Raw genomic sequence first — 57,671 nt, forward strand, 5'->3', positions numbered from 1 at the left:
GATGATCAGGGTTCGCGATGCGACGGACCTTTCGCGCCGTGGAGCCCGCTTCCATGCTCCAGCCGTTCATGCAGGAGCAGAGAAGTCGATGGGAGGCTCCCTCCGACAATTCGAAGAACTCCATGGCATCCCCGAGCGTGTCGCCCTTCAGGCCGGCGGCGCGCAGGACTGGATCCTCGAACGCAACCGTAATGGGGGATTCGTCCGAGCGCAATTCCGGCCGCTTGTCCTTCGGAACGAACTCGATCTCACCCAGTGACCTCAAGCGCCGTTTCGGCTGGCGCTCCAACATTTCGGCCCAACGCTCGAGGCGTTCGCGCCGTGACAGGAAACCTTGGCTCAACTCATGCACTTCAGCGACGCTACGCAGCTTCTCTACAGGCTTGTGTTCCATAGGTATTCTCCTGCAAGGGAGCCGACCCCGAAACCAGGGCCGAGCCCAGGGAACCCTATGGTCGCGTGAGTCCCAGGCTTTTTTGCGTCAAACCGTCCTTTTAGAAGAGTGTTTCGTGCGGGTGAGCCACGTGTTCCTGGAAGATCGCCCCCGTGGCCGGCTCCACCTCTTTCAGCACCACCGCATAGCCCCAGAGATTGGCTACCATCTGAAGCACCCGCTGGGCGTCGTCCTTGTGCAGCAAGGTTCGGTTGAGAACGTGATGATGCAGGATCAGACGCCTGTCTCCGGCAAGGTCCACGTCGATCACCTGGATGTCGGGATCGCTCCACCCGACATCGTAATGGCGCGAGAGCGAGCGCCGCAGACGCCGATAGCCACGCTCGTCGTGGATCGCCTCGATCATGAGCTCAGGCTGGTCCGGATCATCGACGAGATGGAACATACGCCATTGCCGGATCAGGTGGGGGCTCAGGAACTGCGAGATGAAGCTCTCGTCGCGGTAGTTCGCCCAAACATCGCGCAGAACCGCCATGGCATCGCCACTGCCCGCGATGTCGGGGAACCAGTTCCGGTCCTCCGCGGTCGGCTCAGTGCAGATGCGCTCGATGTCCTGCATCATGCCGAAGCCCAGGGCGTAAGGATTGATGCCGCCATAATGCGGGTCGTCGAATTCGGGCTGCCGGGTCACGTTGGTATGGGATTGCAGAAATTCGAGAAAGGAGCCATCGCTGATTTGCCCCGTCTCGTGCAGGCGGGTCATGATGCGGTAGTGGCAATAGGTGGCGCAGCCCTCGTTCATCACCTTGGTCTGGCGCTGCGGATAGAAATACTGGGCGATCTGACGCACGATGCGCAGGATCTCGCGCTGCCAGGGCTGCAGGCGCGGCGCGGACTTTTCGAGGAAATACAGGATGTTTTCCTGCGGCAGTTCGAGAAGGGCGCGGCGGCGCTCCTCGCTCAGCTGCGGCTTCGCGGCCGCTCCCTTGGTCGGCACCGTACGCCACAGGTCGTTGAAGGTCTGCTCCTGGTGGAGATGGCGCTCCCGCTCCCGGCGCTCCTCCGAGCGCAGGTCGGGCCGCTTCTTGCGCGGATAGCGGTGCACCCCGTGCGACATCAGGGCATGGGCTGCATCGAGAACGCGCTCTACGGCCGCATGTCCGTAACGCTCCTCGCAGCGCGTGATGTAGCCCTTGGCGAATTCGAGATAGTCGAGAATCCCATCCGCATCGGTCCATTCCGTGAAGAGGTAGTTGTTCTTGAAGAAATGGTTGTGTCCGAAAGCCGCGTGGGCGATGACGAGTGTCTGCATCGTCGCCGAGTTCTCCTCCATGATATAGGAGATGCACGGGTTCGAGTTGATGACGATCTCGTAGGCCAGGCCCGTGAGCCCCTGGCGATAGCTCGATTCATGCAGGGCGAAGCGCTTGCCGAAGGACCAGTGCTTATAAAATAGGGGCATGCCGATCGACGCATAGGCGTCGAGCATCTGCTCGGCGGTGATCACCTCGATCTGGTTTGGATAGACGTCGAGCCCCAGCTCGCCGACCCCGATAGCCTCGACGGCGTCATGGATGCGCTGGATCGTTCCGAAATCCCAATCGGCCCCATGGAACAGCAGGTTGTCGTCCAGGGTCACGCTCATGGCACCCTCGCTCCTGCTTCCGCATCGCGCCGGCGGAAGAGTTCGCGGAAGACCGGATAGATCTCGCGACGGTGGTTCACCTTGCGCATGGCGAGGTTGGCCCCCTCCTCCAGCAGCGCCTCATAGGTCTGCCATAGGGATGTCCTGTGGTTGATGAAACCGGTCTGCATCCGGTCGCTGTCGCTGCCGACCTCAAGATAGGCATAATACTGGCAGACCGGCAGGATCACGTCACGCAGCAGGGCGGCGCTGGTGGCGCCGTCGTTGGGCGAGTTGTCCCCATCGGAGGCCTGGGCGGCGTAGATGTTCCACGCATCCGGCGAATAGCGCTCGTCCACGATCCGCTGCATCTCGCGCAGGGCGGAGGACACCACCGTTCCGCCGGTCTCGGGACTGTTGAAGAAGGTTTCCTCATCCACCTCCTTGGCCTCGTGGGTGTGGCGGATAAAGACGATCTCCACATGCTTGTAGCGCCGCGTCAGGAAGATATAGAGCAGCATGTAGAAGCGCTTGGCCAAATCCTTCATGTGCTCGGTCATGGAGCCCGAAACGTCCATAAGGCAGAACATGACGGCCTGGGCCACAGGCTTCGAGACCGGCTCGAAGCGACGATAGCGTAAGTCGATGGGATCGATATAGGGGAAGCGCTTGGTGCGCAGCTGCAGCTGCTCCAGCTCCTCGCGCAGGGCAATCAGGCGCTCGGACGAGCCATCCTGCTCCTCGAGGCGGACGATCTCCGCCTGAAGACGGAGCAGATCCTCGGTTTTCGGCCGCCGCATGGCGATGCGGCGGGAGAGGGCGTTGCGCATGGAGCGCAGCAGGGCGAGGTTCACGGGTGAACCGGTGACCGTATAGCCGGCCCGCCGCAAGCCTTGTGTCTCCACTGTCGCAACGCGCCGCTTTGCGAGATCCGGCAGCTCCAGGTCGTCGAGGAAAAGATCGAGAAACTCGTCACGGGTCAGGACGAAGCGGAAATCGTCCTCGCCCTCGCCGCTGTCGCCACCCGTTGCGCCACTCCCGCCACCTGGGGGCCGCTCGATGGTATCGCCTTCGACAAAGCGCTTGTTGCCGGGCAGGATGTGATCGTGCACACCGCCCTCGCCGGACCGCCGGAAGCTGGGCTCGCGAACGCCATCGGCCGGGATAGAGACCTCCCCTCCCCGTTCGAGATCGGTGATGTCCCGATCGCCTGCGGTCTGGCGTACGGCCCGCTGGATCTGCGCCTTGGCGCGGCGCAGGAAACGTTGGCGGTTGGCCAGACTCTTGCCCCCTGGGTTGAGGCGCCGGTCGATGATGTACATAGGAACGCCTGATCTGCCTCCGTTTTCCGTCAGCCCGCCTGTTTCACGCGCATGTACCATTCCACCAGACGCCGCACCTGGCGCTCGGTGTATCCACGCGCCATCATCCGCTCCACGAATTCTCCGTGCTTCTTCTCGGTCTCGCTGTCCTTCTTGGAGCCGAAGCTGATGACGGGCAGCAATTCCTCGACCTGTGAGAACATGCGGCGTTCGATCACGTCGCGAATCTTCTCATAGCTCGTCCAGGACGGATTGCGGCCCTGGTTGCCGGCCCGCGCGCGGAGCGAGAACTTGACCACCTCGTTGCGGAAGTCCTTCGGGTTGGCGATACCGGCCGGCTTCTCGATCTTGGTCAGCTCCTGGTTCAGGAGCTCCCGGTTCAGAAGCTGGCCGGTGTCGGGATCCTTGAAGTCCTGATCCTCGATCCAGGCATCCGCATAAGCCACATAGCGGTCGAAAAGATTCTGGCCGTAATCGTGATAGGACTCGAGATAGGCCTTCTGGATTTCGTGGCCGATGAAATCCGCGTAGCGCGGCGCCAGTTCGGCCTTGATGAATTCCAGATACCGCCGCTCCACGTCCTGGGGCAGCTGCTCGCGCCGCAGGGATTGTTCGAGCACGTACATGAGATGGACCGGGTCGGCCGCTACCTCGATCGTATCGTGGTTGAAGGTGGCGGACAGGACCTTGAAGGCGAAGCGGGTCGAGATCCCGTCCATGCCTTCGTCCACGCCGGCGGAATCCTTGTACTCCTGCAGGCTGCGTGCGCGCGGATCGACCTCGCGCAGGCTCTCGCCGTCATAGACGCGCATCTTCGAGAAGAAATTCGAGTTCTCGTGCGCCCGCAAGCGCGACAGGACCGAAAACCGTGCCAGCATTTCGAGCGTGGCCGGAGCGCAGGGAGCGCCAGCCAGTTCCGAACTGCGGATCAGTTTCTCGTAGATCTTCTGCTCCTCCGTGACCCGCAGGCAATATGGCACCTTGATCACGTAGATGCGGTCGATGAAGGCCTCGTTGTTCTTGTTGGTGCGGAAGGTCTGCCACTCCGCCTCGTTCGAATGCGCCAGGATGATGCCGCTGAACGGGATAGAGCCGATGTTCTCGGTACCGACGTAATTCCCCTCCTGCGTGGCGGTAAGCAGGGGATGCAGCATCTTGATAGGCGCCTTGAACATCTCGACGAATTCGAGAATGCCCTGGTTGGCGCGATTGAGGCCGCCGGAATAGCTGTAGGCATCGGGATCGGCTTGGGATAGGGTCTCGAGCTTGCGGATGTCGACCTTGCCCACGAGAGACGAAATATCCTGATTGTTCTCGTCGCCGGGCTCCGTCTTGGCGATGGCGATCTGTCTCAGGCGGGACGGGTTGATCTTGACCACCCGGAACTTGGAAATGTCGCCCTTGAACTCGTCGAGCCGCTTGATAGCCCAGGGGCTGAGCAGGTTGGTCAGGCGCCGACGCGGAATGCCGTACCGCTCCTCCAGGATCGGCCCCATCTGCTCCGGATCGAAAAGGCCGAGCGGACTCTCGAAGACCGGACTGACCTCGTCGCCCGCCTTCAGGACATAGATGGGATTGATTTCCATAAGCGCCTTCAGGCGCTCGGCAAGAGAAGATTTGCCGCCGCCGACCGGGCCGAGCAGGTAAAGGATCTGCTTGCGCTCTTCGAGGCCTTGGGCGGCGTGTCGGAAGAAGCTGACGATCATCTCGATCGTCTCTTCCATGCCGTAGAATTCGGAGAAGGCCGGGTAAACCCGGATCGTGCGGTTCATGAAGATGCGGCCGAGGCGTGCATCCTTCGACGTATCGACAAGCCGGGGCTCGCCGATAGCCGCCAGGATGCGCTCGGGAGCGCTCGCATACATCATGGGATCGTTGCGGCACCCTTCCAGGTAGTCCGCCAGGGACATCTCCGCCTCGCGGCGGGTTTCGTATGTCTTCAGGAAACTCGAGAACAGGTCGTCGGAATGATGCATGGCGCCACCGAAATCCAATCCCTCTCAGAGACAACTATTGTGCACCGCTAAGGTTGCTCAGACCAGCGATACTGACGATGCGGTTAAATGATGCGGCGTACTCCTTTTGTCATGGCGGAGTAAAAAGCGTGTCGCGACAGGCTCGGCTCTGTCCGGGGCAACCCGTTCGACTTGAAGATAGACCCGCCCTCGACATCTAGCCTCGCGGATTGCGGGCGGGACAGCAAGCTAAGGTTTCTGGCAGGCATCCGAAAATCCACTGTGCCGCACTGCCGCCTGCATATGATGTGGTGGTCTACTGGGCGTTCCTGCAAGGCTGTCCCCGGCAGGCAACCCATCAATTGAGCGTTACCGTCATTGAACAGCGGCTGTCCTTAACCGGGGCTGAATCGACTCCCCATTCATGGGGGCACAGGATCCATGTCCTTGGCCGGATGAACGTCTCGAACAAACATCCCGTTCATCGGTTGACGCGGGCCTGATCGAACCTATCGTTTGTTGCGCTTGGGTATTTTGCAGGGTCCTTGCGCCGTGGAAGGACCTGCCCTTTTCGACGACCGATAATCCGGAGAAATTTCCCGTGATCAAAGCTTTCGGCTATGCCGCCCAGGATGCGACCACCCCGCTTGCCCCCTTCAGCTTCGAGCGCCGGGAGCCCCGCGAGAACGACGTCCAGATCGAGATTCTGTATTGCGGCGTCTGCCACTCCGACTTGCACACTGCACGAGAGGAATGGGGTGGCACTCTCTACCCCTGTGTGCCAGGCCACGAGATCGTCGGCCGAGTCACGCGTGTCGGCCAGGGTGTGCGGAAATTCAAGGAGGGCGACCTTGTCGGCGTGGGCTGCATGGTCGATTCCTGCCGCACATGCCGCTCTTGCCGCGAAGGCCTGGAGCAATACTGCGAAGTCGGCTTCACCGGCACGTATAACGGTCCCGAGCAGGGCACGGGCGCCAATACCTATGGCGGCTATTCCGACAACATCGTCGTCGACGAGAGCTTCGTCCTGAAAGTACCCGAGGGCATGGACCTCGCCGCTGCCGCGCCTCTTCTCTGCGCAGGGATTACCACGTATTCCCCCCTGCGCCGCTGGCGCGTGCAGCCTGGGCAGAAAGTGGGCGTGGTCGGCCTCGGCGGCCTAGGCCATATGGCCGTCAAGCTCGCGCGGGCCATGGGTGCACATGTGGTGCTGTTCACCACCTCGCCCAACAAGCGCGAGGACGCACTCGCCCTCGGGGCCCACGAAGTGGTCGTGTCGCGGGATCCCGAGGCCATGAAGGAGCACGTGAACAGCTTCGATTTCATCCTCGACACCGTCGCCGCCCCGCATGACCTCGACAGCTACCTCGTCTTGCTTGCCCGCGATGGCGCCATGGTGCTCGTCGGCGCCCCGGCCGAGCCACATCCGGCCACGACGGTGTTCAACCTGATCATGAAACGTCGGCAGATTGCCGGCTCGCTGATCGGCGGCATCGCCGAAACCCAGGAGATGCTCGATTTCTGCGCCCAGCACGGCATCACCTCCGAGATCGAGATCATTCCGATCCAGAAGATCAACGAGGCTTATGAGCGGATGCTGAGAAGCGACGTGAAATACCGCTTCGTCATCGATATGGCTTCGCTGAAGCAGGAGGCGGCAGCGTAAGCGCGACGGCAAGACTCTCCATGCTGGTCTACGGCGATGCGGAACATACCGTTACGGTAGGTACCAAGCAGGCTGCTATCGAGAGCACCCTGCCCGAGATCCATTCCATGCCGCCCGGAATCGCGCGGCATGGGACATTGGTAACGGCTTTCGTCGGCACCGCAGAACTCGTTCAGGGGCTCATCGACGCCGAGTTTCATGAGCTCGGCGTCGATACTGGGTCAATTGTCCATCGGACCGGCATGGAATGCCTTTCCCTTCTTGCCTGTGCTGTCGATCACTCATGGCGAAGCGGATTCCAGGAAGTCGCCTTGCCGAAGGAGTTTCTCGGAAAACTCCTCAGCTTCGACCCATCGTGGACGATCCACACGAAGCAGGCGGAAGGATATGCATTCTACGCCCTATATCCGGAAAACTATCTCGAAGCAGCCCGCGCCTCGGGTTTAGGCGCCGACACGCAGGTGATCGGCATCCGCAGCATCGGCACCGGGCTCAGCGCCCTGGTGGCAGCCGCCATCGGGGCTCCACCGCCCTTCACCCTTCGCCCTGCCGGCCATCCCTTCCGGCGAGAGGTGAAGGCGGATCCCGGACTTGCGCGGAAGCTGGCAAACCAGGCAACCTCTTTCGCCATCGTCGACGAGGGCCCCGGCTTGTCCGGCAGCTCGTTCGGGGCCGTTGCCGACTGGCTGGAAGAGGCCGGCGTGCAACGGCAGAGGATTCACTTCTTTCCAAGTCATGAGGGCACACTCGGGCCACAGGCCAGCACCCGCCACCGGGAGCGCTGGAGGCAGGCTCCACGCCATGTCCGCACCATGGACGACCTCCTGCTTGGCGGATCGCCCCCTCATTGTTTGGCGGCCTGGGTGGAAGACCTCGTCGGACCGCTGGATGGCCCTCTTGAAGATGTGTCGGGTGGGGGATGGCGGCGGCGGCGCTACGCGGACAAAACGAACTGGCCGCCGTCCAATGTCCAGCAGGAGCGCCGGAAATTCCTGGCCCGGGCCAACGGCGCGTCTTGGTTTGTGAAATTCGCGGGCCTGGGAGAGACCGGAGCGAGGAAGCTCCGGATGGCCCACCACCTGCACGAAGCGGGGTTCGCGCCGGACGTTGCGGGCTGGCGCCACGGCTTTCTCGTGCAAAGCTGGCTTGAGGATGCACGAGGCCTCGACCAGACGACCTTCGATCGGGACGGATTGATCGGGCAGGTCGGAGCCTATCTGGGCTTTCGAGCCCGCTACTATCCTGCCGTAGGGCAGCCGGGTGCCTCCATGGGCGAATTACGCCACATGGCAGTCTACAACGCCCAGCAGGCCCTGGGAGACGATGCAGGGGGATCCCTGGACCGATCCCTCCCGCCTTCGGACAGTCTGGAGGGTAAGGTCCGCCGGGTCTGGTCCGACAACCGGATGCATGCCTGGGAATGGCTGGTCTCCGGCAAACGCCTCGCGAAGGCTGATGCGCTGGATCACAGCGCCTCCCACGATTTGGTCGGCCATCAGGACATCGCCTGGGATATTGCCGGGGCCAGTATCGAGCTGGAACTATCCGGGTCGGAGACCGCCCGGCTCTTTGCCATCGTCGAGCGGGAGAGCGGGCACCCGGTTTCTCCCGAGCTGCTGGTCTTCCTGCGTCCCTGCTACTGCGCCTTTCACATGGGCGCCTACCTCATGGCCGCGAACGCAATTGAAGGCGAGGAAGAGGTTCGCCTGCGCAGGGCAGCAGACCGTTACGGGCGGCTCCTGCGGCATGAAAGCTTAGGGCCGGTGCTTCGACCTTAACAGGAACAAGGGAAAGTTCCTGCCCGTTAACGGCCAAGGCAACACATTCACCATGCCGGGCCGTTTCGCCCGGCAGGATCGGTCCCTTACATGTTTTCCGAGACTTGGCGGCTTTTGAAGGTGGCATTCGCGGGCTGGTGGAACGATCGCGCCATGAGCCTTGGCGCCTCCATCGCGTTCTTCACCGTCTTCTCCCTCGCCCCGATGCTGCTCGCGGCCATCGCGGTTGCCGGGCTGGCCTTCGGGCGGGAGGCCGCGCAGGGCGCCATCGTCGGGGAGCTCGGAGGATTGATCGGGACCAAGGAGGCTTCCGCCCTGGAGGCCATGATCGCCAGCGCCAGCAATGTGGGCTCGGGCCTCATCGGCACGACGGTCGGCATCGTGACGTTTCTTCTCCTGGTGACCGGCGCCGTCGTGGAGCTCCAGGATGACCTGAACATCATCTGGAAGACGAAACCGCCCGCAAGCTACGGGATCCTCGACTTCGTCCGCACGCGGCTCGTCAGCCTCGCGTTGATCTTAGGAATCGGCTTCCTGCTGCTCGTCTCGCTCGTGATCGATACCGGGCTGACCGCGATCGGGCATTATCTCGAGGCCAATTTCTCAGGCGCGACGATCATTCTGCGCTTCCTGAACAGCCTCGTGGCCTTCGCCATCGCGACGCTGCTTTTCGCGATGATGTTCAAGATGCTGCCGGCCGTGGACCTGAGGTGGAGTGACGTGTGGACCGGCTCCCTGGTGACGGCCCTCCTGTTCACCATCGGCAAGTTCCTGATCGGGTATTATCTCGGCAAGAGCAACGTCGCGTCGAGCTACGGTGCCGCCGCCTCCGTCATCACGATCCTGCTGTGGATCTATTACTCATCCCTGATCCTGCTCTTCGGCGCCGAATTCACGAAAGCCTATGCCGAGAGCCGCGGGAGCCGAGGCCCTGGGCGTCTCCCGGAGTCCCAACGGGAAACGGGCCGGGAAGCCCCGGCCCGTTCCAATTCGACGATGACCTAAGACCTATTCGGCGGCCTGACGCGTCGCCGGCTTCGTCGGTACGTTGCGCATGCCGCCCAGCACCTCCTCGGCAGAAGCCTTGTAGTTCTTCACGGAACTCGTCCACTGGCCCCACACGGCCGGATCGATCTTGTCGCCGTTCCTGCCGAGATTCTGCAGGCGTCGCTTGTCCTCGTCGGTCAGGACCTGCTTCGGCAGCGGCGGAAGAGCCTTCACGTCGTCGGCCTTGATGCCGAGCATCTCTCCGACGCGGGTTCCGTAATCGTCGTGTACCAGAAGGAGGTGCCACACCATGCGCTCCTGCACGTCCCGCTCGCACTGGGCCAGGAGCGTGCCCATGTTGAGGACGAGATCGTCGCGCTCCCAATCCATCATGGTGCAGTAGCGGCCCCGGGCATGGATGTAGTCATTGCGCCGTTCTATCACGCTGCGGGTCAGCCGCCCGTGGATCTCCGGCGGGTTGTTGGGCTCCTCGCGGGGCGATTCATGCAGGCCGTTATGGATCGAAGGCTCGAAGTTGATGTGCGGGTTCTGTCCCGGGGCCAGATCGCGGCGGTAGGACATCTGCCCGCCGTTCAGGTTGGTCGACACCTTGGCATTCTTGGCCTGGTTCACCGGCAGCTGCAGGTAGTTCGTCCCGACCCGGTACCGCTGGGTGTCGGAATACGAGAAGGTCCGGCCTACCAGCATCTTGTCGTCGGAGAAGTCCAGTCCATCCACGAGGACGCCGGTGCCCATGGCGATCTGCTCGTTCTCGTTGAAGTGATCCTCCACATTGCGGTTCAGGGTCATGACGCCCACGTGCCGCAGGGGGAAATCCTTCTCGGGCCAGATCTTGGTATCGTCCAGCGGATCCCAGTCGAGCTCCGGATGATCATAGTCTTCCATGATCTGCACGTACATGTCCCATTGGGGATGCTCGCCGCGCTCGATGGCCTCGTAGAGGTCCTTGGAGGCCGATCCGAGATCCTGCCCCTGCACCTTGGCCGCTTCCTCGGCCGTCAGGCTCGCCAGCCCGCAGCGCGGATGGAAATGGTACTTCACCAGCACGGTATCGCCCTGGGCATTGACCATCTTGTACGTGTTGACGCCGAAGCCCTCCATGTGCCGGTAGCTCGCCGGAATGCCGCGCGGGCTGAACAGATGGGTCAGCATGTGCATGGATTCGGGCGTCTGGCTCATGAAGTCGAAGATACGGTTCGGCTCCTGGCGGAAAGTGACGGGATCCGGCTTCAGGGAGTGGATGACATCTGGAAACTTGATGGCATCTCGTATGAAAAACACTGCCAGGTTGTTACCAACGAGATCCCAATTGCCGTCCTCGGTATAGAACTTCACGGCAAAGCCACGCGGATCGCGTGCCACTTCCGAGGAATCGCGACCGCCGATCACGGTCGAGAAGCGGATGGCAAGCGGCGTTTTCTTGCCGGCGGTCTGAAACAGCTTGGCGCGGGTGTATTTCGATGCCGGCTCGTCGCCGATCTTGCCGGTCACCTCGAGTTCGCCATAGCACACGAAGCCGCGGGCATGGACGACGCGTTCCGGTATGCGCTCACGGTCGAAATGGGTGATCTTCTCGAGGAATTGATAGTTCTCCAGCGTGGCCGGCCCACGGCTGCCCACGGTGCGCTGGGATTGGTTGTTGGTGATAGGATGGCCCTGCCTGTTCGTCAGGACCTGATCGGACGTTCCCGACGGCGCTTTAGGATTCTTAGCCATGGCGATCTCCCTTGACTGACCGGTTGATAGCGACACGCCCCCAATTAGGATCGTATGGGCGAACGGCAATCAGCGCCAATCGATATTCCTGACCGCCATGATCAGATTACCTGATTGCGTGCTGCTCGCAGGGGAGCACGTTTCCGGAGGCACCATCCGAGAATCGCAATGGTTGCGCGAGGCCGACTCCACACAGCGGATTCAGGGCGCTCAATGGAAAACCCTGTCGCCCTGCTCGTCGATGATCTGCTTGCCCTTGGCGATGGCGAATGTGGCTGCGTCGTCCTTGCTGGGATGCGTCTCGGCCCGCACGAAGCGGTGTTCCTTCATGCCGGTGTCGAAATCCTTCTCGATCACGCCAGCGGTCTGATACCCGCCCTTGGCGGAATAAGGCGCGGGCCGGATGCGGAATCCCTTGTATTCTACCGCCTCGGCGGCAGGCTCCTCGCGCTCGCCTGTGCTGCCTCCGCCCGACAGGCGGCTCCAGAGGTCCTTCAAGATCGATGCCATCGTTGTCCCTGAACAAGGGTTGATTCGAGGGACGGAGCATAACCGGGACGCGGCGGAGGAGCGAATCCTGCGGGTCCTGCAGCGGCGGCATTCGTCCATGCCGTCGTTTCCCTCGTTCCCAGGATCATTGTGCCCTTGGCAGGACGAATGATCGCCTATCTGTAGCTTGGCACGTCGCTTTCATTCGTTTGCTCCATAGTTTTCCGATCGGGGTTGTTCATGCGCTTCCGGCTGGCGCTTTGCGGAATCGTCCTCTGCTGCGGCACCGCCATGGCCAATCCTGGAACGTCGTCGGAGAGCGTCGAGCAGGCTCTGTGCCGGCTGATCGAGGGGGCGGCGCGCAACCAGCGGATCCCTCACGATCTGCTCACCAAGCTGATTTGGCAGGAAAGCTCGTTTCGCCCCCATGTCGTCAGCCCCGCGGGCGCACAGGGCATCGCCCAGTTCATGCCGGGCACGGCCCGGGAACGAGGATTGACCGATCCGTTCGATCCCGAACAGGCCATCCCCAAGGCCGCCGAGTTCATCGCCCATCTGTCGGAGCAGTTCGGCAATTTGGGACTGGCGGCGGCGGCCTATAACGGAGGACCTGCGCGGGTGACCTCCTGGCTCGCGGGCCAGGGAGGATTGCCGTCCGAGACTAGGAACTATGTCATCGCGGTCACGGGCCGCTCTGCCGAGGATTGGGCCGCCGACGCCAAGGACCGCAAGAATGCCGACTGGGACTCGTCCGGGCAGACCTGCCAGCAGATCGTCGCCACCCTGCGTATTCCCGGACGCCGCGAGACGATCGAGGCTCCCTTCGCTCCTTGGGGCGTTCAGCTTGCCGGCAATTTCTCGAAGGAGCAGGCGCTCGCAACCTTCAGGCGCACGAGCCAGTCCTACGCTTCTCTCTTGAAGGACGTGCGTCCGATGATCATCGGGACGCGGCTGCGCTATCGCGGGACGCGCACCTTCTATCGCGTCCGCGCACCGGCCGAAACGCGGCAGGCGGCAGAGCAATTGTGCCGCAATATCCGGACGGCGGGCGGCAGTTGCATCGTGCTACCGAGCTGAAGAAGCCTACGCCATAGGAATGGCGCAGACTCTCATTTGATTTCTACTGGGAGAATTATCAGCGACGCTGAGGCCGGAGCGAACGGGCCAGCTCGCGAATGACGTTGTCCTCGATGTTGAGGTTCAGGTCGTTGTCATCGCCGGCTTCATCATCTCCGAGATCCGCATCGGCCGTGGCGGCAGGCCTGGACAGAACACCCCGCTGCGGCTGCGCTGTTCTCTCAGCGCCCTGTGCGGGAGCAGGCGGAGCATTGCGCTGTCCCGTCCCGGCTTCCGCCCCCGTCCGCGCGGGTGCGTGCGGAGTATAGCCGCGCGGAGCGGAATAGCGGTTCTCAAGCGTGTCGAGCAAGCTGTTGAGGGCCGCGTTCGACATCGGAACGTCGGGCGCCTGAGGCGCCCCTTCCAGGGCGATGGACCGATTCTGATAGGCTACTTCCGTGGTGACATCCGAACCGAACCAGGACAGAGGACGGAAATCCCTGGCCTCTTCCTCGCTCTCGAACGGAACGGAGATCAGGTCCAGCGGCCCCGGAGTCACGAAGCGGACGATCTGAATGTCGCGCGTGCCGACGGTGAGGTGGGTGAGCAGGTAGTCGAGCTTGCCGGGCGTGACGTCGAGAAGAGCCTCGGCATGGGCACGTGGCACTTCGGTGCGCTCTTCGAGTGGTCCGTTCGGGCCCGAGTGGAGCAGGACAAGGCTGCCCTTGTCGCCTTCCACGACCACGAAGGAGCTGCGATCAGCCTGATTGGGGAAGTGGCCTTCCGTGACACGATTGCCTCCCCGCTCCTTGCGGATCAGACGCGCAAGTGAAGAAGCAATAAGATAACGTCTGGAAGTAACCATATTAAGTTCTCTACTATTGAAGGAGTGCCGCTCACCGGCTCGCAGAACTAGCAGCATCCATTCTCAATAGAACGAAATTGCAATTCAGTTTTCCAGGCCATTAAGCCTGAAATTAAACGCAACAACGTTTACCACTGCAGGAGTTCGAGCCTGTAAGTACCGGTCCTCTTGATAGCTTATCATGGCGTTCCCATGGCAAAGTTCAATCCATAGAGCCAAAAGCTGCCTGAGTTTTGTCGATAAAGTTAACGCTGCTCCGGATGGAGCACCGGCAATGCACTCGAGTTAAATCCGATTGCCGCATCGCTTCGGCAAAAGCGACAATCATCCAAGTTCATCCATTACATAAGTGAATGGCCTCGGCATCTCGATCCTGAAATGCCGAGGCCATGCGACGCATGTCGGTAACTGCGTTACTCGCTCCCCTTTGTCTTTGGCACGTAGGGACCGTTGCCGTCGAAGGTGTAGGCGGTCTTCACCGTGGTGTAGAACTCCTGCGCATAGCGGCCCTGCTCACGCGGACCATAGCTCGAGCCCTTCCGGCCGCCGAACGGTACATGGTAGTCCACGCCCGCCGTCGGCAGGTTCACCATAACCATCCCGGCTTCCGCATTGCGCTTGAAGTGGGAGGCGTATTTGAGGCTTGTGGTGCAGATACCGGAGGACAGACCGAACTCGGTGTCGTTGGCCAGTTCCAGCGCCTCGTCGTAATCCTTTGCACGGGTCACGGTCGCCACCGGGCCGAAGATTTCCTCGCGGGCCACGCGCATCTGGCTGCTCACCTCCGTGAACAACGCCGGTGCGAGATAGAAGCCGGGCGTGTCGCGCTTCAGGAGCTCGCCGCCGGCGACCAGCTTGGCGCCCTCCTCCTGGCCGATGCGGATGTACTTCAGATCCTGGTCGAGCTGGCTCTGATCGACAACCGGACCGATATGCGTGCCCGCTTTCAAGGCATCGTCAATGACGAGGCCCTTCATACGCTCCTGCATGGCGGCCACGAACCGGTCGTGAATGCCCTCGGTGACGATCAGGCGCGAGGACGCCGTGCAACGCTGTCCGGTGGAGAAGAACGCGCTGTTGACCGCGCACTCCACCGCGACCTTCAGGTCGGCGTCGTCGAGAACCACCATCGGGTTCTTGCCGCCCATCTCGAGCTGCACCTTCTTCATCGGATCGGCCGTGATGCAGGTCTGGGCGACCTTGCGACCCGTCGGCACCGAGCCGGTGAAGGAGATCGCCGCCACCTTGGGGCTGTTCAGCATCGCCTCGCCCACCACCGAGCCTCGGCCCATGACAAGATTGAACACGCCCGCCGGCACGCCGGCCCGGACGATGATCTCAGCGAGCGCGTGGGCCGAGCCCGGCACCAGATCGGCAGGCTTGAATACCACCGTGTTGCCGTAAGCGAGCGCCGGGGCGATCTTCCAGGCGGGAATCGCGATGGGGAAGTTCCGGGGCGTGATCAGGCCGACGACGCCCACGGGCTCGCGGGTGATCTCCACGTCGATGAAAGGACGCACGGAGGGCACTTTCTCGCCGGCCATGCGCAGGCACTCGCCGGAGAAGAACAGGAAGATCTGCGCCGCGCGGGTGACCTCGCCGATGCCCTCGGGCAGGGTCTTGCCTTCCTCGCGGGAGAGCAGGCGGCCGAGTTCTTCCTTGCGGGCGAGGATCTCGTCACCGACGGCTTTCAGGATGTCGTGGCGCTGCTGGATCGAGGAGCGCGACCATGCCGGGAAGGCGTCATAGGCGGCGGCAATGGCGCGCTCGGCCTCGGCCGCGGAAGCGCGTGCGTACTCGCCGACCACGTCGGTGGTGTTGGACGGGTTGATGTTGGCCGAAGCGTCCGTGGCCGAGACCCAATCGCCGGCAATATAGTTCTTGGTCATCTTAACCTGCCTGTCTGGTGTTGAGGAGGCCCCGCCGGGCTAGGTTGGACATGAAAGCCCCGAGGCCGAAGGTCCATGGCTCGCATTCGGAGCTCGACTTCATGCGGTTCACCAGCGCTCCAAGCTTGGGCGCCGCAATGGTGACGATGTCACCGCTCTTATGCGTGAAGCCCATGCCGGCATCGTCCCGGTCCTGCGTGGGCGCAAACATCGTTCCAAGGAAGAGCGCGAACCCATCCGGGTACTGGTGGTGAGCGCCGACCGTCTGCGCGACGAGATCCTCGGGATCGCGGCTGATCTTGGTGATCGACGACGAACCCTCGAGCTTGAACCCGTCCTCGCCCTCGACCGTCAGCGTCACGTTGGTCCGGCGGACATCGTCGAGGGAGAAGGTCTCATCGAAGAACCGGATGAACGGACCGACCGAACAGGAGGCGTTGTTGTCCTTTGCCTTCGAGAGAAGCAGAGCCGAGCGTCCCTCGAAATCGCGCAGGTTCACGTCATTGCCCAGCGTCGCGCCGACGATCCTGCCGTCAGCCGTGACGATGATCACCACCTCGGGCTCGGGATTGTTCCACGTGGATTTGGGATGCAGACCCGCATCCATGAACGTCCCAACGGCCGAGAGCGTCGGAGCCTTGGTGAAGACTTCCGCGTCCGGACCGATGCCCACTTCGAGATACTGGCTCCAGGCTCCCTGGGCGACGAGCACCTCCTTCAGGGCCATGGCCTCGGGCGAGCCCGGCTTGAGTCGGCTCAGATCGTCGCCGACGAGGCGCAGAACCTCGGCTCGGATGGCCGCTGCCGCGCTGGCATCGCCCCGGGCGCGCTCCTCGATGACGCGCTCCAGCATCGAGACCGCGAAGGTGACGCCGGCCGCCTTGACGACCTGGAGGTCGATGGGGGCAAGCAGCCAGGGCTTCGACGGATCCCGACCATCAGGGAGGGTATTCCCGGCGATCTCGTCGAGGGATCCGACCCGCTCGCCCGTGGCGGCCTTCAGGACGCCCGCCGGATCGTCCATGGCGGCCAGACCGCTGACCGTCGCGCAGGTGGCGGAGATATCGAAGAGACCGTCCTCCCTCACGGCCACGACCGAGGGTCCGATGCCGGGACGCCAGACACGCCCGACAAGGGCGCCTTGGAACCCATCGGTTGGCAGAATCCGGGCTATGTTCGTCGAAGACAGATGGTCCATCGGCTGGCGCTCGCTTTCCGTTTCGCGGTTCAGGATCGTTTCCCTTGAGCACGGGCCTGCTGGACCCGATGCCCTCTTGTGTTGGACGCATGGTTCAGCGCGGCGCCGCGAGGCCCGCAGGATGCGCTTTGCGTCCTTGATATAACCGCGGGGGCGCGAGGGGCTATAGGGAAAATGACTTTCCCCGGGTTCGAACGAGGAAAGCATAAATCCACACTCGGCCCCTCGGGACCATTCAGCGGTCATAGAGTTCTTTGTGGATCCCCCCGGGCAGCGGAGAGTTAACCCGGCCTTGAAAATGTGCTTTGTGCAGTGCCTTAAGTCACCGGAGCCTCTTTCATGAACGACGCCAAGCCTTCGAACGCGGCCAATATCGCTTCGCCGTCCTATCGGCTGGCCGCGATGGATCAGGATTTTCTCCTGGGCGATTCCATGCGGGGCGTCCGATTCATGCTGGAATACGCCAAGGCCGAGGAAAACCTGCGGATCTGGGGGGTGCGCTCGACCATCGTCGTCTTCGGCAGCGCTCGCGTGCGGGAGAACGGTCCCGGCAAGCATCCGTTCTGGTACGAGCAAGCCCGCGCCTTCGGAGCCCTTGCATCGCAGCGCGGCGGTGCATTGACTGACAACGGAGGGAAACGAGACAACGTGATCGCCACCGGCGGCGGCCCCGGCATCATGGAGGCCGCGAACAGAGGAGCCTTCGACGTCGGCGCCCCTTCGATCGGCTTCAACATCACCCTGCCCCACGAGCAGGAACCCAATGCCTATTCGACCCCGGACCTGACGTTCCGCTTCCACTACTTCGCCATGCGCAAGATGCATCTGGCGATGCGGGCCAACGCCCTGGTAGTGTTCCCCGGCGGCTTCGGCACCTTCGACGAGTTGTTCGAGCTCCTGACCCTGCGCCAGACCGGCAAGGCGCCTCCCCTGCCGATCGTCCTCTTCGACCGCGATTACTGGCAATCGGTCATCAAGTTCGATGCGCTGCTCGAACACGGCATGGTGAGCGAGCATGACCGCGGGCTCGTGAACTATGCCGAAACCGGCGAGGAGGTGTGGCAAACCCTCATCGACAACGGCCTCATCGTTCAGACCCAGGAAAGAGAATCCGAGCAGGATTACTGATTTCCAGCATGCTCCGTGCAGATCGATTGACAAATCCAGAGCAGCAGGTATGTAATATATTTCATGGGGATTGCGATCTCCCCACGAGGCGACATGCCCAAGCATCGCATCCGCAATAAAATCCAACGGATGCTATCGTGTCGTCAATTAACACAATTTCCATCGACAAGCTTGCTCGCCTGATCGGCACGCCCAAGTGCCCTGCCATCATCGACGTTCGAACCGACGATGACTTTGAAACCAACCCTCGCCTGATCCCGGGTTCGGTTCGCCGGCCCTACGCGACCGTGACTGCCTGGGGGGAGGAATTCAGGGGGTGGAATGCCATTGTCGTGTGCCAGAAGGGCCTCAAGCTCGGCCAAGGCGTCGCCGCTTGGCTACGCCACTTTGGCGTACCGGCAGATGCCCTTGAGGGCGGCACGGTCGCTTGGTCACAGGCCGGTTTGCCTATGGTCCCGGAAGCCAAGCTGCCACCTCGAAATCCTCAAGGCCAAACCGTCTGGGTGACGCGGTCGCGTCCCAAGATCGACCGGATCGCCTGTCCGTGGCTGATCCGCCGTTTCGTCGATCCGAGGGCGGTTTTCCTGTTCGTAACGCCATCGGAGGCCGAGGGTGTCGCCAAGCATTTTGGGGCGACCCCATTCGACATCGAAGGCGAAGGAGTATTCTGGAGCCACCGTGGCGAGCTGTGCACCTTCGATGTCATGGTCGAGGAATTCGGACTTGCGTCCGCGCCTTTGAACCGACTCGCCACCATCGTAAGGGGAGCGGACACGGCGCGCCTCGACCTCGCACCCGAAGCTCCCGGCCTGCTCGCCGCCTCGTTGGGATTGTCACGCATGTATGCAGACGACCTCGCACAACTCGAAGCCGGGCTCCTGCTCTACGACGCCTTCTATCGCTGGTGCCGCGATGCGACTGATGAGACACACGACTGGCCTTCGAAGAAGCCGGGGGTCTGATGTGATGGACACGGCGCAGAACTCAAACCAGAGCGCTGCTCAAGCCTCCCCCAGCCATGGCGTCTCGCTGGGCGAGGCTTTTCGAGTCTGGCTGCGGGTCGCGGCCTTGAGCTTCGGCGGGCCCGCCGGGCAGATCGCGGTGATGCACCGGATCCTGGTCGAGGAGAAGCGCTGGATCTCCGAGAACCGCTTTCTCCATGCCCTCAACTATTGCATGCTGCTGCCGGGGCCGGAGGCGCAGCAGCTCGCCACCTATGTGGGCTGGCTCATGCACCGCACCCTCGGCGGCCTCATGGCGGGCGGATTGTTCATCCTGCCCGGCATCGTGGCCATTATGGGGTTGAGCTGGATCTATGCCCTCTATGGCAAAGTCGGCATCGTTGCCGCGCTTTTCTTCGGCCTGAAGGCCGCTGTGCTCGCCATCGTACTCGAAGCGGTGCTGAGGATCGGCAGGCGGGCCCTCAAGAACCGCATCCTGGTCGGTCTCGCCGCGGCAGCCTTCGTGGCGATCTTCTTCCTTGGCGCGCCCTTTCCGCTGATCGTGTTCGCGGCGGGTCTGATCGGCTTTCTCGGCGGGCGAGCGGGCCTCCCGCAGGTCCAGTCGGGTGGACCGAGCAATGGCGCGGAGGAACATGGCGACCTCCTCGGCGAGCACATCCCTGCCCACGCGTCTCCGAACAGGAGACGAAGCATGCAAGTGGCGGCGATCTGGCTGACACTCTGGCTCGTGCCGGTCCTGTTGCTCGTGCTGTTCCTCGGCAGAGGCGACGTCTTCAGCCAGATCGCGATCTTCTTTTCGAAGATGGCGATGGTCACCTTCGGCGGCGCCTATGCCGCCCTGGCTTATGTGGCGCAACAGGCGGTGGACACTTATGGCTGGCTGCGGCCCGGCGAGATGCTCGATGGCCTCGGCATGGCCGAGACGACGCCCGGGCCGTTGATCATGGTGCTGCAATTCGTGGGCTTCATGGCGGCCTTCCGGGGAGCCGGCACGCTCAATCCCTTGCTGGCAGGCACCTTGGGCGGCCTTCTCACCACATGGGTGACCTTCGCGCCGTGCTTCCTCTGGATCTTTCTCGGCGCTCCCTATATCGAGGTCCTGCGCGGCAACCGGGCCCTGAGCGGAGCCCTCTCGGCCATCACGGCCGCCGTGGTCGGCGTGATCCTGAACCTGGCGATCTGGTTCGGCATTCATACGATCTTCGGCCAGGTTCAACCGGTCGGATGGGGCCCCTTCCGTTTCGACGCGCCGATCTGGGACAGCGTCAACCTTTGGGCGCTGCTGCTCTCAGGTTCTGCCATCCTGGCCATGTTCCGCTTCCACATCGGGATGCTGCCGACGCTTGCCGCGACATCGGCGGCCGGGATCGCTCTCTATTGGGCAGGGATCATCGCTTGAGCGGATGAGGTGAGGCGGGAACCCGCCTCACCTCAAGAGTATCGGCATCAGGTCGTGGACGAGATCTGCCCGCCGTCGACGCGCAGGATCGAGCCCGTCATGAACGAGGCCTTCTCGCTGGCGAGGAAGACGGCCGCAGCCGCGAATTCCTCGATCTCACCGTAGCGGCCAGCCGGAATGCCGGCGCGCGCCGCAGCGGCCACGTCCTCGACGGAGCGATTGGTGCGCTCCGCATTGGCGGCATCGAGCTGCTTCAGGCGATCGGTGGCGATGCGGCCCGGAGCGATGGCGTTCACGGTCACGCCCGAGGATGCCACTTCGCTCGCCAGCGTCTTGCCCCAGCCCACAAGCGCGGGCCGAATGGCATTCGAGATGGCGAGGTTCGGGATCGGCTGGATCACGCCGGAGGAGATCACGGAGATGATGCGGCCGAATCTGCGCTCGATCATGCCGGGTAGAAGCTGGTCGGCGATCCGCACGAGATTGACGAACATGGCTTCGAACGACTGGCGCCACTGGTCGGACGAGACGCCCTGCGCCTTGCCGGGCGGCGGGCCGCCACTGTTGAGCACGAGAATGTCCACGCCGCCGAGCGCAGCCGTGACATCCTTCACCAGCGCATCGACCTGATCGACCTTGCCGGTATCGCAGATGAAGGGAAGGACGTCCCTGCCGATCTTGTCGACGGCGGCCTTCGAGCCTTCCATGGTGCGGCTGGCGATGGCGACGCGCGCACCCTCCTCCGCCAACCCTTGAGCGATGCCGAAGCCCAGCCCCTTGCTCGCGCCGAGAACCAGCGCGCGCTTTCCTTTCAACCCTGTTTCCATTCGTAGAAACTCCCTTGCAAAACTCACGAGCGCTCGATGCGCTCCATCAGCCATTCGATCTCGGCAATCGTCTCCGGGCTCAGCTTCGGCCCGGGCTTGCGCAGCGTGTCGGACGCGATGATGCCGCGCCGCTTCAGCACGTATTTGCGCACGGCAAGCCCCACACCGGGCTGCGTCTCGTAGCGCACCAGCGGCAGGTGACGGTCGAAGAGGTCGTGTGCCTCCTTCCGCTTGCCTTGGTTGATGAGGTTCACCACGCCGACCAGCATTTCGGGATAGGCGTAGCCCGTCATGGCTCCGTCGGCGCCGCGCTCCATCTCGAAGGGAAGGAACATGCCGCCGTTGCCGCAGAGGATGGACACGCGGCGCGCCTGACCGGCATCGCTGGCGCGGCGCAGGGTCGTGATCTTGTCGAGGCCTGGCCAATCCTCATGCTTGAGCATCACGCAGGAGGGGCTCTGCTCGATGATGCGCATGATCACCTTGGGCGTCATGACAACATTGGTCGTGAGTGGATAATCCTGGATCACCCACGGCACGTCCGCTCCGATGGCTTCCACCGCATCGGCGTAATAGGAGACGATCTGGTCGTCGGTCTTGAGCGTCGAGGGCGGAGCGATCATGACGCCGGCTGCGCCCGCGTCCATCACCTTGGACGACAGGCCCGACATGGCGGCGAAGCCTGCGGCAGAGACACCGACGATGATGGGAACGCGCCCCGCCACCGTGGCGATAACCTGGCGGGCGAAGGAAAGGGCCTCGTCGGCCGCCAGCTTGGGCGCTTCGCCCATGATGCCGAGAATCGTCAGCCCGGTGGCGCCGGCTTTCAGATAGGCCTCGACCATCCGGTCGGTCGAGGCGACGTCCACACGCCCATCGCTCTCGAAGGGCGTGGGACAGATGACATAGACGCCGGCGGCAGAACTGGTGAGCAAGGCTTCCTCCATGGCAGGATCGGGCGGGAGAGATCAGGCCCCTCCATACACCCGCTTTCCGCCCGGCGCACTACCTTAGCTGCAGCCGGCTCTCATACCTTTAGCGGTGGCCGGAGCCGCCTTTCTTGCCGCCGCCGTCCTGCTTGTTGACGGTGGCCCAGGCGCGACGCTCGGCTTCCTTCTCGGAGACGCCGCGATTCTCGTAGCCTTCTTCGATATGCTCGGCCTTGCGCTTCTGCTTGTCCGTGTAGGCGGACTTGTCACCACGGGACATGGATTTCTCCTCTCAGGCTAAAGCTCCAGGCGCCCCTCACGGGGTGCGCTCTCAAGGAAATCAACCGAGAAGATCCGATCGGGTTCCGAAACTGTGTTTCCTAACCGCTGTTGCGCAGGCCCGCCGCGATGCCGTTGATGGACAGGTGGATGCCCTGCACGACCTGCTCATCGGCATCGCCGGAACGGTGACGCTTCAGCAATTCGATCTGCAGGTGGTTCAGCGGATCGAGATAGGGAAAGCGGTTGCGGATCGAGCGGGCGAGAAGCGGATTGCCGTCGAGCAGGGATTGCTGCTGCATGATGGCGAGGAGCTGCCTGATCGAATCCTCCCATTCGTGGCGCAGGCGCGGGAAGATGGCCTCGCGAAGGCCGTCGTCTTCGACGAGCTTCGCGTAGCGCGACGCGATGGCGATGTTGCTCTTCGCCAGCACCATGTCCATGTTCGACAGGAGCGCCTGGAAGAAGGGCCATTCGCGGTACATCTCCTGCAGCAGAGCCAAGCCGGTGTCAGGGTGCTTCTCAAGCCATTCGTTGACGGCGGAGCCGAATCCGTACCAGCCCGGCAGCATGAGGCGGCACTGCGCCCAGCCGAACACCCAGGGAATGGCGCGCAGGTCCTCGATGCGCCGCGAATTTGTGCGCGAGGCGGGCCGGCTGCCGATGTTCAGATTGGCGATTTCGCCAATCACCGTGGATTCCCAGAAATAGCGCTCGAACCCTTCGGTCTCGTAGACGAGGGCCCGATAAGCCTTGAAGGCGCTGTTCGACAGCTCCTCCATGGCATTGAGATATTCCGCGCGCGGCGCCGACTGGCCGGAATGCAGCAGCGAGGCTTCGAGGGTCGCGGCGGCCAGGATCTCAAGATTGCGCCGCCCGAGATCGGGATTGGAGTATTTGCCCGCGATCACCTCGCCCTGTTCCGTGATGCGGATGGCGCCCTGCACGGCTCCTCCGGGCTGCGCGAGGATCGCCTGATAGCTCGGCCCGCCGCCACGCCCCACCGATCCGCCGCGTCCGTGGAAGAGACGGAGAGCCACGCCATGACGCCTGAACACCTCGATCAGTTCGATCTCCGCCTTGTAGAGCTCCCAGCCCGACGTGAGGAAGCCGCCGTCCTTGTTGCTGTCCGAATAGCCGAGCATCACCTCCTGCGCCTGACCGCGGCTGCGCAACAGGCGCATGTAAGCGGGCAGCGCGAAGAGCGCATCCATCACGCCGCTGCAATGGCGCAGATCCGCAATGGTCTCGAAGAGCGGGATGATGTTCACGTCCATCTCGCCGTCGCGTGGACGCAAGAGGCCCGCCTCCTTCAGGAGAAGGGCCACCTCAAGAATGTCCGACGGATCGCTCGCCTTGGAGATGACGTAGTTCGGCACGGCCGCGCGGCCGTAGCGCCGGTGGGCTTCGGCGGCCTCGTGAACGATGGCGAGTTCGGACGATGTCTCCGGCGAGTATTCGAGATAGGGCGAGGTCAGGAGACGTGGGGTCGCGAGTTCTTCCATAAGCAGCGCGACACGCCTGTCCTCCGACAATCCTTCGTAGCCGGTGCCGGGCATCGCCTTCTCGAAAAGCTCGGCGATCACACGCTGATGAACGTCGGAGTTCTGCCGCATGTCGAGGCTTGCCAGATGGAAGCCGAACACGTCGACCGTGCGGCGCAGCTTGCGCAGGCGCCCCCGCGACAGGGAGCCCGATCCGTTCGACCGCAGGGAGCGGTGCAGGATGGACAGATCGCCTTCGAATTCGTCGACGCTGTCATAGGCCGGCGCATCGCCCACCGCGTGACGCGCCACGTCGCCATGTCCTAGCCGCGCGGCGGTTGCCGCCAAGCGCGCATAGATACCTGATATCGCCCGGCGATAGGGCTCGTCCTGGCGATGGGGCGAAGGATCGGGAGAAGCCTTGGCGAGTTCCTGGACCTCATCGGACACATTCACATAGCGCCCATCGAGCGACAGTTCGGCGCCCAGGCAATGGAGTTCTTCGAGGTAGAAGCCAAGGGCGTGCTTGCTCTGCAGCATCAGGGCCTGACGCAGGGCATCCGCCGTCACGAAGGGATTGCCGTCGCGGTCACCGCCGATCCAGCTTCCCATCCGCAGGAAGGAGGGAAGCTCCACATTCTCCCAGACGGGATCCATGGCCGCGAGCTGATCCTCCAGGGCGGCATAGACGCGGGGCAACTCCTTGAAGAAGGTGTAGTCGTAATAGGAAAGGCCGTTATTGACCTCGTCGATCACCTTCAGCCTGTTCCGGCGCAGAATGCTCGTCTGCCAGAGAGTGAGGATGGCGCGGCGAAGGCCCTCCTGACAGGCCGCCTCCTCATCCGGCGTCAAATGCTGCCGGTCGCGCTGCGCCAGGATCTGGGAGATCTCCATCTCCCGGTCGATGGTACTCTTGCGGCGCACCTCCGTCGGGTGCGCGGTCAGGACCGGAGAGACCAGAGCGGAGCCGAAGAAGGCCTGCAGGGCGTTGTGGCTGATGCCCGCGTCCCGGATGAGTTTGAGCGCCCGCGCTAATGTTCCCTCGCGCGGCGCTGAAGCCTCCAGGGCGTGAGCGCCCGCCATGGCATGGGCGCGGGATCGGCGGACATGGTGCTGGTCCTCGGCGATGTTCGCCAGATGCGAGAAATAGCTGTAGGCCCGGATGATCTGGTTGGTGCGTCCCCGCGAGAGGCTGTTCAGGATCGTCTCGAGCTCGCGGCGGGCGGTTTCATCCTCGTCGCGGTGGAAGCGGATCGAGGTCTGGCGGATGCGCTCGACGATCTCGAAAGCCGCTTCTCCCTCCTGTTCGCGGATCGTATCGCCGAGGATGCGCCCCAGGAGCCGGATATCGTCGCGAAGGGGAAAGTCCTTCTCGGGCGTGACGTCGGGATTGATCAGGGACATGAGAGGACTCCCGCTTCAGGCGCCAATGTTGCGCTGCGAAATAAAACCCTTTATCTCCCTACGGCAAGCGTAATTTTATTTTAAATCTAGCCTAGTTCGTGACAGCCCAACGCTCGGGGGCTTCCGACTGGCCGATGAGCGCCAGCCCATAGGCGATCGACTCGAACTGGTCCGCCGAGGTCAGCCTGGTTTCACCGAATCGGTCGACGAACAGGCGCCGGATGGCCGGGACGAAAGATGTGCCGCCCGTTAGGAAGACCCTCTCGATCTCCCCCGGCTTCACACCGGACTTGGCGAGCGCCTCGTCGACCGTCTGGGCGATCCGGTCGACATCCTCCGCGATCCAGGTCTCGAACTCGGCGCGGGTGATCTTCGCCTGGATGTCGACGCCCTCGCCCTGGAAGCGGAAATCCGTCTCCTCCTGGTTGGAGAGCGCCACCTTGGCCGACGATACGGCCCGGTAGAGGGCGAAGCCCAGATCGTATTCGATGATGTCGATGAATTTCTCCAGCGGCTCAGGCTCCAGGGCGACGCGGGCGAGTTCGCGCAGCTCCTTCAAGTCGCCGCTGCCCTTCATCATGGCGAGCTGGTTCCAACGGGCAAAGTTTGCGTAGTAGTGGTTGGGGATCGTCAGGATCTTGTCCATGGAGCGGTAGAGCCCACCCTTGCCGAGGCGTGGCGATACGACCTTGTCGACGATCCGATAATCGAAGGCATCGCCCGCAAGACCGATACCTGCATGCCCCAGGGGCTCCGCGCGCAGCGCGCCGCCGGCCTTCGAGAACCGCATCACCGAAAAGTCGCTGGTGCCGCCGCCGAAATCCGCGACGAGCACGGTGGCGTCGTGGTCGAGCTGGCGCGCGTAGAAGAAGGCGGCGCCGACAGGCTCATAGACATAGCGGGCCTGCTCGGCCCCGAGCCGTCCGAAGGCGGCCCGGTAGCGCCGCATCGCGAGATCGTCATCCGGGTTGTAGCCCGCGAACTGGACCGGCCGGCCGATAACCACATTCCCTGCGCCCCAATCCAACCGGGAGCCGCCATGCTCCGCGAGCGTGCGCAGAAACGCGCTCAACAGGTCCTCGAAGGCGTAGCGCTCCCGGAAGATGCGGGTTTCCTTGAAGGTGGCGCTGGCCGCGAAAGTCTTGAAGGATTGGATGAAACGGTGGGCATGGAGCCCCTCGAGGAACTGCTCGATAGCCCAGGGGCCGCCCTCGACCTCCGTCCGCAGGCCGTTGCCGTGCCGCTCGTCCCAGAAGCAGAGCGCCGTGACATAGACCTTCAGGCGCTCTCCCCCATGCTCGAAGGTTAGCGCCTCCACATTCCCCTCCGGATCCGCGATGGCCACGACCGTGTTGCTGGTGCCGAAATCGATGCCGATGGAAAAATCAGGGGATACGGGCATTTGGACCTCGGAGGACGGCTTGAAGGGCCGGACGGTCTATACGCCAAGGCCAGCCAAGCCAAGGGGAAAAACCAAATACTCTATTCCCTAACGGTACTGCGACCCCGGGGCTGTGGACGGCCCGTTGACCGGGGGGCGCCCCGCACCGTAGAAGCCGCGCCTTATGCTTTTTCGGAGACGTCCATGCTATCCATCGGTCAGCGCATCGCGAACGAACTGAATGTCCAGGAATGGCAGGTCAAGGCGGCTGTCGAGCTGCTCGACGGCGGCTCCACCGTTCCTTTCATCGCGCGCTACCGCAAGGAAGTCACCGGCACCCTGGACGATGCCCAGCTGCGCACCCTGGAGGAGCGCCTGCGCTACCTGCGCGAGATGGAGGACCGCCGCAAGACGATCCTCGACAGCATCCGCGAGCAAGGCAAGCTTAACGACGAACTGGCGCTCCAAATCAACAACGCCGACACCAAGGCGCGTCTCGAAGATCTCTACCTGCCCTACAAGCCCAAGCGGCGCACCAAGGCGCAGATCGCCAAGGAAGCAGGCCTGGAGCCCCTGGCGGATCTCCTCCTGAGCGAACCCGCCCGCGACCCGAAGGAAGCGGCGGCCGCCTTCGTGAATGCCGAGAAAGAAGTCGCCACGCCCGAGGCGGCCCTGGAAGGCGCCCGTTCGATCCTGGTCGAGCGTTTCTCGGAAAACGCCGAGTTGCTGGGCTCCCTGCGCGACATCTATTGGGAGCGCGGCAGCCTCACCTCCAAGGTCCGCGACGGCAAGCAGACCGACGGGGCGAAATTCTCCGATTACTTCGACTTCGCCGAGCCGCTGACCAAGCTCCCCTCCCACCGCATCCTCGCGCTCTTCCGCGGTGAGAAGGAAGAGATCCTCGACCTGCGGATGGAGGAGGACAAGGATGCCGCCGAGCCCAGCTATGTCAGCCGCTACGAAGGCCGCACCGCCCTCGCCTTCGGCATCGTCGACCAGGGCCGCCCAGGCGACAAGTGGCTTCTGGAAACCGTGCGCTGGGCCTGGCGCACGAAACTGCGCTTCTCCATCGAGCTCGACATGAAGATGAAGCTCTGGCAGCTCGCGGAGGAGGAGGCCGTGAAGGTGTTCGCCGGCAACCTGCGCGACCTGCTGCTTGCGGCTCCCGCCGGGGCGCGCCCGACGCTCGGCCTCGATCCGGGCTACCGCACCGGCGTGAAGGTGGCCGTGGTGGATGCGACCGGAAAGGTCGTGGCGACCGACACCATCTACCCGCACGAGCCGAAGCGCCAATGGGACGAATCCCTCGCGACGCTGGCGCGGCTCTGCCGCGTCCACAAGGTCGAACTCGTCGCCATCGGCAACGGCACGGCCTCCCGCGAGACCGACAAGCTCGCGGCCGAACTGGTGGCGAAGCATCCGGACTTGAAACTGACCAAGATCATGGTCTCGGAGGCGGGCGCTTCCGTCTATTCCGCGTCCGCCTTCGCCAGCCAGGAGCTGCCCGACCTCGACGTGTCCCTGCGCGGCGCCGTCTCCATCGCGCGCCGCCTGCAGGATCCGCTGGCCGAACTGGTGAAGATCGACCCGAAATCCATCGGCGTCGGGCAGTACCAGCACGATCTCGCGGAATACAAGCTCTCCCGCTCCCTCGATGCTGTCGTGGAGGATTGCGTGAACGCGGTCGGCGTCGATCTCAACACCGCCTCCGCGCCGCTCCTGTCCCGCGTGTCGGGCCTCGGCGAATGGGTGGCGAAGAACATCGTCGAGCACCGGGACGCCAACGGGCCGTTCAAGACGCGCAAGGCGCTGACCAAGGTGTCGGGCCTGGGTCCGAAGACCTTCGAGCAGGCGGCGGGCTTCCTGCGCATTCCGAATGGCGACGACCCGCTCGATGCCTCCGGGGTCCATCCGGAAGCCTACCCGGTGGTGCGCCGCATTCTCGAAGCCACGAAGAGCGACATCAAGGTCGTGATCGGCAACGGGGCCGTCCTGAAGAAGCTCAACCCGCAGGCTTTCACGGACGAGAAGTTCGGCGTACCGACCGTGAAGGACATCCTGAGCGAGCTGGAGAAGCCCGGCCGCGACCCGCGCCCCGAATTCAAGACCGCAACCTTCATGGAAGGCGTGGAGAAGATCGGCGACCTGAGGCCCGGCATGATGCTGGAAGGGGTCGTCACCAACGTGGCCGCCTTCGGCGCCTTCGTCGACGTGGGCGTGCACCAGGACGGGCTCGTGCACATTTCGGCGCTCGCCGACACCTTCGTGAAGGATCCGCGCACCGTCGTGAAGCCGGGCGACATCGTGAAGGTGAAGGTGCTCGAGGTCGACGTTCCGAGGAAGCGCATCTCGCTTTCCATGCGCATGAGCGATCCGGCCGAGAAGCGGCCCCAGGGCCGCCAGGACGACAACCGGGCCGCGTTCCAGAAGCATCGTTCCCAGAATGAGCGGAAGCCGGCCCCGCAGGCTCAAGCCTCCGGCGGCGCCCTGGCCGATGCCCTGCGCCGGGCCGCGATGGCGGGCGGCAAGGACAAGGGCAACCGGAAATGAGCCAGACCGGGGCGGCTTGTGGCCGCCCCTGAAGTGCTCTAGAAGCAAAGCGTCTCACGGGGAGCCCATCCGGGGCTGAGAGGCGGCAAGGCCGCCGACCCGTCGAACCTGATCCGGGTCATGCCGGCGGAGGGAATGAGCATGCGACATCGCCAGAAAAGCCATGCCCCGTGCAATCCGTGCCGCCGGTCCGGCCTGCCTCATGCATGGGAGCGCTCCTGATGTTACGCCGACTTCTCCTCACCCTCGCGACGCTTGGACTCGCGACGGGCCTCGCCCAGGCCCAGACCAAACCGACCCTCACGGTCTATACCTACAGCTCGTTCGCCGGGAAATACGGCCCCGGCAAGACCGTCAAGGAGCGCTTCGAGGCAACCTGCGGCTGCGAATTGAACTGGGTCACGGCCGAGGATGCCGGGAGCCTGCTCGGACGGCTGCGGCTCGAAGGCGAGAACACCAAGGCCGATGCAGTGGTCGGTCTCGACATGAATCTCATGGCGGAGGCCAAGTCTCTCAACCTTTTTGCCCCTCATGGCGTGGATGAAAGAACTCTGACACTTCCTATCACATGGAGTGACAGCACCTTCCTTCCCTTCGACTGGGGCTATTACGCCTTCGTGTACGACGCCAACAAGCTCGCCAACCCGCCCAAAAGCCTGAAGGAACTGGTCGACGATCCCAACGGCCCGAAGGTGGTGCTGCAGGATCCCCGCACCAGTGCGCCGGGCCTCGGCCTCCTGCTCTGGATGCAGAAGGTCTACGGCGATCAAGCCGGCGAGGCCTGGGGCAAGCTCAAGCCCCGCATCGTCACCTTCACCAAGGGCTGGTCCGAGGCCTACGGCCTGTTCCTGAAGGGCGAGGCCGACATGGTGATGTCCTACACCACGTCGCCTGCTTATCACATCGTCGCGGAGAAGAAGGACAACTACAAGGCCGCCGCCTTTACGGAGGGTCACTATCTCCACGTGGAGCTCGCCGGCATGACCCGCACGACGAAGCAGCCGGACCTCGCCAAGCAGTTCATGGCCTTCATCCTCAGCGAGCCGTTCCAGTCGGCCATGCCCGAGGGCAACTGGATGATGCCAGCGAAGACGCCCGCTTCCGGCCTGCCCGACGCTTTTAAGAACCTCGTGCAGCCGGACAAGGCGCTTCTCTTCACCCCCGAGGAGGTGCAGCAGAACCGCCGCGCTTTCACGAATGCCTGGCTCAACGCCACCGCGCGCTGATCGCCGCTCATGGTCCTGAAGCCGCCCCACCCCGGAAGCCTGGTGGCCTTCGCCATCTTGAGTTTGGTTGCGGGCGGCTTCATCGCCCTTGCCACATTCGATGGAGGGACGCCCGCGCTTCTCTCCATCGGTCCCTATCTCGCGCGCGTGCTCGCCTTCTCGATCGTTCAGGCGCTGCTTTCGACCGTCCTGTCCCTCGTCCTTGGGATCGGCCTCGCGCTCGCGCTGGCACGCCGCCGATTTCCGGGGCGCGACCTCGTCCTGGCGACGTTGAGCACCACGATGGTTCTGCCGACCATCGTGGCCGTGTTCGCGGTCTTTGCCGTCTACGGCCGCAGCGGATGGCTGGCCGAGGCGCTCGCGTTTCTCGGCTGGAAGGGCGGTTTCAGCATCTTCGGCTATCCGGGCATCCTGATCGCGCATGTATTCCTCAACGGACCCTTCGTGGCGCGGATCACCCTCGACGGATTGAACCAAGTGCCCGCCGAGCACTGGCGCCTGGCGAGCGCTTTGGGCTTTACGCCGTTCCAGATCTTCCGCCATCTCGACTGGCCGGTGCTGCGGGCGGAACTGCCCGGCATCGCGGGCCTGATCTTCCTGATGTGCTTCAAGAGCTTCGCCATCGTGCTGGCACTCGGCGGGGGGCCGAGCCGATCCACCCTCGAAGTGGCGATCTACGAGGCGCTCAAGATCGATCTCGATTTCGGCCGCGTCGCCTGGCTCGCCCTGATCCAGCTCGCGATCTGCCTGTCGATGACGGGTCTGCTCCACTGGGCCTTCACGCGCCCTCCCGTGGGCCACACGATCCGCAGCCTCGTTCACCGCCCCGATGCGAAGAACCGGCACCTGAAATTGCTCGACGCCTTCGTGCTGACTGTGAGCGCCCTGTTCATCGGGCCGCTCGCCTTCAGCGTCCTGACGGGCTTTCGCAGCCTGCCCGCCGTGATCGATACCGACCTGCTGCGCGCCTTCGTGACGAGCCTGACAATTGCGAGCGCCGCCGCCATCCTGGCCTGTCTCCTGGCTTATGCGCTCGCCTCCGCGGCGCGGAGGCGGCGCATCGCCCTGCGCTCGCCGCGGATCGCCGCCTTCTACGCCCTCCTGCCCGACGCGCTGCTCGCCGTCCCGCCCTCCGCCCTGGCCGCCGGTCTGTTCCTGCTGATCCGACGCTTCGGCGATCCCTCGACGGCCGGCCTTATCCTCTTGCCCCTCATCAACGGGCTCGCCGCCGTGCCCTTCGCCTATCGCTATGTGGCGCCGCATCTCCTCACCACGGAAGAGCGCTACGGCCGCGTCGCGGCGTCCCTCGGCCTCACCGGCTGGTCGAAGCTCAAGATCATGGACTGGCCCGCCCTCAAGCGCCCGCTCGCGGCGGGCTTCGCGCTTGCCATGGCGTTGTCGTTCGGCGATTTCGGCATCGTCGCGCTCTTCGGCGGTACGGAATTGGTGACCCTGCCCTATCTTCTTTATGAGCGTCTCGGCGCCTATCGTCTGAACGAGGCGTCGAGCATCGGTCTCGTCATCGTCCTTTTCGCGGTTCTGCTCGCTCACGTTTCAGGTCGATTGTCCCATGCTGGTGATTGAGAATTGCCGCCTGACCTGGCCCGATTTCACGGCCGATTACACGCTGGCCGTCCCGGCGGGACATCTCTGCGCCGTCATCGGCCCATCGGGTGGCGGCAAGACCACCCTGCTCCACATGATCGCCGGTTTCGAGCGGCCCGAAAGCGGCACTCTGACCTTCGACGGCCAGAACCTCCTGCCGTTGGAGCCGGCCAAGCGCCCGGCTGCCATCGTGTTCCAGGACCACAACCTGTTTCCGCATCTGAGCGCAGCGCAGAATGTCGGCTTGGGCCTGCGTCCGTCCCTGCGGCTGAGCGCGGACGAGAAGCGCCTCGTCGGCGAGATGCTCGACGCTGTCGGCCTTGACGGGTTCGAGGGTCGCAAACCCGGCGAGATGTCGGGCGGGCAGCGTCAGCGCGTAGCGCTGGCGCGCGCGCTCGTCTCAGGCCGCCCGCTCATCCTTCTCGACGAGCCCTTCAGCAGCCTCGATCCTGCGCTCCGCCGCGACATGATCCTGCTCGTCGACACCCTGCGGCGCAAGCGACCCGTCACCATCGTGATGACGATTCACACGCCCGAGGATGTCGCGGATGTGGCCGACCAGATGGCCTTCGTGGCCGATGGGCGCGTCGTGGCCTCCGGCAAACCCGCCGACATTCTCACGAGCGCGCTCGCGCCGAGGATTGCAGCGGCTGTTTCGAATTCGTGAGGGGATCAGCGATCCTTATCGCTTAACTCAGTCCTCATCCTGAGGAGCCTGCGCAGCAGGCGTCTCGAAGGATCATCCAGAGGGCACTGGAGACGCCCTCGTCCTTCGAGACGGTCGCTCACGTGACCTCCTCAGGATGAGGGCTATGTATGGCATCCTTTAGCGGAATGGACCTCACCCCCGCCCGGCGAGAACCGACACGCCCGAGGCGTCGAACACGTGCAGGGCGCGGCGCGGCACGTGAGCCGTGTAGGATCCGCCGGGCGCCGCGTCGGTCTCTCCCGGCGCGCGGACGATCACGTCGTCTCCGCTCGCGAGCCTCATATAGACATAGCTCGACTCGCCGAGCTGCTCGACCGCATCGATGGTGCCACGCAGCGAGGCGGCATCGTCCCCGCCCACTTCCATGTGCTCGGGCCGGATGCCGATGGTCACGGGATCGCCCGCCGACAGGCTACCTGTCTTCACATCGACCAACGCTTCCGTGCCGGCGAAGCCGACGGTGGCGCGGCTCCCCTCGACGCGCAGGACCTGCCCTTTGATGAAGTTCATCCGGGGCGAGCCGATGAAGCCCGCGACGAACACGTTGCGGGGGGAACGATAGAGCTCCAGCGGCGCGCCGACCTGCTCGATCCGGCCGTGGTTCATTACCACGATCTTGGACGCGAGCGTCATCGCCTCGACCTGATCGTGGGTGACGTAGATCATCGTGGCGCCGAGGTCGCGATGCAGTTTGGCGATCTCGAGGCGCGTGTTGACGCGCAGCGCCGCATCGAGATTCGACAGCGGCTCGTCGAAGAGAAAGACGCTCGGGTTGCGCACGATGGCCCGGCCGATGGCGACGCGCTGGCGCTGGCCGCCCGACAGCTCCCGCGGCTTGCGGTCGAGAAGCGGGGTGAGCTTTAAAATTTCCGCCGCCTGCCGCACGCGCCGATCCGCCTCGGCCTTGTCCGTCTTGGCGAATTTCAGCCCGAAGGCCATGTTCTTGTAGACGTTCATATGCGGGTAGAGCGCATAGGACTGGAACACCATGGCGATCTTGCGATCCGCCGGCGGCAGCTCGTTCACGCGCCGGCTGTCGATCCTGATCTCGCCCCCGCTCACCGTCTCGAGACCCGCGATGATGCGCAGCAGCGTGGACTTGCCGCAGCCGGACGGGCCCACGAAGACGACGAACTCACCGTCCTCGACCGCGAGATTGATGTCGCGCAGGATCTCCGTCGCGCCGAAGGACTTGGCAACATTGTGCAGGGAAACATCAGCCATCGCGGTCAATTCCAACCATGAAGCGTCACTTCACCGCGCCGGCCGTGAGGCCGCGCACGAGATAGCGCGAGAAGACAAGATAAAGGACGAGCACGGGAGCGATCGCCAGGGTGAGCGACGCGAGAACGGCGTTCCAGTCCGTCACGTACTGGCCGATGAACTGCTGCACGCCCAGGGTGATCGTCTGCTTGCCGTCGCCGGGCGCCAGGATCAGCGGGAACCAGAGATCGTTCCAGACCGGCACCATGGTGAAGACGGCGACCGTCGCGATGGCCGGGCTGATGAGCGGCAGGATGATGCTGAAGAAGATCCGGTACTCGCTCACCCCGTCGCAGCGGGCCGCATCGCGCAGGTCCTTCGGGATCTGCTGGATGAACTCGCCGAGAATCAGGATGGCGAGCGGCAGGCCTTGCGCCACATAGACGAGGATCAGCGCCGTGAGCGTGTTGACGAGGTTCAGCTCCACCATCATGCGCAGGATGCTGACGCTTCCCAAGCGGATCGGCACCATGATGCCGATGGCGAGATAGAGGCTGAGCAGGGTGTTGCCGGGGAACCTGTATTCGGTCAGCGCCCAGGCGGCCATGGCGCCGATGAGCACGATCAGCACGAGGGAGACCAGCGTCACCGTCATGCTGTTGAAGAAGTAGAGCCCGAAATCCGCATTGGCGAAGACGCGGTCGAACCCGATGGTCGTGAAGGTCTGGCCGTTGGGCAGCCCGAGCGGATCGGCGAAGATCGCGCGCCGCGTCTTGAAGGCGTTGACCAGGATGAGCAAGATCGGGCCGAGCGCCAGGATCGTGTAGAGGATCAGGGCGATATGGACGGCGATGCGGCCGGGTCTGACAGTCGTTCCTCTGACGGTTGTTGCCATGGCGCCCTCAGAACGTGTGCCGCTGCAGCCTGCGCTGCACGCCGAAGAGATAGATCAGCACGCCGATCAGGATGATGACGAGCATGGCGGTCGCCACTGCGGCCCCCATGGTCGGGCTGCCGACCTGGAGCTGGAAGCCGAAGAAGGTGCGATAGAAGAACGTGCCGAGAATATCGGTGGAGAAGTTCGGTCCCGCGAGCGCGCCCTTGATCGCGTAGATCAGGTCGAAGGCGTTGAAATTGGCCACGAAGGTCAGGATCGACACCACGCCGAGCGTCGGCAGGATGAGCGGCAGGCGCACGAACCAGAACACGCTGAAGGGCCCGGCTCCGTCGACCGTGGCGGCATCGAGCAGATCGTCGGGAATGTTCAGAAGCGCCGCATAGATCAGCATCATGGGAATGCCGACGAACTGCCAGACCGAGATGAGTGAGACCGTGAGCAGTGCCGTCGATTCCTGGCCGAGCCAGGGGCCGAAGAGGCTTCCCAGCCCCACGGCCTTGAGCAGGCTCGGCGCGATGCCCCAGAGCGGATTGAGGATGAGCTGCCAGATGAAGCCGATGATGACCACGGACAGCATGGTCGGCAGGAAGATGAGCGTGCGATAGACGCTGCCGCCGGTGAGGCGCGGGAGGCTGAGCAGCATGGCGAGCCCCAGGCCGATGCCGTTCTGCACCACCATGTGGATCAGGAAGAAGATCAGGTTGTTGCGCAGCGCGTTCCAGAACTGACCCGACCAGTTGGGATCGGCCAGAAGAGTCCGGAAATTCTGCAGCCCCACGAAGCTGCGGACGCCGGTCTCGTCGCCCGCGTAGAGGCTCAGGCGGATCGTGTCGATCAGGGGATAGATCGAGAACAGGGTGTAGATCGCAACCGCCGGCGCGAGAAAGACCGCGATGTGAACGGGAAAACGCGAACGGGCCTGCGCCGCATCCGTCGACTGAACCTGTGAAGCCGTGAGATCGGTCATGCTGCTCCGGGCCGAAGGGGAAGGAAAGGCGGGCCGCCTTTCGGAAGCGGCCCGCCCTGTCGCCTGTCGGCGCTTACTTCTTGTGCGGCTCGTACCAGCCGGCGAGGCCGTCCTCGGCCTTCTTGGCGGCCTCTTCCGGCTTCATGCTGCCGTTCATCACCTGGGCGCTCACGTTCCAAAGCTCGTTCTCGAGGTTCGGCGTGCCGCGCGACAGGATCTGGTAGGAGTTGCGGATCGAGCTTGCGCAGGTGCCGCGCCAGCCGACGAACTTCGCCGCGACCGGATCCTTCACCTCGACCTTCGCATTGGAGAGCGGGAAGAAGCCCGGCAGCTCGTTGGCGTAGATCTCGGCGAATTCAGGCGACGCGACCCACGACAGGAAGGTCTTGGCCGCATCCATGTTCTTCGACTTGGCGTTGATGCCGATCGCGATGTCCGTGTGGTCGCTGATGTAGCACTTGTCGCCGTCCTTCACGACCGGCGGCGCGAAGGCGTCGAACTGGAAATCGGCCTGCTTGCGGAAAATCGGCACGTCCCAGGAGCCGGCCGGATAGATGGCCGCGCGACCCAGCGTGAACAGGTTCTGCGTGTCGGGATATTTCTGCGACTTGTAGCCGTCGCCCATGTAGGGAGCCCAGCTCGCCAGTTCCTTGAACACGTCCACATAGGCCGGATCGGTGAATTTCTGCTTGCCTTCGATGAGCGCCTTGCGGCCCTCCTCGCCCTTCCAATAGTTCACGCCGATGTTCTGGAAGCCCATGGTGGCGGCCTCCCACTGGTCGGCCGTGCCCATGGCGATCGGCGTATACTTGCCGTCGGCCTTGATCTTGTCGAGCACCGCGTGGAACTCGGCCATCGTCTTGGGCGGCGTGAGCTTCAGCTCGTCGAAGATTTCCTTGTTGAACACGAAGCCGTGGATCACCGAGGCCATCGGCATGCAGAAGGTGGTCTTGCCGTCGTCGGTGGACCAGGCGCTCTTGGCCACGTCGGAGAAGTTCTCGATGCCCTTCACGTCGTTGACGGAGACAAGGTTGCCCTTCTTGAACAGGTCCAGGGACGCATCGAACGGGCGGCAGGTGATGAGGTCGCCCGCTGTGCCGCCGGCAAGGCGCGCGTTGAGGGCGGCGTTGTACTCGGTCGGCGGATCGGCCTTGAACTGCACCTTGATGTCGGGGTGCTTCTTGTTGAAGGCCGGAATGATCTTGGTGTTCCAGACATCCGCGTCGTCGTTGCGCCAGCTCTCGATAGTGAGCGTCTGGGCCGGCGCGGCATGGGCGAAAGCAAGGGCCGACGCGGCCACCGAGGCGCCCGCGAGCAACCGTCCTGCGCGGCGCAGGAACGCTTTCGAATGGAGTTTCTTCATCGTTTTCTTCCTCCGTGACCGAGAGGCGCTCCGGTCGCCCTCGATGATGATGGCCCTCTGATTGTCCCGTGCCGTTTTGACTGCATTCTTGTGCTTTCCGACGGACCAGCCTGACTGTTTCACCGGAAAGCTCTTTGGACAAGTGACCTCATATTGGTATCGGCGAAATTCAAAGACAACTCCCCTTGCGGGACACTGCGCACAATTTGCCGGCTCTGCATTCTCCCCGCTTTGCGCTCTTGGCCGAGGATCCCGTCAAGGCTGTGGACAACGCAGCTGGAGTTTCCGCTCCCACGCCCCTTCCCGAACTGGACATTAAGTGGCATGGTGCCTGTCCGTAAGATCCTTTCCGAGATCCCCTTGCATGACCGACCTTCTGTTCCTCGGCATTGACGGCGGCGGCACCAAGTGCCGGGCGCGGCTGCGCGATGCGAAGGGAACGCTCCTGGGAGAAGGCACGGGCGGGCCGTCCAATATCCGGCTCGATCCCGAACTGGTCTGGAACTCGCTCCTGACCGCCTGCCGCGAAGCGCTGGCGCAGGCAGGACTCCACGAAGACGATCTCAAGCGCATCCATGCCGGCATGGGGGCGGCCGGGGCCGGGCAGACCAGCGCGGTCGAGCGTCTTCTGTCGCGCGGCCATCCCTTCGCATCCTTCGAGATCGAGACGGACGCCCACACGGCCTGGCTCGGCGCCTTCAAGGGCGGCGACGGGGCCATCCTGATCGTCGGCACCGGCTCCTGCGGCTATGGCGGCACCAGCGGCCAGTGCCATTATGTCGGCGGCTGGGGCTACGAGATTTCCGATGAGGGCAGCGGCGCCGCCATCGGGCGCGAATTGCTGCGCCGCTGCATCTGGGCCCATGACGGCCGCATCGCCGCGACGCCGCTCTCCGATGCAGTTCTGGCGGAGTTCAAGAACGACCTTGAGATCCTGGTCGACTGGGTCGGCAAGGCCCGCCCGGCCGATTACGGACGCTATGCGCCGCTCGTGCTGCAGCATGCGGAACGGCGCGATCCTCTCGGCATCGCCATCGTCGAGGATGCGGCCGCGGGATTGAGCGCGATCGGCATGCGCCTGCTCGACCTCGGCGCGCCCGCCATCTGCCTCTTCGGCGGATTGTCGGAGCCCCTGCGTCCCTGGCTGTCGCCGCCCGTGCAGCGAACCATCGCGGAGCCCATGGCCGACGCGCTCGACGGCGCCATCCTGCTCGCCCGCATGGCTCTCCAGGAAGGTCGGCCATGAACGAGCAATCCAGCGAGCCGCTCGCCTTCGTGCCCCTGGACGAAGGCAACCCGACGCCGCTCTATCTCCAGCTCCAGCAATCCATCGAGGACGCCGTCCGCAAGGGCGCGCTCAAGGCCGACGCGGCGCTGCCGGGCGAGCGGGACCTGGCGAAGCAGCTCGGCATCTCGCGCGTCACGGTGCGCAAGGCGATCACCGGCCTGGTGCAGAAGGGCGTGCTCGTCCAGCGCTGGGGCTCGGGCACCTTCATCGCCCCGCAGATGCGCCTCGAACAGCCCCTGTCGCGCCTGTCGAGCTTCACCGACGACATGTCGGCCCGGGGCCTGAGCTCCTCGGCCGTGATGCTGAGCCGCTCGACCGGCCCGGCCTCCACGGACGAGCTGATGGCGCTCGGCCTCTCGCCGGGAGACCTCGTCAGCCGCGTCAATCGCCTGCGTCTCGCCAACGGCATTCCCATGGCGATCGAGAACGCGGTCATCCCCTCGAAGGTTCTGCCCGATCCCTCCCTCGTCAAGCAGTCGCTCTATGCGGTCCTGCACGAGCACGGCTTCATGCCGACCCGCGCCCTGCAGCGCCTGCACGCGGTCCTCTTGAACGAGGAACAGGCCTCGCTGCTCGGCGTTGCGCCTCGGAGTCCCGCACTCTACATCGAACGTCGCTCGTTCACCGCCGCGGGCGAAGTCGTCGAGTTCACCTCGTCCTATTACCGGGGCGATGCCTATGATTTCGTGGCCGAGCTGACCATCAGCCAGCCCGAACGGATGCACAATGATGATACCTGACATGAATGCTTCTTCCCCGACCGCCATGCTTCGCGAGGCGTTTGAGGCGCCTGAGGTTGTGGCGCGTCTGCTTGCGAGCAACGCGCCGCTGTGCCGCGAGCTCGGCGCGCGCCTGCGCGCGTCCCCGCCGCCGTTTGCCGTCACCTGCGCGCGCGGCAGCTCGGACAACGCCGCCACCTTCGTCAAGTACCTGCTCGAGATCCAGTCCGGCCTCGTCACCGCCTCGGTCGGCCCGTCCGTGACCTCCGTCTACGCGGCGCGCCCGCGCATGCGCGATGCCCTCTTCCTCGCCGTGTCGCAATCGGGCCGCAGCCCCGACATCCTCAACCTCGCCCAGGCCGGCCGCGACGACGGCGCCCTGACGGTGGCGCTCGTCAACGACACCTCCTCGCCGCTCGCCGCCACCTGCGAGGTCGTGCTGCCGCTCCATGCCGGCCCCGAGAAGAGCGTCGCCGCCACCAAGTCCTTCATCGCCGCGCTCGCCGCCGGCCTGCAGCTCGTGGCGCACTGGTCGCAGGACCGGGCGCTGCTCGATGCCCTCGACACCCTGCCCGACGTGCTCGCCAAAGCCGCCGCCACCGACTGGTCGGCGGCGCTGCCCGCCCTTACTGATGCCGACAACCTGTTCGTCGTCGGCCGCGGCGTCGGCTTCGCCGTCGCCCAGGAAGCCGCCCTCAAGCTCAAGGAAACCTCCGGCGTCCACGCCGAGGCGATGAGCGCCGCCGAGCTGATGCACGGCCCGTGGACGCTCGCGGGCGAGCACTTCCCGATCCTGGTGCTCAGCCAGCGCGACGAGACCCTGAGCGGCGTCAACGATCTCGTGACCAAGCTCGCCGAGCAGGGCGTGCCCGTCCTCGTCGCCGGCGCCGCCGAGGGCCGCGCCCGCCTCGCCCTGCCGGGGAGCGAGGAGGCGCATCCCTATCTCGCCCCCCTCGCGCTCATCCAGAGCTTCTATCCCCTGGTGAACGCCATTGCCCTGGCGCGCGGCCGCAATCCCGACAGCCCGCCGCGCCTGCGCAAGGTGACGGAGACCGTGTGATGGCCACAGCCCTCGTGGGAGCCCGCGTCTTCGACGGCGCGCACATGCTCGACGGCCGCGCCGTCGTGATCGAGCACGGCCGCATCCGCGGCCTGCCGCAGGAGCAGGATCTGGGCGCCGGCATCGCGCGCCGCCAGGTCGAGGGCCTGCTGGCGCCCGGCTTCATCGACGTGCAGGTCAATGGCGGCGGCGGCGTGCTCTACAACGACGTGCGCAGCGTCGAGGGCATCCGCACCATCGCCGAAGCGCACCGCGCCTACGGCACCACCGGCCTGCTGCCGACCTTCATCACCGACACCCGCGAGACCATGGCGGAGGCCGTGGAGGCGATGCGCCAGGCTCTGGCCGCGCGCGTGCCCGGCGTGCTCGGCATCCACCTCGAAGGTCCCTTCATCAGCCCCGAGCGCAAGGGCGTGCACAACCCCGCCTTCATCCGGCCGCTGGAGGAGGAGGACCTCGCGATCCTCACCGCGCTCACCGAGGGCCGCACCCTGGTGACGCTGGCGCCCGAGCGCGTTGACATGGCGGCGATTGCGCGGCTGGCCGCCGCGGGCGTGCTGGTCTGCGCCGGGCACACGGCGGGCGATTACGCGACCATCGTGGAGGCGGTGCGCCATGGGCCGCGCGGCTTCACGCATCTGTTCAACGCCATGCCGCCGCTGGCCGGGCGCGATCCCGGCCCGGTGGGCGCGGCGCTCGACAGCCCGGACACCTGGTGCGGGCTGATCGTCGACGGGCACCATGTGAGCGATGCGGCCCTGCGCGTGGCGATCGCCGCCAAGGGGACGGAGCACATGATGCTGGTGACCGACGCCATGGCGGTGACCGGCACGGATCTGACCGGCTTCGACCTGCACGGCCGCACGATCCATCGCCGCGACGGCCGGCTCACCACGGCGGACGGCACGCTCGCGGGCTCCGACCTCGACATGGCGGGCGCCGTGCGCAACAGCGTGCAGCGGCTCGGCCTCGCCCTGCCGGCGGTGCTGCGCATGGCCTCGCTGATCCCGGCCCGGTTCCTGAGGCTCGATCACGAACGGGGCCGCATCGCGCCCGGCTACCACGCCGATCTCGTCCTCCTCGACGAAAGCCTGCAGGTGCGGCAGACTTGGATCGGTGGAAACGATAACTGAACGGGGTTCTTTCGATGAGCGCAGAACGGGTTCTCGTGATCGGGCTCGGGAACATGGGCCTGTCCCATGCCCTCGCCTACAGCCGGATCGACGGCTACGAGATTGCAGGGCTCTGCACGCGCAATATCGACGGCATGGAGCTTCCGGCCGCCCTGCGGGATGCGCCGCGCTTCACCGATTTCGAGGAAGCTCTCGAGGCCACGAGGCCGGACGTCGTATCGATCAACACCTGGTCCGACACGCACGCGCCCTATGCTATCCGCGCCATGGAGGCGGGAGCGCATGTCTTCGTGGAGAAACCGCTCGCCGACACCGTGAAGGATGCGGAGCGCGTGGTCGAGACGGCGATGCGCACCGGACGCAAGCTCGTCATCGGATACATCCTTCGACACCACCCCTCCTGGATCAAATTCATCGAGATCGCCAGGACGCTCGGCACGCCCCACGTGTTCCGCATGAACCTCAATCAGCAATCGAGCGGATCGGCCTGGGAGGCGCACAAGCGCCTGCTGCAATCCCTCTCGCCCATCGTCGATTGCGGCGTTCATTATGTCGATGTCATGTGCCAGATTACGAAGGCGAAGCCCGTGCAGGTCCATGGCGTCGGCACGCGCCTGACGGAGGACATGCCGGCCGGCATGTACAATTACGGGCATCTCCACGTGACCTTCGACGACGGCTCGGTCGGCTGGTACGAGGCCGGCTGGGGCCCGATGATGAGCGAAACGGCCTATTTCGTGAAGGACGTGATCGGCCCGAAGGGCAGCGTCAGCATCGTCATGGCCGAGACGTCCGGCGGGATCCGCTCGGACGACGTCAACGCGCATACCAAGACGAATCAGATTCTGCTGCACCACGCCGCTCTCGATTCGGAGGGCCGCTTCGCGAAGGCGGACGAGCGCATCAGCACAACGGATGAGCCGGATCACGACGCCCTCTGCGAGCGCGAGCAGCGCTTCCTCCTGCGGGCAATCCGCGAGAACCTGGACCTGACGGACCACATGAACGACGCCGTCCGGTCCCTGCGCATCGTTCTGGCAGCCGATGAGGCGGTGCGCACGGGGCGGGTCGTCACACTCTAAGAAGCGGTAGAATTTACCTCTGCCCCTCATCCTGATCGGCTGGCTCATAAAGCGATGCGGGAGCTCTCCTCCCCGTTGTGGGGAGGAGTTGGAGGTGGGGGTGTGAGCGATAGCCTATGAAGGTGTGGCGCCCACACCCCCACCCTTAATCCCTCCCCACAAGGGGGAGGGAAACGCGCGTGAGCCTTTTATAAGCCGACCTCCTCAGGATGAGGCGGGTGAATACAAGAAGCCTTTCCGCCGGCTGAGGATCAGCTCTTCTCATAAAGAACGAAACTGCGATCACGCCCCGCGAACTCCCGCTCGTATTCCCGCGCCACACGCCAGCCATAGCGTTCGTAGAACCGGCGCGCGGCATGATTGTCGCGGAAACATTCGAGGCTCCTCGCGCCCCGTGCTTCCGCCTCCCGCAGGAGCAGCGCGCCGCCGCCCTTGCCGTTGGAGCCGGGATCCATGAACAGCATGTCGATATGGCCGTCGGTCATGAGCAGGAACCCGGCCGGGATGCCTTCGGCGAGCGCGACCAGCATGCGCGGCCACGAGGCGGCGAAGCGCTCGGCAAAGAAGGCAGCGTCGCGGCCTGCGAGCACGTCCTGTTCCAGGATGTCCGCGAAGGCCACCCGGTAGGAGCGCTCGGCGACGGCCGAGAGCGCCGAAATGTCTTCGGCCCTGGCAGGCCGCACGATCACGATTGGCCCCGCAGGCGCGGATCGAGCGTGTCGCGAAGAGCATCGCCCAAAAGATTGAACCCGAAGGACAGGAACAGGATCGCGAAACCGGCGAAGATCGCGCTCCATGGCGAGAGCATGAGAAAGTTGCGGCCCTCCGACAGCATCAGGCCGAGCGACGGCGTCGGCGGTTGCGTGCCGAGGCCGAGGAACGACAGCGAGGCTTCGACCAGGATGGCGGCGGAGAGCAGCAGGCTCGTCTGGACCAGGATGACAGAGGCGAGGTTCGGCAGGATGTGCAGGAAGATGATGCGTGCATCCGAGGCACCGATGGCCTTGGCGCCCGCCACGTATTCGCTCTCGCACAAGACGAGCGCCGGGCCGCGCAGGAGGCGGGCGAAGATCGGCGTGTAGACCACCGCGATGGCGGCGGCCGCGCTGTAGGTGTGCGGCCCCAGGACGGCGATGATGCCGATGGCGAGCAGCATCACCGGGAAGGCGAAGAGAACGTCCATGACGCGCATGATGATGCGGTCGAGCCAGCCGCGGTAATAGGCGGCAATGAGGCCGAGCGCGCCGCCGGCGAAGAGCGCGATGCCGACCGCGATCAGGCAGGCGATGAGTGAGGTGCGATAGCCGTAGAGAATACGCGTCAGCACGTCCCGGCCGAGCTGGTCCGTGCCGAACCAGTTGAGCCAGGAGGGCGGGCGAAGTCGGCGCGCAACGCTCTGCGCCATGGGATCGTAGGGCGCGAAGAGCGGCGCCCCGATGGCGAGGATGAGCTGGATCGCCACCAGGACGACGGCGAAGGCGAGAAGCTTGTTCTTGGCCAGTTGCTTCACGGCTCAGGCCCTCACGCGGGGATCGACGACGATGTAGAGGAAGTCGACGAGAAAGTTCACGAACACGAAGCCTGCCGTCACCACCAGAATGGTGGCCTGGATCAGCGGATAATTGCGCTCGGCGATGGCGCCGAGGATCAGGCGGCCGAGACCCGGAATGGCGAAGACCTGCTCGACCACGATGGCGCCACCGAGCAGATAACCGGTCATGATGCCCACGCTGGTGAGGAACGGGATCAGCGCATTGCGCAGGGCATGCTTGTAGACGACGCGCCGCTCCGGCAGGCCCTTGGCGCGGGCGGTGCGCACGTAATCCTGCCCCAGTGCGTCGAGCATGGCCGAGCGCACGAGGCGCGAGAGATTGGCGAGGATCGGCAGCGCCAGGGCGAAGGCGGGCAGCATCATGCGCTGGAGATTGCCGACGGGATCCTCCGAGAAGGGCACGTAGCCGAGGGACGCGAAGCCCGGCGCCCAGCTGGAGAGGAGCAGGATCATCACGATGCCGAGCCAGAAGGAGGGAATCGTCAGGCCCGCGATGGCGGAAACGCGCATGGCCACATCGGCCGCGCCGCCACGGGTCTGCGCCATCAGGCAGCCGACCGGCACGGCGAGAACGGCTCCGACGAGAAGCGCGAGAAAGGTGAGCTCCAGCGTCGGCCACAGGTGCAGGAGGATCTCGGTCGAGACCGGACGCCCCGTCCAGAGCGAGGTGCCGAAATCGCCGCGCAGCGCGGACCCGGCCCAGAGCAGGTATTGCTCGATGATCGGACGGTCGAGGCCGACGCGGCGGTTGAGTTCCGCCATGCGCTCGGGCGTGATCTCCGTGTTCGCGCCGAGCATAATCGCCACCGCGTCGCCGGGGATCATGCGGATCATCAGGAACACGATGATCGACACGCCGAAAAGGACGATGACGAGGTCGATGAGGCGTGCGAGCAGGACGCGGTTCATACGGACGGGCTCTCTTCAAACAAAGATCCCGGCGCCGCGCGAGAGCGGCGCCGGGATGACGGCGGACGATCAGTAGGACGCGTTGCGCAGCATCAGGAGCGAGCGGTTCGGCATCGTCTCGAAGCCCTGCAGCTTGCTGTTCATGGCCGAGAACAGGGTGCCGTAGGTCAGGTGCGCCACCGGGCCCGAGCAGGCGAGCTTCTGCTGCACCTTGTCATACGCCGCCTTGCGCGCCGCCTGGTCCTGCTGGGTGCGCGCCTGGTCGAGCAGGCCGTCGATCTCCTGGTCCGAGTACTTGAACACGTTGGTCGAACCGCCCGTGCGGAACGTGCGGTAGAAGTAATCGTCCGGATCCGGCTGGCCGGCATTGATCGAGGCGAACAGGTCGAAATTGCTGTTGCGCCAATCCTGGATGAACTGGCCCTGCTCCTGGTTGACGAGCTCGACCTTGAAGCCCGCCTTGTTCAGCTGCTCCTGCACCACCTGGGCGATATCCTTGATGTCCTGGCGCGGCAGGACCTTCATGGTCACGGTCACCGGCGTGGCGACGCCCGCTTCCTTCAACAGCGCCTGGGCCTTGGCCGGGTCGGGCTTGTAGCAGGCGAACTTGCTCACATCGAGTGCCCAGCTCTTCAGGGCGGGCGACAGCGGGCCGCCGGGAACGCCGGCGCCGAAGAGCGCCGCGTCGACGATCTCCTGGCGGTTGATGGCGTAGTTCACGGCCTCGCGCACCTTCGGATTGTCGAAAGGCGGCTTCGACACGTTCATGCCGATCAGCGTGTAGGCGAGATCCATGGTCTCGGAGAGCTTCACGTTCGGCTTGCCCTTGAGCTGCAGGGCCGTGGCCGCGTCGATGTTGGGCAGAAGCGCGTATTGGCCGTTGGTCAGGCCGACCTGGCGGGTCGCTGATTCCGGCACGATGTTGAACTTGAGGCCTGCGAGCTTCGGCATGCCCTTGTCCCAATAGGCCTCGTTCTTCGTGAGAAGGATGAAGCCGTTGGGCTGCCATTCCTGGAACTTGAACGGGCCCGTGCCGACCGGCGCCTTCTGCAGGGCGTCCTTGTTCGCTTCCATGCTGCGCGGCACGATGGCGATGGTGGCGAGCGAGCTCAGGAGCGCGGCGGACGGCTCCTTCAGCTTCAGCTCCACGGTCGTGGCATCCACCGCGTTGGCGCTCTCGACGGCCGAGAGGCGGCTTGCCAGAGGCGAAGCGATGTCCTTGCTCAAGATGCGGTTGATCGAGCCGACCACGTCCTTGGCCTCCATGGGGGAGCCGTCATGGAATTTAACGCCCTGGCGCAACTTGAAAGTATAGGCCTTGCCGTCCGGCGCGGCGGTCCAGGATTCGGCGAGACCCGGGACGATCTTCAGGTCCTTGTCGATGGCCGTGAGGCCCTCGTAGATGTTGCCGTTCACCACCATGAAGCTCGGGAAAGCCGTGATGAGATGCGGATCGAGCCCCGTGGGACCGTTGTCCGCTCCGATCTCCAGAACCTGAGCCGAGGCGGAGGCCATCGCCGCCACCATGAAACCTGCACCGATTGCGCTGCGCAGTGCTGACCTGACCATGCGTCTTTTCTCCCTTGGAAGCCGCCGGGGATTTATAGGCCATCGGAGTGAGCCTGTCATGGTCCAATATCATACCACTCTGGACCAGTTCAGCGCCTGTGCTATGGTCGGGCGATCATCCAGAGCATCCCGGAGCAGCCCATGTCGCAACGTCCCCTCGTCAAAGCCGTCGGCGTGATCAGCGGCACGTCCATGGACGGTATCGACGTGTCCGTCGTGGACACGGACGGCGACACCGTCGTGAAGCCGGGGCCGGGACGGACCTTCTCCTATCCGGACGACCTGCGGAAAACCCTCCAGGCGCTCATCGCCCAGCCGGAGCGGGCGCAGAGCGAGCCGCTGGAGGACCTCGAGCGGGCTGTGACCGACGCGCATATCGCGGCGATCCGGCGCTTCATGACGGAAACCGGCATTCCCGCCGGCGCCGTGAGCCTGATCGGCTTCCACGGCCAGACCGTCTATCACCGGCCGGAGGTGCGCTTCACGCGCCAGCTCGGCCTCGGCGACCGGGTGGCGGCGGCGCTCGGCATCGACACCGTCTATCGCTTCCGCCATGCGGACGTGGCCTCGGGCGGCGAAGGCGCGCCCTTCGTGCCGCTCTATCACCGGGCCCTGGCGAGCGATCTCGCGCAGCCTCTCATGATCCTCAATCTCGGCGGCGTCGGGAACGTCACCTATATCGACGGTGACACCGTGATCGCCTTCGACACCGGGCCCGCGAGCGCGCTCCTCGATGACTTCATCCTGCGCCGCCGGAGCCTGAGCTTCGACGAGAACGGACAGCTCGCGGCCTCCGGCAAGGCGGACGCGAGGCTCGTCATGGAGTTCATGCTCAATCCGTTCTTCGACCGCCCCGCCCCGAAATCCCTTGACCGTCAGGATTTCCATGCCCGCGCCAAGGGCGTGGAGACCCTATCCGACGCGGACGGCGCCGCGACCCTGGCGGAGTTCACGATCCAGTCCGTCATCGCCTCACTGCGCCATGTTCCGCGCGCGCCGCAGCGCTGGCTCGTCACCGGCGGCGGGCGGCGCAACGCGCATTTCATGAGACGTCTGCACGCGGAACTCGGCGTCCCCGTCGATCCGGTCGAAGCCGTGGGGTGGGACGGCGATTTCCTGGAGGCGCAGGCCTTCGGCTACCTGGCCGTGCGCTCCACCCTCGGCCTGCCCCTGAGTCTTCCCACCACGACGGGCGTGCCGCATCCCATGCCCGGCGGCGAGCTGAACCGCGCGGCGTGAACGCATCATGCCTCTGACAGCCTTGATCGACCGCGCCTTCGCACCCGCCGCCGCCTCCGTTCGCGACGGCCGGATTCCGGGCGCCGTGCTCGGAATCGTCACGGCCGATGGCGAGCGGGCCGTGCAATGGACGGGCCATGCGCAGATCGAGCCGGAACGCGACGTTGTTTCCCGTGAAACATGGTTCGATCTCGCATCTCTCACCAAGGTCATCTTCACCACGACGCGCATCCTGCATCTGGTGGAAGCGGGCCGGATTGGGCTCGACGATCCCCTTGTGACGGTCATCCCGGACCTGCGCCAGTACGACATGAACGCGGCGGAGCGGCGGCTCCCCTTCCGCCAATGCCTCGCGCACCAGACGCACCTGCCGGCCGTCGAGCCGCTCTACACCTACGGCCAGGACCCGAATACCCTGCGGGCCTTCATCCTGCAGCGCGTCTGGCAGAGCGGGCCTCCCGTTTATTCAGATATCAACTTCATGCTGCTCGGCATCGCCATCGAGCGCATCACCGGACGGGCGCTGATCGATCAACCCCTGCCTGAACGCTTCTCTTTCCGGCCCGACCCGCAGCTCTGCGCGGCGACCGAGAAGGACACGTGGCGCGGACGCGTCGTTCGCGGCGAAGTGCACGACGAGAACGCCTTCGCCCTCGGCGGCGCGTCAGGCCATGCGGGGTTGTTCGGCACCATCGACGGCGTGCTCGATTTCGCCCGCTCGCTCCTCGACGGCTCCGCCCTTTCGCCGGCCTCCATCAGGGCCATCCGCACGCGCGAATCGGAGAAGCGCACGGTCGGCTGGGAGGGCTTCCACCCGGGCTGGCACGGCGGCGATTCCTGCTCCCCCGACACCATCGGTCACACGGGCTTCACCGGTACCGGGCTATGGGTCGATTTCGAACGCGGCCTGGCATGGTCGCTGCTCACCAACCGCGTCCATCCCAGCAGGCACACGGACAGCGGAATCCTCCCCTTGCGCCGTGCAACAGGCGAGCAGGTGATCGCGTTGTTCGACCAAACCGCGCGACTTTAAGGATGCCAACAGAAAGTTGATCACCGCCCCCGTCCGGACCCCTTCGGGGCGTTGTGAAGATTCGTCAACTGGTCCTATATTGGTCTGGAAGAAAGTTGGCACAATGGCGACAGAACATTTCAGTACCCGCTACCAGGATCTCGACACTTGGCCGAGCCTCGACGTTCTCTCGGCTTTCTATGAAGGCCAGCTGGCGGCGGTGGCCGCCGTCAGGCCCTCGCTTCCGGCCATCGCGGCCGCGGCGGAAGAGGCGGTGAAGCGCCTGCGCCGGGGCGGACGGCTCGTCTATGCGGGCGCAGGCACCTCGGGTCGCATCGGCGTCCAGGACGGAACGGAACTGCCGCCGACCTTCAACTGGCCCGACGAAAGGGTGGTCTATCTGATCGCCGGCGGCACGGGCGCCATCATGCAGGCGGTCGAGAACGCCGAGGATTCGGTCGAGGAAGGCATCGCGGGGATTCGCGACAACGGCATCGGCCCGGACGATGTGGTGATCGGCGTCGCGGCGAGCGGCCGGACGCCGTTCACCATCGCGGCCCTGAAGGAAGCGGCCTCGCGCGGCGCACAGACCATCGGCATCTCCAACAATCCCGATACGCCTATTCTGGACGCCTGCTCCCACCCGATTCTCGCCGATACCGGCGAGGAGGTGATCGCCGGTTCGACCCGCATGAAGGCGGGCACGGCGCAGAAGATCATCCTCAATCTCCTGTCCACCCTGATCATGGTGCGCATGGACCGGGTCTATCGCGGCCTTATGGTCAACATGCGGGCGACGAACGCGAAGTTGCGCCGCCGCAGCGAGATCATGGTCGCGCAGATCACCGATTGCGACGACGCCACCGCCATCGAGGCGATCCGGCAATCGGACGGCGACCTGAAGACCGCCGTTCTCATCGCGCTCGGCGCGAGCCCGGAGGACGCGCGCGGCGCGCTCGCGCGAAACGGTGGCAATCTGCGCAAAGCCCTGGCAGACTTCACCAAGACGACATAAGGGCCGGCTAATCCGGCCGAAACAAGAGGCGACGGGTCATGGGGCTGGGGCTTGGCATCGACGCGGGCGGCACCGCCACGCGCTGGCGGCTGGCGGATACGGGCGGCCAATGCCTGGCCCAAGGGTCCGTCGCCCCCCTGACCGGCCATCTCTTCTCCGCCGCCGCGGAGGAGCGCGCGCGCCAGATCGTCCTCGACATGGCCCAGGCGGTGATGAAGCAGGGCCGGCCGCTCGGCATCATCGCGGGCATCACGGGGCTGACCCGCGACACACCCGCCGAGGCGACTATGCGGTCCCTGTTCGCGGAGACCTTCGAGCTCGCGCCGGACAAGGTCTTCGTCGCGGAGGACATGTGGATCGCCTACCTGTCCTATTTCGCCCTGGGTGAAGGCATCCTGGTCTATAGCGGCACCGGCTCAATCGGCTATTACCTCTCGGAGGACAAGGAGGTCATCCGGGTCGGCGGGCGCGGCAACCTGATCGACGACGGCGGCTCCGGCTTCTGGATTGCCCGCGAGGCCCTCAAGGCCGTGCTGCGCGCCGAGGAGGAAAGCCCCGGAGCAGGCTGGACGACGATCCTCGGCACCTGCCTGGCCAAGGCTCTGGGCGGCACGGATTGGAACGTCGTGCGGTCCTTCGTCTATGGCGGAGACCGCGGCAAGATCGGCTCCCTCGCCCGCGCCGTGGGCGAAGCGGCCCAGGCTGGCGACGGGACCGCCCTGGCCATCCTGAAGGACGCAGGCGAGGAACTGGCCCGCCTTGCCAATGCGCTGATCAAGCGCCTCGGCCCCCGGCCCGTGGCTCTCGTGGGCGGCTCGGCACGGCTGCACCCGGTCCTGTCCGACGCCTTCCGGAAGCGGCTGGTGGCGCCGGTCGAGTTCATCGCCACCGACCTGGACGCCGCCCTCACGGCAGCCCGCTTGGCGGCCACGCTCAACGCAGCGTGATGCAGGATCAAGATCGCTTTCTTGCGGCTGCCCGATCGAGTTCCTAGATGGTCTGGCGCAGCCCCACCTCTCCTTGAGGGAGAGGTCGACGTGCGTCAGCGCGGCGGGTGAGGGGTTACCCCCTCTCCGGATGGACCTGTACCCCTCACCCTCGCTGCGCTCGACCTCTCCCCAGTGGGGAGAGGTGTGGCCGCGGCAAGCGGCGTCCCCCGGAAGAGCTTGCCTAATCGGCCCTGCTCGTCCAAGACTGCCCGCATCGTATCCAGATCCGAGACGATTTCAGCGATGCATGCTCTCTTCGTGGGCCAGACCTATATCGACGTGACCTTCCTGGCGGACGAGCTTCCGACGGGGGACGAGAAAACCGTGGCGCGGGATTATGCGATCTCGTTCGGCGGCAACGCGGTCACGGCCGCCTTCGCCTGCGCCAAGCTCGGAATCGCTCCCGATCTGCTGACCTCTATCGCCGACGACTGGCTCGGCCGCATGTTCATCGACATGGCGGCGAAATACGGCATTTCGGTCCACCACCGGAAGGTCCACGAATCGTCCCTGTCCTTCATCATGCCCCGGGGCGGCAAGCGCGCCATCGTCCGCTGCCGCGACGACCATTACCTGCATCCGGTGCCGCCGCTGAACCTCCAGGGCTGCAAGGCCCTGCATCTCGATGGCCATCAGGCGGACGCGGCCATGCACTACGCCAAGATCTGCCGCGAATCCGGCATCCTCACCTCTCTCGACGGCGGCGGCCTGCGCTCCAACACCCATGAACTCCTCGAATTCATCGACGTGGCCATCGTGGCCGAGCGTCTCTGCGAGCAGATGGACCTGTCCCCGTCCGGGATGCTGGAATATCTCAAGAGCCGCGGCTGCAAGATCGGCGGCGTGACCTTGGGCGAGCGTGGCCTCGTCTGGTACGACGAGACCGGCCAGGAAAGCGTACTGCCGGCCCTGAACGTTCCCGGCGAGGCGGTGGTGGACACCAACGGCGCGGGCGACATCTTCCATGGGGCTTATGTCTATTCCGCCATGGCCCGCCCCGACCTGCCCTGGCGCGAACATTTCATTTTCGCCCGCGCGGCCTCCGCCCATGCGATCCAGCATCTCGGCAACGAGGCGAGTCTTCCGAGCATTGAAGACATCGCCCAGGTGCAGGAGCGCTACACCGAGCGCAAGCTGGCGGCCTGAGGCTTCACGTCAGACCTGTCTCCGCGAGATCCCACCTGCGCGTGATCCCGATGGCCTCCAAGAACGCTTCGTCGTGGCTGACGATCAGCAGCGCGCCGTCATAGGCCCGCAGCCCCGCCTCGACGGCTTCGATGGAATCGATGTCGAGATGGTTCGTCGGCTCGTCGAGAATCAAGAATGCGGGCGGCTTCGGCCCGCCCAGCACGCAGGCGAGGCCTGCGCGCAGCAATTGCCCGCCGCTTAAGGTGGAGACCGGCTGCAGGGCCGCGTCGGCGCGGAACATGAACCGGGCGAGGGCTGCCCGGCAGGCATTCTCGTTCGCCTCCGGGTTGATGCGGCGGAAATTGTCGCGGATCGACAAGGAGGGATCGAGCAGGCTCACCTGCTGATCGAACAGGGCGAACTCCGTCATGACCTTCACGCTCCCGGTCCGAGGCTGCAGCTGCCCGGTGATCAGCGCCAGCAACGTGGTCTTGCCCGATCCGTTCGGTCCGGTGACGGCGACGCGCTCCGGCCCGACGATGGCAAGCGAGAGATCGCGCAGGATCGGCTGCTTCGGCTCGTAGCTGGCGCTCGCGCCGTCGATGGCGAGAACCGTCCTGCCGGCGGGCAGATGCGTCGGCGGAAGCACCACGGAGAACGGCTGCAAGACCTCGATGCGTTCGCGCGCGGACGCAGCCTCCTCGTGAGCCTGCACGCGGCGGCGCTCGGCGAGACGGGCGTTGCTGGCGCCCGTTTCCTCGCTGCGGTTCTTCTGCCCGTTCATGAGGATGAGCGGCATGTCGCCCTTGGCGCGCTTTCGTTTTCCGGCGCCGTCCTTGCGCGCTTTCTTCTCGGCGGTTTCCTGCGCTTTCCGGTCGACATCGGCCACGCGCTTTTCCGCATCCGCCAGATCGCGCCGGGCGGCCGCGAGTTCCAGCGCCTTGCGCTCACGGTACCGGCTCCAGTTGCCGCCGTAGCGCCTCGCCCCGAGCGATGTCAGCTCGACGATGGCATCCATGGTGTCGAGCAGTTCCCGGTCATGGCTGACGACGATCGCCCCTCCCCTCCAGCCGGCGAGAAGACCGAGCACAGCATCGCGACCGTCCCGGTCGAGGTTGTTCGTCGGCTCGTCGAGGAGCAGGAAATCGGGCTCCGAGAACACGAGCGCGGCGAGGCGGGCGCGCGTGTTCTGCCCACCTGACAGTTTCGACAGCACTGTGTCGGGCGGGGCATCGAGACCGACTTTCGCGAGGGCGGAGCCCATGCGGGCCTCCAGGGTCCAGTCGGCATGGGCCAGTTCCTCGGCCGAGGCGTCGCCAATCTCGGCGCGGCGCAGGAGAGCCAGCGCGTCGACGGCCCCGAACAGGGACGCGATGGTTCCGTCCGGATCGGCCTGTACATTCTGGTGCAGGATTCCCAGGTTGCCGTGAACGGTGACATGGCCCGAATGGGGCTGCAGCGCGCCGGTGATCAACCGGAGGAGCGTGGTCTTGCCGATGCCGTTGCGGCCGACGAGCCCTGTCCGCTCCGGACCGAAGCTGAGATCGAGATCGGAAAGAAGGGAGCGCCCGTCAGGCGCGGAGCATGAAAGATGGGAGAGTGTGATCGAAGCAGGCATGGATATGGATGTTCCCGGTGGCAAGGCAGGTCGGCATTGCTGTCCGGTTGAAATCCATTGCGGCACATATCCTGTCGAAACGAACGCCTCTCGGGCGTCCGGTGTCCTTATAGGGAAGGCAGCGCCCGGTCGCAAGTTCGCGGCCGGACGCCTCGTCGTCGCAAGGCCGTCAGGCGGCCTTCTTCTGGTAGTCCTTCACGTCCGAGAACCGGATCGCCTTGTAGCGGTCGACCTCGTATTGAAGGTTGAACATGTTAGGCGCCATGAAGACGGGCGCATCGTCGAGATCCCGCGCCATGGACGACAGGTGGCTCTCGATGAACTTGTCGAGTTCCCGCGGATCGTCCGCCGTGATCCAGCGGCAGATGGAGAAGCGCGTCGGTTCGTAATCGATCGGCAGGCCGTATTCGGCCGCGAGACGCTCTTTGAGCACGTCGAGCTGCAGGGCGCCGACCACGCCCACGATGGCGCCCGACCCGTCCTGCGGCACGAAGAGCTGCACGACGCCTTCTTCCGCCATCTGCTGCAGCGCCTCGCGCAGCTTCTTCGCCTTCATGGCATCCTGCAGCTTGATGCGGCGCAGGATTTCCGGCGCGAAGCTCGGCACGCCGCGGAACACGATGTCCTCGCCTTCCGTCAGCGTATCGCCGATGCGCAGGGTCCCGTGGTTCGGAATGCCGACCACGTCGCCCGCCCAGGCCTCGTCCGCGATGGCGCGGTCCTGGGCGAAGAAGAATTGCGGCGCGTTCAGGCTCATGGGCTTGCCCGTGCGCACGAGCTTCACCTTCATGCCGCGCTGGAGCTTGCCCGAGCAGATGCGCATGAAGGCGATGCGGTCGCGGTGGTTCGGATCCATGTTGGCCTGGATCTTGAACACGAAGCCCGACATCTTGGGCTCGCCCGCCTCGACGAGACGCTTGTCCGCCTCCTGGCCGCGCGGCGGCGGCGCGTAAGCCGCCAGCGCGTCGATGAGGTCGCGCACGCCGAAATTGCGCAGGGCGCTGCCGAAGAACACGGGCGTGAGATGGCCTTCGCGGAAGGCCTGCAGGTCGAAGGGCTTGCAGGCCTCCTGGGCCAGCATGACCTCCTCCTGCCATGCATCCGCCTCTTCCGGCGGCAGCAGGCTCATGAGCTTCGGATCCTCCGGGCCTGCGACCTCCGTCGGCTCGTCGTCCGTGTCGATGCGCCGGACCATGTTGCGGCGCAGGTCGAAGGTGCCGGCGAAGCTCTTGCCCTGGCTGATCGGCCAGGTGACGGGCGCGGTGTCCAGCGCCAGCGTCTTCTCGATCTCGTCGAGCAGGTCGAAGGGGCTGCGCGCCTCGCGGTCCATCTTGTTGATGAAGGTGACGATCGGGATGTCGCGCATGCGGCACACTTCGAAGAGCTTGCGCGTGCGCGCCTCGATACCCTTCGCGGCGTCGATCACCATGATGGCCGAATCCACCGCCGTCAGGGTCCGGTAGGTGTCCTCCGAGAAGTCCTCGTGGCCCGGCGTGTCGAGCAGGTTGAAGACGCAGCCGCCATATTCGAAGGTCATGACCGAGGTCACGACCGAGATGCCGCGCTCCTTCTCGATGCCCATCCAGTCGGACCGGGTGGATACGCGGTTCTTCTTGGCCTTTACCTCGCCGGCGAGCTGGATCGCGCCTCCGAACAGCAGGAGCTTTTCGGTCAGCGTGGTCTTGCCCGCGTCTGGGTGGGAGATGATCGCAAAGGTGCGGCGGCGGCCCACGGGGGCCGGAAGATCGGTCATGACGGTTTGAAAATTCTCTGGAAACGACGGTTGAGGACAGAACGCCGCAGCGCCCCGCCCTTTTGCTATGCTCTTCTCACCCCATATGGGGGTTTCCCGTCAACAGCGAAAGGAGGTGATCCAGTGTCTCATTGTCATACCCTACGGTCCCCGGTTGCCGTGACCTGGATCTTGGCCTCTGCCGAGATTGGTGCGTAACGCACGTTTAGGGCGGCTCTTTGCGGGCCGTGGAACCGACAATGGAAAGGCCGCCCTCGAGGGCGGCCTTTCTTTTTGGCCTCAAGGGTCTTTACGCCCCGAGCAGCTTGCCCGTCCGCTTAGCCTTGGTGCCGGCGACCTTGGCGATCCGCATGCCCTTCGTGGCGAAGCGGACGGCGACCCGGGCGAACATCACGCCGTCGGTGGGCGCCTTGGCCGGGGTCACGGCGCCGGTCAGCGGGTCGATCACCTCCGCAAGGACGTCGCCTTCCTTCACCTTCGCGCCGATCTCGGCCCTGAACACCAGGATGCCGTTCTCGGGAGCCTGGAGCGGCTCGGAAGCGGCCAGGGGGGTGGGCCGGCACAGGGCCTCGGGCACCCGGGGCGCCTCGCCGGCGATGGCGCCGCGCAGGACCAGGTAATCGACCAGGGCGGCCGCGTCGGCCTTTCCGGTCTCGTGGGTCACGTCGCGCTCGCCCCGGAACTCCAGCGTCGTGGAATGGCAGGCGAACGGGATCGGATGATCCGGGAAGCGGTCGGCGAGCTCCGCCCAGGGGCGGCTGCAGGCCTCGTCGAAGGGTTCGTCGCCCGACTCGTCGGCGAGGAGATAGGCATGGGAGCCGAGGAGCGCCGAGAGCGGCGCGAATTCCTCCGCTGAGCGGGTATGGGTGTAGAGGTGCACCACGGCTTCGGAATCGCAGTGCAGGTCGAGCACGATGTCCGCTTCCTGGGCCAGCCCCAGCAGGGCCTTCTTCATGACCTCGGCGGCGTTGGACGGCTGCCAGACCGCCAGCTCGGCCCGCAGGGCCTCGCGGATCAGGCGGACATTCGCCTCCCCGTCCTGGGTGAGCCTGCCCGCGACCCGCTCAGCCACTTTCGGGACGAGATGCGGATAGCCCCGGTTGAAGTTGACGCCGTCGGCGAGATGGAAGCGGCCGATATGGTCGCCCATGACCCGCTGGGCGAGGCCGATGGGATTGGCGGCGGGCACGAGGACGATCTCGCCTTTAATCCTTCCCTCGGCCTCGAGAGCCGTCAGGCGCTCGCGCAGGTGGTGGGCCGCGATCATGCCGGGGATCTCGTCCGCATGGAGGGAGGCCTGGACGTAGATGCGGGGGCGCACGCCCTCCTGTCCGAAGCGCTGGACCGTCAGCGACAGGTCGACACCGGGCGCGAGGGGCGAAAGAGCAATCTGTTCTGTTTTCATATGCGACCAAAAGGGTTCCGACGCGGGAGACGGGCGCGCCATCCCCGTGCGTTCTCAGCAGTGCCTTCAGGTAGCCTGCCACCCTTGCGATTGGAAGATGAAACGCTGCGGATTCGACACGATGGCGGCCAAGCCCTCCAGGGCCGGCTCGGGATTGACGATGGCATAGACCGGAACCTTCCGGGCCCAGGCATCGTGCGGCGCCTTGCGGTCGAACGCGTCCCGGAAGTCGCCCGCCTGGAGGATGTCGACCATGCGCGGCGCGATGCCGCCGGCGATGAAGACGCCGCCGGAGGATTCGAAGGTCAGCGCCAGATCCCCGGCGAAGCGCCCGAGGAAGCGGGCGAAATGCCTCAGCGCATCCATGGCCAGCGCGTCGCCCTCCCGGGCCGCCGCCAGCACGTCGTTAGGAATCGTGAAGGGGCAGTCCACGCAGCGATGGGCGGCCAGGGCCTTGGCGATGCGGAACAGGCCGGGCCCCGACAGCACGACCTCTCCCGAGACCCGTCCGCCGACCCGCTCCAGATGCGGCCAGATGGCGGCCTCCTCGTCGTTCGTCGGCCCGAATTCCATATGCCCCGCCTCGGTCGCGAGGATCGCTAGGCGATCCTCCACTGGGACCAGGGCCCCTGCCCCAAGGCCCGTTCCGGGACCGAGCACGACGCGGGCACCGTGTTTCGGCGGCGGGAACGTGCCGATGGGCGCAAGATCGCCCTTGGCCTCGTCAAGCACCGCCACGGAGGCGGCGACGGGCGTGTAGTCGTTGACGAGGGTGACGCGCTCGAGGTTCAGCGCCTTGCCGATGGCCTGCGCGTCGATCACCCAGCTCGCATTGGTGAGGCGGATCGCGGGCGCATCCACGCGGGTCGCCACCGCGATGATGGCTGAGCGGGGCGCGGGGCCATCATAGGCTTCGAGCGCGATCC

47 protein-coding genes and 1 riboswitch (2 of these 48 cut by a window edge) are annotated in these 57,671 nt (G+C 64.8%); of the genes, 21 read left to right on the top strand and 26 right to left on the bottom strand.

Annotated elements, in window-relative coordinates; translation table 11 throughout:
- The 4 genes from H0S73_RS01330 to H0S73_RS01345 all read right to left on the bottom strand — a co-directional run.
- Positions 1-394, bottom strand: partial view of a hypothetical protein gene (locus H0S73_RS01330; protein WP_181050461.1) — the 5' portion only. The gene continues 68 nt to the left of window position 1, outside the view; the window shows 394 of its 462 coding nt (coding positions 1-394); it begins with the start codon at positions 392-394; the stop codon falls past the left edge of the window.
- Positions 395-494: 100 nt separating this feature from the next.
- On the bottom strand, positions 495-2,039 hold the full coding sequence (locus tag H0S73_RS01335; protein ID WP_181050462.1) for a SpoVR family protein: 1,545 nt from the start codon (positions 2,037-2,039) through the stop codon (positions 495-497).
- Complete coding sequence (locus H0S73_RS01340) at positions 2,036-3,340, bottom strand: YeaH/YhbH family protein (RefSeq protein ID WP_181050463.1); 1,305 nt, start codon at positions 3,338-3,340, stop codon at positions 2,036-2,038. The genes H0S73_RS01335 and H0S73_RS01340 overlap by 4 nt, the downstream gene beginning before the upstream one ends.
- Before the next feature lie 29 nt (positions 3,341-3,369).
- Complete coding sequence (locus H0S73_RS01345; RefSeq protein ID WP_181050464.1) at positions 3,370-5,316, bottom strand: PrkA family serine protein kinase; 1,947 nt, start codon at positions 5,314-5,316, stop codon at positions 3,370-3,372.
- A gap of 580 nt (positions 5,317-5,896) precedes the next feature.
- Between H0S73_RS01345 and H0S73_RS01350 the strand changes: the two genes are divergently transcribed.
- From H0S73_RS01350 to H0S73_RS01360, 3 genes are all read left to right on the top strand, one after another.
- A complete protein-coding gene (locus H0S73_RS01350; protein WP_181050465.1) occupies positions 5,897-6,961 on the top strand; it encodes a zinc-binding dehydrogenase in 1,065 nt (354 codons plus the stop codon).
- 20 nt (positions 6,962-6,981) lie between these two features.
- Positions 6,982-8,739, top strand: a complete 1,758-nt coding sequence (locus tag H0S73_RS01355; RefSeq protein WP_181050466.1) for a hypothetical protein — start codon at positions 6,982-6,984, stop codon at positions 8,737-8,739.
- A 90-nt stretch (positions 8,740-8,829) separates the two neighbouring features.
- Entirely contained in the window at positions 8,830-9,744 is a 915-nt protein-coding gene (locus tag H0S73_RS01360) for a YihY/virulence factor BrkB family protein (RefSeq protein ID WP_181050467.1), read from the top strand.
- 3 nt (positions 9,745-9,747) lie between these two features.
- On the opposite strand, the gene H0S73_RS01365 is transcribed toward H0S73_RS01360, so the two are convergent.
- Positions 9,748-11,463: a catalase gene (locus H0S73_RS01365; protein WP_181050468.1), complete on the bottom strand. Its 1,716-nt coding sequence runs from the start codon at positions 11,461-11,463 to the stop codon at positions 9,748-9,750.
- 210 nt (positions 11,464-11,673) lie between these two features.
- A complete protein-coding gene (locus H0S73_RS01370; protein ID WP_181050469.1) occupies positions 11,674-11,973 on the bottom strand; it encodes an HlyU family transcriptional regulator in 300 nt (99 codons plus the stop codon).
- A gap of 219 nt (positions 11,974-12,192) precedes the next feature.
- On the opposite strand from H0S73_RS01370, the gene H0S73_RS01375 reads away from it, so the two are divergent.
- A complete protein-coding gene (locus H0S73_RS01375) occupies positions 12,193-13,029 on the top strand; it encodes a lytic transglycosylase domain-containing protein (protein ID WP_181050470.1) in 837 nt (278 codons plus the stop codon).
- A 58-nt stretch (positions 13,030-13,087) separates the two neighbouring features.
- On the opposite strand, the gene H0S73_RS01380 is transcribed toward H0S73_RS01375, so the two are convergent.
- The 3 genes from H0S73_RS01380 to H0S73_RS01390 form a co-directional block, all read right to left on the bottom strand.
- The gene (locus H0S73_RS01380; protein ID WP_181050471.1) at positions 13,088-13,873 is read right to left on the bottom strand and encodes a CYTH domain-containing protein; all 786 of its coding nucleotides are present in this window, start codon (positions 13,871-13,873) and stop codon (positions 13,088-13,090) included.
- Positions 13,874-14,286: 413 nt separating this feature from the next.
- Positions 14,287-15,762 (bottom strand): aldehyde dehydrogenase family protein, encoded by a 1,476-nt coding sequence (locus tag H0S73_RS01385; RefSeq protein WP_181050472.1) that lies wholly within the window; start codon positions 15,760-15,762, stop codon positions 14,287-14,289.
- Position 15,763: 1 nt separating this feature from the next.
- Positions 15,764-16,960 (bottom strand): fumarylacetoacetate hydrolase family protein, encoded by a 1,197-nt coding sequence (locus H0S73_RS01390; RefSeq protein WP_181050473.1) that lies wholly within the window; start codon positions 16,958-16,960, stop codon positions 15,764-15,766.
- Between the two features lie 339 nt (positions 16,961-17,299).
- Between H0S73_RS01390 and H0S73_RS01395 the strand changes: the two genes are divergently transcribed.
- The 3 genes from H0S73_RS01395 (at position 17,300) to chrA (ending at position 20,449) form a co-directional block, all read left to right on the top strand.
- Positions 17,300-18,088 (top strand): LOG family protein, encoded by a 789-nt coding sequence (locus H0S73_RS01395; protein ID WP_181050474.1) that lies wholly within the window; start codon positions 17,300-17,302, stop codon positions 18,086-18,088.
- A 137-nt stretch (positions 18,089-18,225) separates the two neighbouring features.
- The gene (locus tag H0S73_RS01400; protein WP_181050475.1) at positions 18,226-19,050 is read left to right on the top strand and encodes a chromate resistance protein ChrB domain-containing protein; all 825 of its coding nucleotides are present in this window, start codon (positions 18,226-18,228) and stop codon (positions 19,048-19,050) included.
- Between the two features lie 4 nt (positions 19,051-19,054).
- Positions 19,055-20,449, top strand: coding sequence for a chromate efflux transporter (chrA, locus tag H0S73_RS01405; RefSeq protein WP_181050476.1), 1,395 nt, complete (start codon positions 19,055-19,057; stop codon positions 20,447-20,449).
- Positions 20,450-20,496: 47 nt separating this feature from the next.
- Here chrA and H0S73_RS01410 read toward each other — a convergent pair whose 3' ends face one another.
- The 5 genes from H0S73_RS01410 to H0S73_RS01430 form a co-directional block, all read right to left on the bottom strand.
- Positions 20,497-21,276, bottom strand: a complete 780-nt coding sequence (locus H0S73_RS01410; protein ID WP_181050477.1) for an SDR family oxidoreductase — start codon at positions 21,274-21,276, stop codon at positions 20,497-20,499.
- Between the two features lie 23 nt (positions 21,277-21,299).
- Positions 21,300-22,211, bottom strand: a complete 912-nt coding sequence (locus tag H0S73_RS01415; protein WP_425488169.1) for a dihydrodipicolinate synthase family protein — start codon at positions 22,209-22,211, stop codon at positions 21,300-21,302.
- A gap of 100 nt (positions 22,212-22,311) precedes the next feature.
- Positions 22,312-22,485, bottom strand: coding sequence for a hypothetical protein (locus H0S73_RS01420; RefSeq protein WP_009493188.1), 174 nt, complete (start codon positions 22,483-22,485; stop codon positions 22,312-22,314).
- 100 nt (positions 22,486-22,585) lie between these two features.
- Positions 22,586-25,372 (bottom strand): phosphoenolpyruvate carboxylase, encoded by a 2,787-nt coding sequence (gene ppc / locus H0S73_RS01425; RefSeq protein WP_181050479.1) that lies wholly within the window; start codon positions 25,370-25,372, stop codon positions 22,586-22,588.
- Between the two features lie 91 nt (positions 25,373-25,463).
- Entirely contained in the window at positions 25,464-26,774 is a 1,311-nt protein-coding gene (locus H0S73_RS01430) for an Hsp70 family protein (RefSeq protein ID WP_181050480.1), read from the bottom strand.
- 183 nt (positions 26,775-26,957) lie between these two features.
- On the opposite strand from H0S73_RS01430, the gene H0S73_RS01435 reads away from it, so the two are divergent.
- The 4 genes from H0S73_RS01435 (at position 26,958) to H0S73_RS01450 (ending at position 32,801) form a co-directional block, all read left to right on the top strand.
- On the top strand, positions 26,958-29,303 hold the full coding sequence (locus tag H0S73_RS01435) for a Tex family protein (RefSeq protein WP_181050481.1): 2,346 nt from the start codon (positions 26,958-26,960) through the stop codon (positions 29,301-29,303).
- Between the two features lie 47 nt (positions 29,304-29,350).
- Positions 29,351-29,456, top strand: a riboswitch (TPP riboswitch).
- A gap of 68 nt (positions 29,457-29,524) precedes the next feature.
- Complete coding sequence (gene thiB, locus H0S73_RS01440; protein ID WP_181050482.1) at positions 29,525-30,529, top strand: thiamine ABC transporter substrate binding subunit; 1,005 nt, start codon at positions 29,525-29,527, stop codon at positions 30,527-30,529.
- A gap of 9 nt (positions 30,530-30,538) precedes the next feature.
- On the top strand, positions 30,539-32,113 hold the full coding sequence (locus H0S73_RS01445) for an ABC transporter permease subunit (RefSeq protein ID WP_181050483.1): 1,575 nt from the start codon (positions 30,539-30,541) through the stop codon (positions 32,111-32,113).
- Positions 32,100-32,801, top strand: a complete 702-nt coding sequence (locus H0S73_RS01450) for a thiamine ABC transporter ATP-binding protein (RefSeq protein WP_181050484.1) — start codon at positions 32,100-32,102, stop codon at positions 32,799-32,801. Before H0S73_RS01445 ends, H0S73_RS01450 begins: the two co-directional genes overlap by 14 nt.
- Positions 32,802-32,975: 174 nt before the next feature.
- On the opposite strand, the gene H0S73_RS01455 is transcribed toward H0S73_RS01450, so the two are convergent.
- The 4 genes from H0S73_RS01455 to H0S73_RS01470 all read right to left on the bottom strand — a co-directional run bounded on the left by H0S73_RS01455 (position 32,976) and on the right by H0S73_RS01470 (position 37,274).
- Positions 32,976-34,067: an ABC transporter ATP-binding protein gene (locus H0S73_RS01455; protein WP_181050485.1), complete on the bottom strand. Its 1,092-nt coding sequence runs from the start codon at positions 34,065-34,067 to the stop codon at positions 32,976-32,978.
- 25 nt (positions 34,068-34,092) lie between these two features.
- Positions 34,093-34,941 (bottom strand): carbohydrate ABC transporter permease, encoded by an 849-nt coding sequence (locus H0S73_RS01460; RefSeq protein WP_181050486.1) that lies wholly within the window; start codon positions 34,939-34,941, stop codon positions 34,093-34,095.
- A gap of 7 nt (positions 34,942-34,948) precedes the next feature.
- Positions 34,949-35,911, bottom strand: a complete 963-nt coding sequence (locus tag H0S73_RS01465; protein WP_181050487.1) for a carbohydrate ABC transporter permease — start codon at positions 35,909-35,911, stop codon at positions 34,949-34,951.
- Between the two features lie 73 nt (positions 35,912-35,984).
- Positions 35,985-37,274, bottom strand: a complete 1,290-nt coding sequence (locus H0S73_RS01470) for an ABC transporter substrate-binding protein (RefSeq protein WP_181050488.1) — start codon at positions 37,272-37,274, stop codon at positions 35,985-35,987.
- A 364-nt stretch (positions 37,275-37,638) separates the two neighbouring features.
- On the opposite strand from H0S73_RS01470, the gene H0S73_RS01475 reads away from it, so the two are divergent.
- The 5 genes from H0S73_RS01475 to H0S73_RS01495 are packed head-to-tail and all read left to right on the top strand — an operon-like array spanning position 37,639 to position 42,556.
- Entirely contained in the window at positions 37,639-38,520 is an 882-nt protein-coding gene (locus H0S73_RS01475) for a glucosamine kinase nucleotide-binding domain-containing protein (protein ID WP_181050489.1), read from the top strand.
- Complete coding sequence (locus H0S73_RS01480; protein WP_181050490.1) at positions 38,517-39,302, top strand: GntR family transcriptional regulator; 786 nt, start codon at positions 38,517-38,519, stop codon at positions 39,300-39,302. Before H0S73_RS01475 ends, H0S73_RS01480 begins: the two co-directional genes overlap by 4 nt.
- 1 nt (position 39,303) lies before the next feature.
- Positions 39,304-40,341 (top strand): SIS domain-containing protein, encoded by a 1,038-nt coding sequence (locus H0S73_RS01485; protein WP_181050491.1) that lies wholly within the window; start codon positions 39,304-39,306, stop codon positions 40,339-40,341.
- Entirely contained in the window at positions 40,341-41,474 is a 1,134-nt protein-coding gene (gene nagA, locus H0S73_RS01490) for an N-acetylglucosamine-6-phosphate deacetylase (RefSeq protein WP_181050492.1), read from the top strand. Before H0S73_RS01485 ends, nagA begins: the two co-directional genes overlap by 1 nt.
- A 14-nt stretch (positions 41,475-41,488) precedes the next feature.
- A complete protein-coding gene (locus H0S73_RS01495) occupies positions 41,489-42,556 on the top strand; it encodes a Gfo/Idh/MocA family protein (protein WP_181050493.1) in 1,068 nt (355 codons plus the stop codon).
- Between the two features lie 251 nt (positions 42,557-42,807).
- Here H0S73_RS01495 and H0S73_RS26030 read toward each other — a convergent pair whose 3' ends face one another.
- The 4 genes from H0S73_RS26030 to H0S73_RS01515 form a co-directional block, all read right to left on the bottom strand.
- A complete protein-coding gene (locus H0S73_RS26030) occupies positions 42,808-43,245 on the bottom strand; it encodes a GNAT family N-acetyltransferase (RefSeq protein WP_181050494.1) in 438 nt (145 codons plus the stop codon).
- Positions 43,242-44,066: an ABC transporter permease subunit gene (locus H0S73_RS01505; RefSeq protein WP_181050495.1), complete on the bottom strand. Its 825-nt coding sequence runs from the start codon at positions 44,064-44,066 to the stop codon at positions 43,242-43,244. The genes H0S73_RS26030 and H0S73_RS01505 overlap by 4 nt, the downstream gene beginning before the upstream one ends.
- A gap of 3 nt (positions 44,067-44,069) precedes the next feature.
- Positions 44,070-45,017 (bottom strand): ABC transporter permease, encoded by a 948-nt coding sequence (locus tag H0S73_RS01510; protein WP_181050496.1) that lies wholly within the window; start codon positions 45,015-45,017, stop codon positions 44,070-44,072.
- A gap of 69 nt (positions 45,018-45,086) precedes the next feature.
- On the bottom strand, positions 45,087-46,586 hold the full coding sequence (locus H0S73_RS01515; protein ID WP_181050497.1) for an ABC transporter substrate-binding protein: 1,500 nt from the start codon (positions 46,584-46,586) through the stop codon (positions 45,087-45,089).
- 141 nt (positions 46,587-46,727) lie between these two features.
- On the opposite strand from H0S73_RS01515, the gene H0S73_RS01520 reads away from it, so the two are divergent.
- From H0S73_RS01520 to H0S73_RS01540, 5 genes are all read left to right on the top strand, one after another.
- Positions 46,728-47,825 carry an anhydro-N-acetylmuramic acid kinase gene (locus H0S73_RS01520; protein ID WP_181050498.1) on the top strand — a complete coding sequence of 366 codons (1,098 nt, stop codon included), beginning with the start codon at positions 46,728-46,730 and terminating at the stop codon, positions 47,823-47,825.
- Positions 47,826-47,832: 7 nt separating this feature from the next.
- The gene (locus tag H0S73_RS01525) at positions 47,833-48,858 is read left to right on the top strand and encodes a serine hydrolase domain-containing protein (protein WP_181050499.1); all 1,026 of its coding nucleotides are present in this window, start codon (positions 47,833-47,835) and stop codon (positions 48,856-48,858) included.
- A 103-nt stretch (positions 48,859-48,961) separates the two neighbouring features.
- Positions 48,962-49,852, top strand: coding sequence for an N-acetylmuramic acid 6-phosphate etherase (locus H0S73_RS01530; RefSeq protein ID WP_181050500.1), 891 nt, complete (start codon positions 48,962-48,964; stop codon positions 49,850-49,852).
- Positions 49,853-49,890: 38 nt separating this feature from the next.
- Complete coding sequence (locus H0S73_RS01535; RefSeq protein WP_181050501.1) at positions 49,891-50,799, top strand: N-acetylglucosamine kinase; 909 nt, start codon at positions 49,891-49,893, stop codon at positions 50,797-50,799.
- Between the two features lie 285 nt (positions 50,800-51,084).
- Complete coding sequence (locus tag H0S73_RS01540) at positions 51,085-51,987, top strand: sugar kinase (protein WP_181050502.1); 903 nt, start codon at positions 51,085-51,087, stop codon at positions 51,985-51,987.
- Between the two features lie 4 nt (positions 51,988-51,991).
- Here the strand turns inward: H0S73_RS01540 and H0S73_RS01545 are convergent, their stop codons facing one another.
- From H0S73_RS01545 to H0S73_RS01560, 4 genes are all read right to left on the bottom strand, one after another.
- Entirely contained in the window at positions 51,992-53,587 is a 1,596-nt protein-coding gene (locus tag H0S73_RS01545; RefSeq protein ID WP_181050503.1) for an ABC-F family ATP-binding cassette domain-containing protein, read from the bottom strand.
- Positions 53,588-53,756: 169 nt separating this feature from the next.
- A complete protein-coding gene (locus H0S73_RS01550; RefSeq protein ID WP_181050504.1) occupies positions 53,757-55,340 on the bottom strand; it encodes a peptide chain release factor 3 in 1,584 nt (527 codons plus the stop codon).
- A gap of 289 nt (positions 55,341-55,629) precedes the next feature.
- On the bottom strand, positions 55,630-56,745 hold the full coding sequence (locus H0S73_RS01555; protein ID WP_181050505.1) for a succinylglutamate desuccinylase/aspartoacylase family protein: 1,116 nt from the start codon (positions 56,743-56,745) through the stop codon (positions 55,630-55,632).
- Between the two features lie 66 nt (positions 56,746-56,811).
- Positions 56,812-57,671 carry the 3' portion of a glucokinase gene (locus H0S73_RS01560; protein WP_425488208.1) on the bottom strand. Its footprint extends 82 nt past the window's final position, so only the last 860 of its 942 coding nucleotides appear in the window; its start codon lies beyond the right edge, outside the window; it ends in the stop codon at positions 56,812-56,814.

The sequence above is a fragment of the Microvirga mediterraneensis genome (genome assembly GCF_013520865.1).
Lineage (GTDB): Bacteria > Pseudomonadota > Alphaproteobacteria > Rhizobiales > Beijerinckiaceae > Microvirga > Microvirga mediterraneensis.

Excerpts from the sequence above, each read along its gene's own strand:
- H0S73_RS01460 (WP_181050486.1), bottom strand. The coding sequence starts at position 34,941 with ATGGCAACAACCGTCAGAGGAACGACTGTCAGACCCGGCCGCATCGCC.
- H0S73_RS01530 (WP_181050500.1), top strand. The coding sequence starts at position 48,962 with ATGGCGACAGAACATTTCAGTACCCGCTACCAGGATCTCGACACTTGG.
- H0S73_RS01475 (WP_181050489.1), top strand. The coding sequence starts at position 37,639 with ATGACCGACCTTCTGTTCCTCGGCATTGACGGCGGCGGCACCAAGTGC.
- H0S73_RS01455 (WP_181050485.1), bottom strand. The coding sequence starts at position 34,067 with ATGGCTGATGTTTCCCTGCACAATGTTGCCAAGTCCTTCGGCGCGACG.
- H0S73_RS01465 (WP_181050487.1), bottom strand. The coding sequence starts at position 35,911 with ATGACCGATCTCACGGCTTCACAGGTTCAGTCGACGGATGCGGCGCAG.
- H0S73_RS01370 (WP_181050469.1), bottom strand. The coding sequence starts at position 11,973 with ATGGCATCGATCTTGAAGGACCTCTGGAGCCGCCTGTCGGGCGGAGGC.
- H0S73_RS01420 (WP_009493188.1), bottom strand. The coding sequence starts at position 22,485 with ATGTCCCGTGGTGACAAGTCCGCCTACACGGACAAGCAGAAGCGCAAG.
- H0S73_RS01335 (WP_181050462.1), bottom strand. The coding sequence starts at position 2,039 with ATGAGCGTGACCCTGGACGACAACCTGCTGTTCCATGGGGCCGATTGG.
- H0S73_RS01550 (WP_181050504.1), bottom strand. The coding sequence starts at position 55,340 with ATGACCGATCTTCCGGCCCCCGTGGGCCGCCGCCGCACCTTTGCGATC.
- H0S73_RS01445 (WP_181050483.1), top strand. The coding sequence starts at position 30,539 with ATGGTCCTGAAGCCGCCCCACCCCGGAAGCCTGGTGGCCTTCGCCATC.
- H0S73_RS01545 (WP_181050503.1), bottom strand. The coding sequence starts at position 53,587 with ATGCCTGCTTCGATCACACTCTCCCATCTTTCATGCTCCGCGCCTGAC.
- H0S73_RS01390 (WP_181050473.1), bottom strand. The coding sequence starts at position 16,960 with ATGGACCATCTGTCTTCGACGAACATAGCCCGGATTCTGCCAACCGAT.
- H0S73_RS01480 (WP_181050490.1), top strand. The coding sequence starts at position 38,517 with ATGAACGAGCAATCCAGCGAGCCGCTCGCCTTCGTGCCCCTGGACGAA.
- H0S73_RS01520 (WP_181050498.1), top strand. The coding sequence starts at position 46,728 with ATGTCGCAACGTCCCCTCGTCAAAGCCGTCGGCGTGATCAGCGGCACG.
- ppc (WP_181050479.1), bottom strand. The coding sequence starts at position 25,372 with ATGTCCCTGATCAATCCCGACGTCACGCCCGAGAAGGACTTTCCCCTT.
- H0S73_RS01365 (WP_181050468.1), bottom strand. The coding sequence starts at position 11,463 with ATGGCTAAGAATCCTAAAGCGCCGTCGGGAACGTCCGATCAGGTCCTG.
- nagA (WP_181050492.1), top strand. The coding sequence starts at position 40,341 with ATGGCCACAGCCCTCGTGGGAGCCCGCGTCTTCGACGGCGCGCACATG.
- H0S73_RS01555 (WP_181050505.1), bottom strand. The coding sequence starts at position 56,745 with ATGAAAACAGAACAGATTGCTCTTTCGCCCCTCGCGCCCGGTGTCGAC.
- H0S73_RS01340 (WP_181050463.1), bottom strand. The coding sequence starts at position 3,340 with ATGTACATCATCGACCGGCGCCTCAACCCAGGGGGCAAGAGTCTGGCC.
- H0S73_RS01375 (WP_181050470.1), top strand. The coding sequence starts at position 12,193 with ATGCGCTTCCGGCTGGCGCTTTGCGGAATCGTCCTCTGCTGCGGCACC.
- H0S73_RS01485 (WP_181050491.1), top strand. The coding sequence starts at position 39,304 with ATGAATGCTTCTTCCCCGACCGCCATGCTTCGCGAGGCGTTTGAGGCG.
- H0S73_RS01430 (WP_181050480.1), bottom strand. The coding sequence starts at position 26,774 with ATGCCCGTATCCCCTGATTTTTCCATCGGCATCGATTTCGGCACCAGC.
- H0S73_RS01395 (WP_181050474.1), top strand. The coding sequence starts at position 17,300 with ATGAACGACGCCAAGCCTTCGAACGCGGCCAATATCGCTTCGCCGTCC.
- H0S73_RS01515 (WP_181050497.1), bottom strand. The coding sequence starts at position 46,586 with ATGGTCAGGTCAGCACTGCGCAGCGCAATCGGTGCAGGTTTCATGGTG.
- H0S73_RS01510 (WP_181050496.1), bottom strand. The coding sequence starts at position 45,017 with ATGAACCGCGTCCTGCTCGCACGCCTCATCGACCTCGTCATCGTCCTT.
- H0S73_RS01435 (WP_181050481.1), top strand. The coding sequence starts at position 26,958 with ATGCTATCCATCGGTCAGCGCATCGCGAACGAACTGAATGTCCAGGAA.
- H0S73_RS01495 (WP_181050493.1), top strand. The coding sequence starts at position 41,489 with ATGAGCGCAGAACGGGTTCTCGTGATCGGGCTCGGGAACATGGGCCTG.
- H0S73_RS01385 (WP_181050472.1), bottom strand. The coding sequence starts at position 15,762 with ATGACCAAGAACTATATTGCCGGCGATTGGGTCTCGGCCACGGACGCT.
- H0S73_RS01410 (WP_181050477.1), bottom strand. The coding sequence starts at position 21,276 with ATGGAAACAGGGTTGAAAGGAAAGCGCGCGCTGGTTCTCGGCGCGAGC.
- H0S73_RS01470 (WP_181050488.1), bottom strand. The coding sequence starts at position 37,274 with ATGAAGAAACTCCATTCGAAAGCGTTCCTGCGCCGCGCAGGACGGTTG.
- thiB (WP_181050482.1), top strand. The coding sequence starts at position 29,525 with ATGTTACGCCGACTTCTCCTCACCCTCGCGACGCTTGGACTCGCGACG.
- chrA (WP_181050476.1), top strand. The coding sequence starts at position 19,055 with ATGGACACGGCGCAGAACTCAAACCAGAGCGCTGCTCAAGCCTCCCCC.
- H0S73_RS01540 (WP_181050502.1), top strand. The coding sequence starts at position 51,085 with ATGCATGCTCTCTTCGTGGGCCAGACCTATATCGACGTGACCTTCCTG.
- H0S73_RS01355 (WP_181050466.1), top strand. The coding sequence starts at position 6,982 with ATGCTGGTCTACGGCGATGCGGAACATACCGTTACGGTAGGTACCAAG.
- H0S73_RS01360 (WP_181050467.1), top strand. The coding sequence starts at position 8,830 with ATGTTTTCCGAGACTTGGCGGCTTTTGAAGGTGGCATTCGCGGGCTGG.
- H0S73_RS01535 (WP_181050501.1), top strand. The coding sequence starts at position 49,891 with ATGGGGCTGGGGCTTGGCATCGACGCGGGCGGCACCGCCACGCGCTGG.
- H0S73_RS01450 (WP_181050484.1), top strand. The coding sequence starts at position 32,100 with ATGCTGGTGATTGAGAATTGCCGCCTGACCTGGCCCGATTTCACGGCC.
- H0S73_RS01345 (WP_181050464.1), bottom strand. The coding sequence starts at position 5,316 with ATGCATCATTCCGACGACCTGTTCTCGAGTTTCCTGAAGACATACGAA.
- H0S73_RS01380 (WP_181050471.1), bottom strand. The coding sequence starts at position 13,873 with ATGGTTACTTCCAGACGTTATCTTATTGCTTCTTCACTTGCGCGTCTG.
- H0S73_RS01525 (WP_181050499.1), top strand. The coding sequence starts at position 47,833 with ATGCCTCTGACAGCCTTGATCGACCGCGCCTTCGCACCCGCCGCCGCC.